The organism is Bacillus sp. FSL R5-0603 (genome assembly GCF_038050295.1).
Lineage (GTDB): Bacteria > Bacillota > Bacilli > Bacillales > Bacillaceae > Bacillus > Bacillus subtilis.
Genome location: NZ_JBBOYP010000001.1, coordinates 2,341,941 through 2,396,597 on the forward strand (window position 1 = coordinate 2,341,941; position 54,657 = coordinate 2,396,597).

General features: G+C 42.0%; 70 protein-coding genes, 1 tRNA gene and 1 riboswitch (2 of these 72 running past the window's edge). Of the genes, 19 read left to right on the plus strand and 52 right to left on the minus strand.

All coding sequences use genetic code 11. The annotated features are described in order from the left end of the window. The 6 genes from spoIIIAA to NYE56_RS11900 form a co-directional block, all read right to left on the minus strand. Nucleotides 1-62: the 5' end (the start) of a stage III sporulation protein AA gene (gene spoIIIAA, locus NYE56_RS11875; RefSeq protein WP_144483064.1), read on the minus strand. 862 nt of this gene lie to the left of the window's left edge; the window shows 62 of its 924 coding nt (coding positions 1-62); it begins with the start codon at nt 60-62; the stop codon falls past the left edge of the window. Nucleotides 63-137: 75 nt separating this feature from the next. Further along, nucleotides 138-419 carry a YqhV family protein gene (locus NYE56_RS11880; protein WP_004398639.1) on the minus strand — a complete coding sequence of 94 codons (282 nt, stop codon included), beginning with the start codon at nt 417-419 and terminating at the stop codon, nt 138-140. A gap of 144 nt (nt 420-563) precedes the next feature. After that, nucleotides 564-1,121, minus strand: a complete 558-nt coding sequence (efp, locus tag NYE56_RS11885; protein WP_003226377.1) for an elongation factor P — start codon at nt 1,119-1,121, stop codon at nt 564-566. A 24-nt stretch (nt 1,122-1,145) separates the two neighbouring features. Continuing rightward, the gene (papA, locus tag NYE56_RS11890; protein ID WP_014480240.1) at nt 1,146-2,207 is read right to left on the minus strand and encodes an aminopeptidase PapA; all 1,062 of its coding nucleotides are present in this window, start codon (nt 2,205-2,207) and stop codon (nt 1,146-1,148) included. Continuing rightward, nucleotides 2,204-2,650: a type II 3-dehydroquinate dehydratase gene (aroQ, locus tag NYE56_RS11895; protein ID WP_003230223.1), complete on the minus strand. Its 447-nt coding sequence runs from the start codon at nt 2,648-2,650 to the stop codon at nt 2,204-2,206. The genes papA and aroQ overlap by 4 nt, the downstream gene beginning before the upstream one ends. Nucleotides 2,651-2,736: 86 nt before the next feature. Further along, nucleotides 2,737-3,273, minus strand: coding sequence for a YqhR family membrane protein (locus tag NYE56_RS11900; protein WP_003230222.1), 537 nt, complete (start codon nt 3,271-3,273; stop codon nt 2,737-2,739). A gap of 226 nt (nt 3,274-3,499) precedes the next feature. On the opposite strand from NYE56_RS11900, the gene NYE56_RS11905 reads away from it, so the two are divergent. Beyond that, nucleotides 3,500-4,456 (plus strand): DUF1385 domain-containing protein, encoded by a 957-nt coding sequence (locus tag NYE56_RS11905; protein WP_017696209.1) that lies wholly within the window; start codon nt 3,500-3,502, stop codon nt 4,454-4,456. A 39-nt stretch (nt 4,457-4,495) separates the two neighbouring features. Continuing rightward, the gene (locus NYE56_RS11910; protein ID WP_003226367.1) at nt 4,496-4,891 is read left to right on the plus strand and encodes an SA1362 family protein; all 396 of its coding nucleotides are present in this window, start codon (nt 4,496-4,498) and stop codon (nt 4,889-4,891) included. On the opposite strand, the gene NYE56_RS11915 is transcribed toward NYE56_RS11910, so the two are convergent. The 3 genes from NYE56_RS11915 to lipM all read right to left on the minus strand — a co-directional run bounded on the left by NYE56_RS11915 (nt 4,888) and on the right by lipM (nt 7,253). Further along, entirely contained in the window at nt 4,888-5,763 is an 876-nt protein-coding gene (locus tag NYE56_RS11915) for a patatin-like phospholipase family protein (protein WP_085186484.1), read from the minus strand. The two genes, NYE56_RS11910 and NYE56_RS11915, sit on opposite strands and share 4 nt — an antisense overlap. A 125-nt stretch (nt 5,764-5,888) precedes the next feature. Beyond that, nucleotides 5,889-6,317: a transcriptional regulator MntR gene (gene mntR / locus NYE56_RS11920; protein WP_003236923.1), complete on the minus strand. Its 429-nt coding sequence runs from the start codon at nt 6,315-6,317 to the stop codon at nt 5,889-5,891. Between the two features lie 99 nt (nt 6,318-6,416). Beyond that, a complete protein-coding gene (gene lipM, locus NYE56_RS11925) occupies nt 6,417-7,253 on the minus strand; it encodes an octanoyltransferase LipM (RefSeq protein WP_047182867.1) in 837 nt (278 codons plus the stop codon). 190 nt (nt 7,254-7,443) lie between these two features. Between lipM and NYE56_RS11930 the strand changes: the two genes are divergently transcribed. Beyond that, complete coding sequence (locus NYE56_RS11930; RefSeq protein WP_004398485.1) at nt 7,444-7,824, plus strand: rhodanese-like domain-containing protein; 381 nt, start codon at nt 7,444-7,446, stop codon at nt 7,822-7,824. Between the two features lie 34 nt (nt 7,825-7,858). Here the strand turns inward: NYE56_RS11930 and gcvPB are convergent, their stop codons facing one another. The 3 genes from gcvPB to gcvT are packed head-to-tail and all read right to left on the minus strand — an operon-like array spanning nt 7,859 to nt 11,782. Then, on the minus strand, nt 7,859-9,325 hold the full coding sequence (gene gcvPB / locus NYE56_RS11935) for an aminomethyl-transferring glycine dehydrogenase subunit GcvPB (RefSeq protein WP_049141218.1): 1,467 nt from the start codon (nt 9,323-9,325) through the stop codon (nt 7,859-7,861). Next, entirely contained in the window at nt 9,318-10,664 is a 1,347-nt protein-coding gene (gcvPA, locus tag NYE56_RS11940; RefSeq protein WP_029317920.1) for an aminomethyl-transferring glycine dehydrogenase subunit GcvPA, read from the minus strand. Before gcvPA ends, gcvPB begins: the two co-directional genes overlap by 8 nt. Before the next feature lie 29 nt (nt 10,665-10,693). Next, nucleotides 10,694-11,782 carry a glycine cleavage system aminomethyltransferase GcvT gene (gene gcvT, locus NYE56_RS11945; protein WP_341283889.1) on the minus strand — a complete coding sequence of 363 codons (1,089 nt, stop codon included), beginning with the start codon at nt 11,780-11,782 and terminating at the stop codon, nt 10,694-10,696. Nucleotides 11,783-11,952: 170 nt separating this feature from the next. Beyond that, nucleotides 11,953-12,054, minus strand: a riboswitch (glycine riboswitch). Between the two features lie 168 nt (nt 12,055-12,222). Here gcvT and NYE56_RS11950 point away from each other — a divergent pair. From NYE56_RS11950 to sinR, 4 genes are all read left to right on the plus strand, one after another. Next, a complete protein-coding gene (locus NYE56_RS11950) occupies nt 12,223-13,896 on the plus strand; it encodes a DEAD/DEAH box helicase (protein WP_085186487.1) in 1,674 nt (557 codons plus the stop codon). A gap of 20 nt (nt 13,897-13,916) precedes the next feature. Continuing rightward, nucleotides 13,917-14,711 carry a YqhG family protein gene (locus NYE56_RS11955; protein WP_341283890.1) on the plus strand — a complete coding sequence of 265 codons (795 nt, stop codon included), beginning with the start codon at nt 13,917-13,919 and terminating at the stop codon, nt 14,709-14,711. Between the two features lie 183 nt (nt 14,712-14,894). Then, a complete protein-coding gene (gene sinI / locus NYE56_RS11960; protein WP_014477323.1) occupies nt 14,895-15,068 on the plus strand; it encodes an anti-repressor SinI in 174 nt (57 codons plus the stop codon). Between the two features lie 33 nt (nt 15,069-15,101). Next, nucleotides 15,102-15,437 (plus strand): transcriptional regulator SinR, encoded by a 336-nt coding sequence (gene sinR, locus NYE56_RS11965; RefSeq protein ID WP_003226345.1) that lies wholly within the window; start codon nt 15,102-15,104, stop codon nt 15,435-15,437. Nucleotides 15,438-15,528: 91 nt separating this feature from the next. On the opposite strand, the gene tasA is transcribed toward sinR, so the two are convergent. The 3 genes from tasA to tapA all read right to left on the minus strand — a co-directional run bounded on the left by tasA (nt 15,529) and on the right by tapA (nt 17,696). Beyond that, on the minus strand, nt 15,529-16,314 hold the full coding sequence (tasA, locus tag NYE56_RS11970) for a biofilm matrix protein TasA (RefSeq protein ID WP_014477324.1): 786 nt from the start codon (nt 16,312-16,314) through the stop codon (nt 15,529-15,531). Between the two features lie 64 nt (nt 16,315-16,378). Then, nucleotides 16,379-16,951, minus strand: coding sequence for a signal peptidase I SipW (gene sipW / locus NYE56_RS11975; protein ID WP_003246088.1), 573 nt, complete (start codon nt 16,949-16,951; stop codon nt 16,379-16,381). Beyond that, nucleotides 16,935-17,696: an amyloid fiber anchoring/assembly protein TapA gene (gene tapA / locus NYE56_RS11980; protein ID WP_341283891.1), complete on the minus strand. Its 762-nt coding sequence runs from the start codon at nt 17,694-17,696 to the stop codon at nt 16,935-16,937. The genes sipW and tapA overlap by 17 nt, the downstream gene beginning before the upstream one ends. A 271-nt stretch (nt 17,697-17,967) precedes the next feature. Between tapA and NYE56_RS11985 the strand changes: the two genes are divergently transcribed. Further along, on the plus strand, nt 17,968-18,294 hold the full coding sequence (locus NYE56_RS11985; RefSeq protein WP_341283892.1) for a YqzG/YhdC family protein: 327 nt from the start codon (nt 17,968-17,970) through the stop codon (nt 18,292-18,294). Between the two features lie 41 nt (nt 18,295-18,335). On the opposite strand, the gene NYE56_RS11990 is transcribed toward NYE56_RS11985, so the two are convergent. The 10 genes from NYE56_RS11990 to corA form a co-directional block, all read right to left on the minus strand. Continuing rightward, a complete protein-coding gene (locus tag NYE56_RS11990; RefSeq protein ID WP_014480252.1) occupies nt 18,336-18,515 on the minus strand; it encodes a YqzE family protein in 180 nt (59 codons plus the stop codon). A 71-nt stretch (nt 18,516-18,586) separates the two neighbouring features. Further along, nucleotides 18,587-18,961, minus strand: a complete 375-nt coding sequence (comGG, locus tag NYE56_RS11995) for a ComG operon protein ComGG (RefSeq protein WP_133953114.1) — start codon at nt 18,959-18,961, stop codon at nt 18,587-18,589. After that, nucleotides 18,962-19,345 (minus strand): ComG operon protein ComGF, encoded by a 384-nt coding sequence (gene comGF, locus NYE56_RS12000; RefSeq protein WP_341283893.1) that lies wholly within the window; start codon nt 19,343-19,345, stop codon nt 18,962-18,964. Nucleotides 19,346-19,370: 25 nt separating this feature from the next. Next, the gene (gene comGE / locus NYE56_RS12005; protein WP_086344081.1) at nt 19,371-19,718 is read right to left on the minus strand and encodes a ComG operon protein 5; all 348 of its coding nucleotides are present in this window, start codon (nt 19,716-19,718) and stop codon (nt 19,371-19,373) included. Next, on the minus strand, nt 19,702-20,133 hold the full coding sequence (comGD, locus tag NYE56_RS12010) for a comG operon protein ComGD (protein WP_341283894.1): 432 nt from the start codon (nt 20,131-20,133) through the stop codon (nt 19,702-19,704). The genes comGE and comGD overlap by 17 nt, the downstream gene beginning before the upstream one ends. Then, nucleotides 20,123-20,419 carry a comG operon protein ComGC gene (gene comGC / locus NYE56_RS12015; protein ID WP_003230162.1) on the minus strand — a complete coding sequence of 99 codons (297 nt, stop codon included), beginning with the start codon at nt 20,417-20,419 and terminating at the stop codon, nt 20,123-20,125. The genes comGD and comGC overlap by 11 nt, the downstream gene beginning before the upstream one ends. Before the next feature lie 13 nt (nt 20,420-20,432). Next, on the minus strand, nt 20,433-21,470 hold the full coding sequence (gene comGB / locus NYE56_RS12020) for a comG operon protein ComGB (protein ID WP_341283895.1): 1,038 nt from the start codon (nt 21,468-21,470) through the stop codon (nt 20,433-20,435). Beyond that, nucleotides 21,457-22,527 carry a competence protein ComGA gene (gene comGA / locus NYE56_RS12025; protein WP_341283896.1) on the minus strand — a complete coding sequence of 357 codons (1,071 nt, stop codon included), beginning with the start codon at nt 22,525-22,527 and terminating at the stop codon, nt 21,457-21,459. The genes comGB and comGA overlap by 14 nt, the downstream gene beginning before the upstream one ends. A gap of 211 nt (nt 22,528-22,738) precedes the next feature. After that, entirely contained in the window at nt 22,739-22,864 is a 126-nt protein-coding gene (locus NYE56_RS12030) for a hypothetical protein (RefSeq protein WP_268555523.1), read from the minus strand. Nucleotides 22,865-22,929: 65 nt separating this feature from the next. Beyond that, on the minus strand, nt 22,930-23,883 hold the full coding sequence (gene corA, locus NYE56_RS12035) for a magnesium transporter CorA (protein WP_341283897.1): 954 nt from the start codon (nt 23,881-23,883) through the stop codon (nt 22,930-22,932). 142 nt (nt 23,884-24,025) lie between these two features. Between corA and NYE56_RS12040 the strand changes: the two genes are divergently transcribed. Further along, nucleotides 24,026-25,354: a hemolysin family protein gene (locus tag NYE56_RS12040; protein ID WP_088467262.1), complete on the plus strand. Its 1,329-nt coding sequence runs from the start codon at nt 24,026-24,028 to the stop codon at nt 25,352-25,354. A 52-nt stretch (nt 25,355-25,406) separates the two neighbouring features. On the opposite strand, the gene rsbRD is transcribed toward NYE56_RS12040, so the two are convergent. Further along, on the minus strand, nt 25,407-26,243 hold the full coding sequence (gene rsbRD / locus NYE56_RS12045; protein WP_041850019.1) for an RsbT co-antagonist protein RsbRD: 837 nt from the start codon (nt 26,241-26,243) through the stop codon (nt 25,407-25,409). Nucleotides 26,244-26,329: 86 nt separating this feature from the next. On the opposite strand from rsbRD, the gene NYE56_RS12050 reads away from it, so the two are divergent. Then, nucleotides 26,330-26,400 (plus strand) — tRNA-Gln (locus NYE56_RS12050). A 66-nt stretch (nt 26,401-26,466) separates the two neighbouring features. Here NYE56_RS12050 and mgsR read toward each other — a convergent pair. Further along, nucleotides 26,467-26,847, minus strand: coding sequence for a transcriptional regulator MgsR (mgsR, locus tag NYE56_RS12055; protein ID WP_003230147.1), 381 nt, complete (start codon nt 26,845-26,847; stop codon nt 26,467-26,469). A gap of 231 nt (nt 26,848-27,078) precedes the next feature. On the opposite strand from mgsR, the gene NYE56_RS12060 reads away from it, so the two are divergent. Next, nucleotides 27,079-27,324, plus strand: coding sequence for a DUF2626 domain-containing protein (locus NYE56_RS12060; RefSeq protein WP_003226300.1), 246 nt, complete (start codon nt 27,079-27,081; stop codon nt 27,322-27,324). Between the two features lie 39 nt (nt 27,325-27,363). On the opposite strand, the gene NYE56_RS12065 is transcribed toward NYE56_RS12060, so the two are convergent. Next, nucleotides 27,364-27,999, minus strand: coding sequence for an MBL fold metallo-hydrolase (locus NYE56_RS12065; protein ID WP_123373073.1), 636 nt, complete (start codon nt 27,997-27,999; stop codon nt 27,364-27,366). Nucleotides 28,000-28,155: 156 nt separating this feature from the next. Between NYE56_RS12065 and NYE56_RS12070 the strand changes: the two genes are divergently transcribed. Next, the gene (locus tag NYE56_RS12070) at nt 28,156-28,329 is read left to right on the plus strand and encodes a DUF2759 domain-containing protein (RefSeq protein ID WP_003230141.1); all 174 of its coding nucleotides are present in this window, start codon (nt 28,156-28,158) and stop codon (nt 28,327-28,329) included. Nucleotides 28,330-28,360: 31 nt separating this feature from the next. Here the strand turns inward: NYE56_RS12070 and NYE56_RS12075 are convergent, their stop codons facing one another. The 12 genes from NYE56_RS12075 to NYE56_RS12130 all read right to left on the minus strand — a co-directional run bounded on the left by NYE56_RS12075 (nt 28,361) and on the right by NYE56_RS12130 (nt 38,627). Further along, nucleotides 28,361-28,675 (minus strand): MTH1187 family thiamine-binding protein, encoded by a 315-nt coding sequence (locus NYE56_RS12075; RefSeq protein ID WP_003230139.1) that lies wholly within the window; start codon nt 28,673-28,675, stop codon nt 28,361-28,363. Nucleotides 28,676-28,677: 2 nt separating this feature from the next. After that, nucleotides 28,678-29,733 carry a YqgU-like beta propeller domain-containing protein gene (locus NYE56_RS12080; RefSeq protein ID WP_445684726.1) on the minus strand — a complete coding sequence of 352 codons (1,056 nt, stop codon included), beginning with the start codon at nt 29,731-29,733 and terminating at the stop codon, nt 28,678-28,680. Between the two features lie 67 nt (nt 29,734-29,800). Next, the gene (locus tag NYE56_RS12085; RefSeq protein ID WP_341284396.1) at nt 29,801-30,931 is read right to left on the minus strand and encodes a M14 family metallopeptidase; all 1,131 of its coding nucleotides are present in this window, start codon (nt 30,929-30,931) and stop codon (nt 29,801-29,803) included. Between the two features lie 82 nt (nt 30,932-31,013). Then, nucleotides 31,014-32,930: an LTA synthase family protein gene (locus NYE56_RS12090; protein WP_341283899.1), complete on the minus strand. Its 1,917-nt coding sequence runs from the start codon at nt 32,928-32,930 to the stop codon at nt 31,014-31,016. A 115-nt stretch (nt 32,931-33,045) separates the two neighbouring features. Then, nucleotides 33,046-34,011, minus strand: coding sequence for a glucose kinase GlcK (gene glcK / locus NYE56_RS12095; RefSeq protein ID WP_123373069.1), 966 nt, complete (start codon nt 34,009-34,011; stop codon nt 33,046-33,048). Between the two features lie 10 nt (nt 34,012-34,021). After that, entirely contained in the window at nt 34,022-34,237 is a 216-nt protein-coding gene (locus tag NYE56_RS12100; protein ID WP_077671435.1) for a YqgQ family protein, read from the minus strand. A gap of 109 nt (nt 34,238-34,346) precedes the next feature. Continuing rightward, the gene (gene yqgP, locus NYE56_RS12105) at nt 34,347-35,870 is read right to left on the minus strand and encodes a rhomboid protease YqgP (protein WP_341283900.1); all 1,524 of its coding nucleotides are present in this window, start codon (nt 35,868-35,870) and stop codon (nt 34,347-34,349) included. Between the two features lie 89 nt (nt 35,871-35,959). After that, a complete protein-coding gene (locus NYE56_RS12110) occupies nt 35,960-36,133 on the minus strand; it encodes a hypothetical protein (RefSeq protein WP_003230126.1) in 174 nt (57 codons plus the stop codon). A 66-nt stretch (nt 36,134-36,199) separates the two neighbouring features. Then, a complete protein-coding gene (locus NYE56_RS12115; RefSeq protein WP_341283901.1) occupies nt 36,200-36,763 on the minus strand; it encodes a 5-formyltetrahydrofolate cyclo-ligase in 564 nt (187 codons plus the stop codon). An 84-nt stretch (nt 36,764-36,847) separates the two neighbouring features. Next, nucleotides 36,848-36,997: a 50S ribosomal protein L33 gene (gene rpmG, locus NYE56_RS12120; RefSeq protein ID WP_003153056.1), complete on the minus strand. Its 150-nt coding sequence runs from the start codon at nt 36,995-36,997 to the stop codon at nt 36,848-36,850. Nucleotides 36,998-37,080: 83 nt separating this feature from the next. Further along, the gene (locus NYE56_RS12125; protein WP_335450785.1) at nt 37,081-38,160 is read right to left on the minus strand and encodes a glycosyltransferase family 4 protein; all 1,080 of its coding nucleotides are present in this window, start codon (nt 38,158-38,160) and stop codon (nt 37,081-37,083) included. Further along, nucleotides 38,157-38,627, minus strand: coding sequence for a hypothetical protein (locus tag NYE56_RS12130; RefSeq protein ID WP_268555531.1), 471 nt, complete (start codon nt 38,625-38,627; stop codon nt 38,157-38,159). Before NYE56_RS12130 ends, NYE56_RS12125 begins: the two co-directional genes overlap by 4 nt. A gap of 179 nt (nt 38,628-38,806) precedes the next feature. Here NYE56_RS12130 and NYE56_RS12135 point away from each other — a divergent pair, with 179 nt between their 5' ends. Together NYE56_RS12135 and NYE56_RS12140 are read left to right on the plus strand one after the other, a co-directional pair. Further along, nucleotides 38,807-39,160, plus strand: a complete 354-nt coding sequence (locus NYE56_RS12135; protein WP_014477348.1) for a hypothetical protein — start codon at nt 38,807-38,809, stop codon at nt 39,158-39,160. After that, a complete protein-coding gene (locus NYE56_RS12140) occupies nt 39,157-39,621 on the plus strand; it encodes an endolytic transglycosylase MltG (RefSeq protein WP_014477349.1) in 465 nt (154 codons plus the stop codon). The genes NYE56_RS12135 and NYE56_RS12140 overlap by 4 nt, the downstream gene beginning before the upstream one ends. A gap of 29 nt (nt 39,622-39,650) precedes the next feature. Here the strand turns inward: NYE56_RS12140 and pstB (NYE56_RS12145) are convergent, their stop codons facing one another. From pstB (NYE56_RS12145) to NYE56_RS12185, 9 genes are all read right to left on the minus strand, one after another. Continuing rightward, a complete protein-coding gene (gene pstB, locus NYE56_RS12145) occupies nt 39,651-40,433 on the minus strand; it encodes a phosphate ABC transporter ATP-binding protein PstB (protein WP_014480273.1) in 783 nt (260 codons plus the stop codon). 10 nt (nt 40,434-40,443) lie between these two features. Continuing rightward, entirely contained in the window at nt 40,444-41,253 is an 810-nt protein-coding gene (gene pstB / locus NYE56_RS12150) for a phosphate ABC transporter ATP-binding protein PstB (RefSeq protein ID WP_015384102.1), read from the minus strand. Between the two features lie 20 nt (nt 41,254-41,273). Next, on the minus strand, nt 41,274-42,158 hold the full coding sequence (gene pstA / locus NYE56_RS12155; RefSeq protein ID WP_003230103.1) for a phosphate ABC transporter permease PstA: 885 nt from the start codon (nt 42,156-42,158) through the stop codon (nt 41,274-41,276). Continuing rightward, nucleotides 42,158-43,087, minus strand: coding sequence for a phosphate ABC transporter permease subunit PstC (pstC, locus tag NYE56_RS12160; RefSeq protein WP_268555533.1), 930 nt, complete (start codon nt 43,085-43,087; stop codon nt 42,158-42,160). The genes pstA and pstC overlap by 1 nt, the downstream gene beginning before the upstream one ends. A gap of 68 nt (nt 43,088-43,155) precedes the next feature. Next, on the minus strand, nt 43,156-44,058 hold the full coding sequence (locus NYE56_RS12165) for a phosphate ABC transporter substrate-binding protein (RefSeq protein WP_341283902.1): 903 nt from the start codon (nt 44,056-44,058) through the stop codon (nt 43,156-43,158). A 154-nt stretch (nt 44,059-44,212) separates the two neighbouring features. Beyond that, nucleotides 44,213-46,363 (minus strand): peptidoglycan D,D-transpeptidase FtsI family protein, encoded by a 2,151-nt coding sequence (gene pbpA / locus NYE56_RS12170; RefSeq protein WP_212058905.1) that lies wholly within the window; start codon nt 46,361-46,363, stop codon nt 44,213-44,215. Between the two features lie 113 nt (nt 46,364-46,476). Continuing rightward, nucleotides 46,477-47,769 (minus strand): MFS transporter, encoded by a 1,293-nt coding sequence (locus tag NYE56_RS12175; protein ID WP_003230095.1) that lies wholly within the window; start codon nt 47,767-47,769, stop codon nt 46,477-46,479. Nucleotides 47,770-47,875: 106 nt separating this feature from the next. Continuing rightward, complete coding sequence (gene sodA, locus NYE56_RS12180; protein ID WP_004398583.1) at nt 47,876-48,484, minus strand: superoxide dismutase SodA; 609 nt, start codon at nt 48,482-48,484, stop codon at nt 47,876-47,878. Between the two features lie 177 nt (nt 48,485-48,661). Then, entirely contained in the window at nt 48,662-49,144 is a 483-nt protein-coding gene (locus tag NYE56_RS12185; RefSeq protein WP_004398518.1) for a DUF456 domain-containing protein, read from the minus strand. A 109-nt stretch (nt 49,145-49,253) separates the two neighbouring features. On the opposite strand from NYE56_RS12185, the gene NYE56_RS12190 reads away from it, so the two are divergent. The 3 genes from NYE56_RS12190 (at nt 49,254) to ispG (ending at nt 51,665) form a co-directional block, all read left to right on the plus strand. Beyond that, nucleotides 49,254-50,015 carry a DUF1189 domain-containing protein gene (locus tag NYE56_RS12190; protein ID WP_341283903.1) on the plus strand — a complete coding sequence of 254 codons (762 nt, stop codon included), beginning with the start codon at nt 49,254-49,256 and terminating at the stop codon, nt 50,013-50,015. 94 nt (nt 50,016-50,109) lie between these two features. Beyond that, nucleotides 50,110-50,409 carry a LysM peptidoglycan-binding domain-containing protein gene (locus tag NYE56_RS12195; protein ID WP_003230087.1) on the plus strand — a complete coding sequence of 100 codons (300 nt, stop codon included), beginning with the start codon at nt 50,110-50,112 and terminating at the stop codon, nt 50,407-50,409. A gap of 122 nt (nt 50,410-50,531) precedes the next feature. Continuing rightward, a complete protein-coding gene (gene ispG / locus NYE56_RS12200) occupies nt 50,532-51,665 on the plus strand; it encodes a flavodoxin-dependent (E)-4-hydroxy-3-methylbut-2-enyl-diphosphate synthase (protein WP_010886567.1) in 1,134 nt (377 codons plus the stop codon). A 25-nt stretch (nt 51,666-51,690) separates the two neighbouring features. Here the strand turns inward: ispG and NYE56_RS12205 are convergent, their stop codons facing one another. Next, on the minus strand, nt 51,691-52,080 hold the full coding sequence (locus tag NYE56_RS12205) for a DUF308 domain-containing protein (protein ID WP_010886568.1): 390 nt from the start codon (nt 52,078-52,080) through the stop codon (nt 51,691-51,693). Nucleotides 52,081-52,212: 132 nt separating this feature from the next. Here NYE56_RS12205 and NYE56_RS12210 point away from each other — a divergent pair, with 132 nt between their 5' ends. Further along, nucleotides 52,213-52,794 carry a nucleotidase gene (locus NYE56_RS12210; protein WP_003246215.1) on the plus strand — a complete coding sequence of 194 codons (582 nt, stop codon included), beginning with the start codon at nt 52,213-52,215 and terminating at the stop codon, nt 52,792-52,794. A gap of 42 nt (nt 52,795-52,836) precedes the next feature. Here NYE56_RS12210 and zur read toward each other — a convergent pair whose 3' ends face one another. Then, a complete protein-coding gene (gene zur / locus NYE56_RS12215) occupies nt 52,837-53,274 on the minus strand; it encodes a zinc uptake transcriptional repressor Zur (RefSeq protein ID WP_021480043.1) in 438 nt (145 codons plus the stop codon). 137 nt (nt 53,275-53,411) lie between these two features. Next, nucleotides 53,412-54,293, minus strand: a complete 882-nt coding sequence (locus NYE56_RS12220) for a YitT family protein (RefSeq protein WP_003230077.1) — start codon at nt 54,291-54,293, stop codon at nt 53,412-53,414. Nucleotides 54,294-54,408: 115 nt separating this feature from the next. On the opposite strand from NYE56_RS12220, the gene NYE56_RS12225 reads away from it, so the two are divergent. After that, nucleotides 54,409-54,657, plus strand: partial view of a DUF2624 domain-containing protein gene (locus tag NYE56_RS12225; protein WP_003230076.1) — the 5' portion only. It continues 6 nt past the right edge of the window; the window shows 249 of its 255 coding nt (coding positions 1-249); it begins with the start codon at nt 54,409-54,411; its stop codon lies beyond the right edge, outside the window.

A 54,657-nucleotide genomic window follows, 5' to 3' on the forward strand; every position in this document is an offset into this window, starting at 1 on the left:
TCCGGTATTTCAGAAAGGGCGTTTTTCATGGATTCAGGGAGAACCTCAGCGATTTCATTCAACAGAGCCTCCTCCTTTCTACCGATTGGCTTCTTTAAAATGTATGATGTGAGGCAGACTTTATGACAAGCCTCTCTTTATTTATGAACACCCGCCAAAATCAAGACAACACCCGTAAAAATCAGAATCAGCTTTGCATACGAAAGCTGCCCGGCAATTTGGTAGATTCCGACAGTCATCGTAATGATAAAAATCAACGGACCGACTATAGCGAGAATGCTGTTAACCACAACCGCCTTCCGGACATCGTTGGTCACAAGCATGACAATTGCTGCCGTCAGCTCAATCATAGAGGATAAAACTCGTAATCCCGCCATTGTTAAAACAGTAGAATTGATATTTCCAAGTAAAAATTTCATAGCACTCTCCCAACCTCCCATTTTTTTATATGATATGCTCTAGCTTGCTGAAGTAGTCTTGTCATTTTCGTATAAAAGAAAGATTCTGTTTTTGGGCACAAAAAAAGCCTGCTCCCATTTGGGAACAGACTTCTTTTTTTCTTTCTATGCTCTTGAAACGTAAGAACCGTCTGATGTATTGACAACAAGTGTGTCGCCTTCATTCACAAAGAACGGCACGTTTACAACAAGCCCGGTTTCAGTTTTCGCAGGTTTTGTACCGCCTGACGCTGTATCACCTTTAATACCAGGTTCAGTTTCAACAACTTTCAGCTCAACTGTGTTTGGAAGTTCGATACCAAGTGTTTCATCCTGGTACATCATGATATGCACAGACATGTTTTCTAGCAGGTATTTTAATTCTTCTTCGATTTGAGTTGCGCTCAGTTCAAGCTGCTCATAAGAAGAAGTATCCATAAATACGTGCTGATCTCCGTTTGCATATAGATATTGCATTGTTTTGGTTTCGATTTGCGCTTTCGCTACTTTTTCACCAGCGCGGAATGTTTTTTCCTGAATCGCGCCAGTGCGAAGGTTGCGGAGTTTAGAGCGGACAAATGCCGCACCTTTTCCAGGTTTTACGTGCTGGAAGTCAACGACGCGCCAAATGCCGCCATCTACTTCAATTGTTAATCCTGTACGGAAATCGTTAACTGAAATCATGTTTAATGTCCTCCTATATTCCAATCACAAAATAATAAGTTCTTTTGGGGAATGGGTGATTGTCCGGTTGCCGTTTTCTGTAATCACGATGTCATCTTCAATGCGGACACCGCCTGTTTCTGGTATGTAAATGCCCGGCTCCACTGTGACCACCATACCCGGTTCAAGGATAGCTGAAGATCTGACGGATAATCCCGGCGATTCATGAACTTCCATGCCGAGCCCGTGCCCGGTTGAATGGCCGAAATAGTCACCGTAGCCTTTTGCAGCAATATGATCCCTTGTGAGGGCGTCAGCCTCTTTTCCTGTCATTCCCGGCTTAATATGTGCGACGCCGAGCGCCTGAGCATCAAATACAACCTGATAGATCTCCTTCAATTGATCACTGGGCTGACCTACAGCGACCGTACGGGTAATATCAGAACAATATCCTTTATAATAAGCGCCAAAATCAAGCGTAACAAGGTCTCCGCTTTCAATCAGTTTGTCACTGGCCACACCGTGCGGAAGGCTTGAACGAAGGCCGGAGGCGACAATCATATCAAAAGAAGAGCTGTCTGCTCCCTGGCTTCTCATATAAAACTCCAGCTCATTGGCAACAGCGATTTCAGAAATGCCGGGTTTCATAAACGTCAAGATATGTCTGAAGGCATCATCTGCAATCTTCGCAGCTTCCTCTAATATCTTAATCTCTTCACTAGACTTAATCAAGCGCAACTTTTCCACGGATTCAGCCACAGGCACTAATTCGGCATCACTGATAACGGCGCTGTATGAAGCGTAAGTGCCATATGTCATGCTGTTCTGTTCAAAGCCGAGACGCTTGATGCCAAACGATTCAACAGTGTCGGCAGTGGTCTGAATCAAGCTGCCGCCATGTTCAATGATCTCAAAACCCTTTACCTGAACCTTCGCCTGCTCAGTATAACGAAAATCCGTAATAAACGCTGCTTTGTCACCCGATATAACAGCCAAACCCGCCGAACCTGTAAACCCTGTCATATAGCGTACATTCGTGCTGCTTGTAACCAGCATGCCGTCAATTCCCAGCTGTCCAAACAGGTTTCTTAATTTCTCTAGCTTCATCTTGATTCTCCCCCTTGCTGGCTTAATAAGTAGCGAACAGCAAGCTTGTAGCCTTCAGCTCCAAGACCGACAATCTGCCCTTTCGCAACAGGAGCGATAACCGACTGATGCCTGAATTCTTCCCTGGCGTATAAGTTTGATAAATGCACCTCTACCACAGGAAGACTGATGCTTGAAACAGCATCCCTGATCGCATAGCTGTAATGACTCAGGGCGCCGGGGTTCAGAACAATCCCGCTGTATTGCTCCTCAGCCTCATGTATCGCATCTATCAAATCACCTTCGTGATTAGACTGGAAGAAAGTGAGCTGGATATGTAAGGCTTCAGCAAACTGAAAAAGATCTGTTTCAATATCGGTCAGTGTCTGGCGGCCGAATACTTCAGGCTCACGACTCCCAAGCCGGTTAACATTCGGTCCGTTCAAAATCAAAAAATGAGGCACATAATCTCTCCTTTTCGCGAGGGTTTCTCATGTAAAAAATGTTCACTTCTCGTGAACATTTTATCATACTGGAAAAGGATTATACACTATTCTCTATGCATTCCCAGCGCACGTGCAAGCTTTTCCGAATTCAGCTCATTGTATTCAAATGAAATGGAATACCCGACAAACAGCCCGTAAAGCAAATAAATGCAAATGGTCGTAATAATTGTATCTGATGTCAGTTCGGTCACCGTGCGCACATCTGGAAAAATCGGATTAAAAACAAAAAACACGAGCAGCCAAAGCACCAAGCCGTATAAAATACCCGGCCACATTGTTTTTAAACGTTTCAATAGAAGAAAATAAAGAAATGCTGCGCCAATTGAAATTACTCCAATCAAAATGATGCTGATTACCGTTCCCAGCCCATGTTTTTTCCATTCTCCGAGCACAAACGGCTGCAATATCATATTCGGGCTGATTTCGGAAAAATGAAACAAATATGCGATATAAGCAACGAAACTCCAAAGTACTCCTCCGCAAAAACCTGTTGCCGCCACCCTGCCGGCCATTGAAACAGGCGGCTTTTGCTTCTCATTCAATTCTTCATTTTGTTCTGTATCTTTTTCGCTTGTCATCATGGCACCTCCAGTTAAAGTGTGCCCAAAAAATGAAATGTCAATAAAAAAGCTCACACTTTTTGACAGCTGCGAGTAAAATTTGAAAATAACGGGTATAATGCATGTAGAAAAAGCAAGGCTATGGCAATTTTTTCAGCCTGTCAATCTAGAGGTTTAGCGTTGTTTCCTGTACAATAGAGTGAAAGGAAATCGTTAGCAATCCTAAAGAAATAGGCAGGTTGATAATATGTCAAAACATAAAGTTCCGCCCGCTTACGGCGGGCAGGCTGTTGTGGAAGGCGTTATGTTTGGCGGAAAGCATCATTACGTTACAGCCATCAGAAGAACGGATGGAAGCATTGACTTTTTTAAGCTTCCCCGCAAACACAACCCGAAACTGAACATCGTGAAAAAGATACCGTTTTTACGGGGGATCGCGGCCATTATCGAAGCGAGTGCAAACGGCACAAAGCATCTGAATTTTTCAAGCGAACGTTACGGGCTCGATCCATCTGAAGACGAGACACTTGAGCAGGAAGAAAAAAAATCCTCCGGGCTGTCTATGTATCTCAGCCTCGCAGTTATAGGCGTCCTATCATTTTTGTTCAGTAAATTCGTATTTACATTGGTTCCAGTTTTCTTAGCGGAACTGACAAGGCCGATTTTTTCCTCGGACACGGCGCAAATCGCGGTTGAAAGCCTGTTTAAGTTGATTTTGCTGCTCGGTTACATCTATTTTTTGTCCATGACACCGCTTATTAAAAGAGTGTTTCAATATCATGGAGCCGAACATAAAGTCATAAACTGTTATGAACAGAATTTGCCAATTACTGTGGAGAATGTCCAAAACCAATCTCGGCTTCATTACCGCTGCGGATCAAGCTTTATTTTATTTACGATTATTGTCGGCATGTTTGTTTATTTACTCGTTCCGACAGATCCGCTTTGGCTGCGTGTTATAGATCGTGTCGCACTGATACCGGTCGTGCTTGGTATATCCTTTGAAGTTCTGCAGCTGACAAACAAAGTGCGTGACATTCCCGGTCTGAAATTACTTGGGTACCCGGGACTTTGGCTTCAGCTGTTAACCACAAAGGAACCTAAGGATGACCAGGTTGAAGTTGCCATCGAAAGCTTTAACGAACTTCTCAGACTCGAAGCATTGTCTGAGCAAAATCAGAAGCCTTCTCACAACGTCATCTAAAATCCGTTGCCCTGCTATTACTTTCGGAGGTGGACAGTTATGAATCATCGTGTACAACCTATTATTGCTGTATTAATTGCGCTGGGAGCGTTCGGTTTCCTCTATGTGCTGGTAACCAATCCCGGAGAAATGGCAAAAATGGCGGTAACCGTCATCGTGGCAGGTATCATTATTTATTTTATTGTGAAATATGTAATGAATCGAAATGCGGGCAGCGAAGGAGCAGCCTTCAAAAAAGCGGCGAAACAATCGCGGCGCCGGATGAAAGAGCAAAAAGCAAAACACCGCGCCGGACATAAGGGACGTGTCAGCCACCTGCGAAGCGTTCCGAGCGCCAGCAAGCCTAAGCCGATGATTCTCAAGAAAAAAAGCCAGACTCAGCTGACTGTTATAGAAGGGAAAAAAAATAAAAAGAAAAACAGAGCGCTTTTTTAATAGGTCCACTGCTTTAAAAACAGCTCTGTCCGTCTTTTACCTAGCTCAATCAGGGCTAGTTTTTTTTGTTGTGTTAAATGAAAATCAGTGGCCATTACGTCATCGACAGGGAGAAAAATGATATTTTGTTCATAGCGTGACGCAATGTGCCTTGCGTCATGAGCATCCTTCATCGTTTCAAACAGGGCGCCGAACAGTTCAAAAGCGTTGCGGATATTTTTTTTTGGACGCTCTCTTTCACGCGGCGCAAGCGTCACACCGATCACAGGGCGCTTTCTTTCCTTTGAAAACAGCCAGATTGGAAAATTGCTTAACACGCCTCCGTCGACAACCGTGGCGGTGCCTGTGTCCGTTTTTAATTTTATCGGTTCAAAGAAATACGGAATGCTGCAGCTCATTCTGACCGCTCTGGCAACCGGGAACATATCTGGATTTAACCCGTAACGGGCCAAATCGTCCGGCAAAACAATCATGGTGCCGTTTGTCAGATCAGAAGCAATAAGGCGCAGAGACCCTTTCTGCAAATCGCCGAAAACCCTTATGCCTTTCGCTCTTAACAGATCAGCAATCCATTTTTCTATCGTATCGCCTTTGTATAAGCCAAGACGCCAGTAGATGGACACCCACTGGAGCATTTTTAAGGGGAGAAAAGAGTACCTCTGATCCAGCAATTTCTCTCCGTCCACTTCTTCAATTAAAGCGTGGATTTCCTTACTGGTGTAACCTGACGCAATGAAAGCGGCAATAATGGCGCCCGCGCTTGTACCCGCAACCCTTTTAAAGCGGAAGCCTTTTTCCTCAAGCGCTTCATAAGCGCCTGCAAGCGCAATGCCTTTTACTCCTCCGCCGGAAAACACACCGTCAATATACATCTCATTCCCTCCCCCTCCATCCGATCGTTTATTACCATTTTAAGAAAACACGCGAAGAAATAGACCAATGAATGACGGGCGGCGTCAGCGTATCAAAAAAGACGGCCTCCTTCGAGACCGCCTTTTTACTGATTATGATGTTCTGTTTTCTTTTGGATTGATTTCAGATCTTTTTTACGGGCATCATCTTCTTCAAAATATTGAACAAGATCCCCGATGCGATCAATGCTGTTCCAGCTTAAATGATGTTCGATTCCTTCGACATCGTTATATATTTTCTCTTCATCAACACCAATGATTCTTAAAAACTGCTCAAGCAATTCATGTCTGTATACCAGCCGTTTGCCTATTTTTTTCCCTTTAGACGTTAACACGAGACCGCGATATTTTTCATAAATTAAATATTCGTCTTTATCTAGTTTTTGAACCATTTTTGTTACAGAGGAGGGATGGACTGCCAATGCTTCCGCGATATCGGAAACTCGTGCATATCCTTTTTCTTCAATCAGCATATAAATCTGTTCAATATAATCTTCCATACTTGGTGTTGTCATCGAAACCCTCCCAAAAAGCACCTTAACTTTATAAACCATTACAAGTTTACACTAATGAACTTGAAAAAACAAGGATGCTCCGCGGGTCAAAAGCCCTGTTTACCGCTTATAATTCCATTCATCTGAAGCGTACTTTGTTTCAGCCAAGTGATGAACAAAATCAAGCTCTTCCTGAGAAAGTTCATATGGCTCCAAATGAATGTTAAGACCTGTTTCAAATCCTTCTTTAAAGGCTTGACGAGCCTCATCCATCGTCACCCGCTTTTCAGTGAGTTCATTAATGGCAACCGCTTTATTTTTGAAATTGCGCTGCATCCGCTCTCTTACTCTTTCACTTGGATATAAGAACAGATCGAACAGCTTGTCCTCATCTAAATCAAGCAGAATGGAGCCATGCTGAAGAATCACGCCTTTTTGTCTCGTTTGCGCGCTTCCCGCTACCTTGCGCCCCTCAACCACTAGCTCATACCACGAAGGCGCGTCAAAACAAACAGATGACCGCGGATTTTTTAAGCTTTCTTTTTCTTTTTCAGTTCTCGGGATGGCAAAGTAAGCGTCCAGACCGAGATTTCTAAAGCCTTGAAGTATGCCTTCTGAAATAACCCGGTAAGCCTCAGTAACAGTCGCCGGCATCTCGGGGTGCTCTTCCGAAACAATTACGCTGTATGTCAGTTCCTGATCGTGCAGCACACCTCTCCCGCCGGTCGGGCGTCTGACGAATCCGAGATTATATTTATGTACTGCTTCAAAATTGATTTCCTTTTTAATATTTTGAAAATACCCTACAGAAAGTGTCGCCGGATTCCAGCCGTAAAAACGGATAACCGGGGGGATTTTCTTTTCGCTGTGCCAATATAAAAGCGCTTCATCAAGCGCCATATTGAATGCAGGACTTGCATTGCCTGAGTCTATAAACCGCCAAGTTTCTTTTTGCATTTTAAGACCTTCCTTACCGTTTTAATAGAATCAGTTTATCAAACTGTCGGGAAAATGAAAAATATTTTAGTTCCATTATAGATGACAATCACGCTGTGCTTTACTATAATAGTATTTGTCGAAAACGGCTCTATGACCTTGTTTTATGAAGCAGGGTTTTGATTTTATATGCTAAAGGAGTAGAATCACATTGTCTAATATGATCGTTTTGATTATTTTTGCTGCGTTTATCATCTATATGATTGCTTCATATGTCTATCAGCAGCGAATTATGAAAACACTTACCGAAGAAGAATTCCGCGCGGGTTACCGCAAAGCGCAGCTTATTGATGTTCGTGAGCCAAATGAGTTTGAGGGCGGACATATTTTAGGCGCCCGCAACATCCCGCTTTCCCAGCTGAAACAGAGAAAAAATGAGATCCGTACGGACAAGCCTGTTTACCTGTACTGCCAAAACAGTGTCCGCAGCGGACGCGCGGCACAAACCCTGCGCAAAAACGGCTGCACTGAGATTTACAACCTAAAAGGCGGCTTTAAAAAATGGGGCGGAAAGATTAAAGCGAAGAAATAAAGCAAACAGCTGTCTGGTAGACAGCTGTTTTTATTTATCTTTCTACCGCCTCGTATCTGAGCACCGGGTGTCTCGCCGCTTTTGTTTCATCCATTCTTTTTACAATCGTTGTATGCGGGGCCTCCTGAACAAGCTCCGGATTCTCCTCCGCTTCTTTTGCGATTTGAATCATAGCATCAATAAACGCGTCCAGTGTTTCCTTTGATTCGGTCTCCGTCGGCTCGATCATGATGCATTCTTCAACATTAAGCGGGAAATAAATAGTCGGCGGATGATAGCCGAAATCAAGGAGCCGTTTTGCAATATCAAGCGTACGCACTCCCAGCTTTTTCTGCCGCTTCCCTGATAATACAAATTCATGCTTGCAATGGCGGTCAAACGGAAGATCGTAATAAGGCGCGAGCTTTCTCATCATATAGTTGGCGTTTAACACTGCGTTCTCAGTAACAGCCTTTAATCCGTCAGGCCCCATGGAGCGAATATACGTATACGCTCTCACATTAATGCCAAAGTTGCCGTAATACGGCTTCACACGGCCAATCGCATGAGGGCGGTCATAATCAAACGTAAAGCGCCCTTCTTTTTTGACTAAAACTGGCTTTGGCAAATAAGGAATCAGATCTTTTTTTACGCCGACAGGGCCTGAGCCGGGGCCTCCGCCGCCATGAGGGCCTGTGAATGTTTTATGCAGGTTGAGATGCACCACGTCAAATCCCATATCTCCAGGTCTCGCCTTGCTTAAAACGGCATTTAAATTAGCGCCGTCATAATACAGTTTCCCCCCCGCTTGGTGTACAATTTCCGCCATCTCTGTAATCTGCTCCTCAAACAAGCCGAGCGTGTTCGGATTCGTCAGCATAAGAGCTGCAGTTTCTTCATTCACTGCTCTTTTTAAATCCTCTAAATCAACAAGCCCTTTTTCATTCGATTTCACCGTAACGGTTTCAAAGCCTGCTACTGTTGCTGATGCAGGATTCGTCCCGTGCGCGGAATCAGGGACAATGACCTTCGTCCGCTTGAAATCTCCGCGAGCTTCATGATAGGCACGGATCATCATCAGCCCTGTCCATTCGCCGTGCGCTCCGGCAGCAGGCTGAAGCGTAACCTCATCCATTCCCGTTATTTCTTCAAGGTGCTTGCTTAAATCATATAAAAGCTCTAATGCGCCTTGCACCGTGTCTTCATCCTGAAGAGGATGAATCGCAGCAAAACCAGGTATACGCGCGATTTTTTCATTGATTTTCGGATTATATTTCATCGTGCAAGAACCGAGAGGATAAAAACCGGAATCCACCCCGTGATTGCGTTTGGACAGCGCTGTATAATGGCGCATGATGTCCAGCTCTGAAACCTCCGGCAGCGCTGCGTCTTCGTCACGAATATAGGTGTCTGACAAGAGGTCCCCCAATTCGATTTCCGGTACATCGAGCTCCGGCAGACTATAGCCGATTCGGCCTTCTCTTGAAAGTTCAAAAATAAGTGCCTGGTCCTGATTACTCATGGCGATCCCCCAATTCCTGAATGAGTGCGTCAATTTCTTCTTTTGTTCTCAGCTCCGTTACAGCAATCAGCATATGGCAGTCCAGCTCCGGATACGTCAACCCAAGATCATATCCGCCAATCATGCCTTTTGCCAGCAAACGCTTGTTCACAGCTCTCACCGGCTCATCCAGTTTGATGACAAATTCATTAAACATCGGCCCGTCAAACATAACAGTAAGACCTGCTTTTTTTGCTTCTTGCTTTGCATAGTTGGCTTTTAAGAGATTTTGGCGGGCTATATCTTTTACGCCGTTTTTTCCGAGAGCAGTCATGGCCACTGATGCTGCCAGCGCATTTAAAGCTTGGTTCGAGCATATATTTGATGTTGCTTTATCTCGGCGGATATGCTGCTCCCTGGCTTGCAGGGTAAGCACAAAGCCTCTTTTTCCGTTTTCGTCTTCCGTTTGTCCGACGAGACGGCCCGGCACCTTTCTCATTAATTTTTTAGTAACGGCAAAAAAGCCGCAATGCGGGCCGCCGTAAGCTGAAGGAATGCCGAAAGGCTGCGCATCACCGACGACGATATCAGACTGAAACTTGCCCGGCGGAGTGAGAAGACCTAGCGCAAGCGGGTTAGCTGAAACAATAAACATGGATTTCCCTTGATGAGCGATAGGCTCAATATCCTTTAACGGCTCGATCCGGCCGAAAAAATTCGGGTACTGAACGATCACTGCGGCTGTGTTCTCGCAAACGGTTTGGCGCAATGCATCAAGATCCGTAACGCCATCCGCAGCGGGTACTTCAACAACATCAATATACTGACCTTTTGCGTACGTTTTCAGCACTTCTCGCGATTCAGGATGCACGGTTTTTGACACAACGATTTTTTTCTTTTTCGTGTGGCCTGAAGCAAGCATTGCTGCTTCCGCCAAGGCTGTTCCGCCGTCATACATCGAGGAGTTGGCGATATCCATGCCTGTCAGTTCACAGATCATCGTTTGGAATTCAAAAATAGCCTGGAGCTCTCCTTGTGAAATCTCTGGCTGATAAGGCGTATATGCGGTATAAAACTCAGAGCGCGAAATGACATGATCCACAATGACAGGCTGATAGTGGTCATATACACCCGCTCCTAAGAAAGAAGCGTATTGTACGGTATCACGATTTTTAGAGGCCAGCTTTGTCAGTTCTCTTGTTAATTCTGTTTCTGATTTCGCTTTTTTAATTTGATACTCTTTTTTATATTTGACGTTTTCCGGTATATCAGCAAATAAATCATCGATGCTGCTTACGCCGATAGTAGCAAGCATCTCCTGTTTATCCTTTTCTGTTGCGGGCAAATAACGGTGCTTCATGTGTTGTCTCCTCTCTCCAAGAAAAAATATTAGCGTTTATAAAATGGTGTTTTGACAACCTTTGCTTTCACTAATTTTTTGCGAATCTCTACATCTACAACAGTCCCGATCTCACTAGTTTCCGAATCAATTAAGGCAAGGCCGACGTTTTTCCCTAATGTCGGTGACTGCGTGCCGGTTGTCACCTTTCCGACAGACTTGCCATTTTGGAAAACCTCATATCCGTGCCGCGGTATCCCTTTTTCAATCATTTCGAGACCGACAAGTTTGCGCTTCGCTCCGTTTTCTTTTTGTTCACTCAATACTGACTTACCGAAAAAGTCAGACTCCTTTTTGTGCTTTACAGCAAAGCCTATACCTGCTTCAATCGGTGTAATATCCCGGGTCAGCTCCTGACCGTAGAGCGGGAGCTTCGCTTCAAACCGGAGTGTATCACGTGCACCGAGACCGCATGGAATCAATCCGTATGCATCCCCTGCATCGATGATTTTTTTCCAAATATGCATAGCATCATCACTGCGGCAGTAAATTTCATACCCGTCTTCTCCCGTATAGCCAGTGCGTGAAATAAGTGCTTTGCGGCCGTTGATATCGGCTTCATCAATAAACGCAAACGGCTTTAATGCAGACACATCTGCATCTGTCAGATTTTTTAAGATCGCTTCTGCTTTCGGTCCCTGTACAGCCAAGAGCGCGATTTGATCTGACTGATTGTCAATCTGCACATCACCTGCTGCATGTTCTTTCATCCAAGCCAAGTCTTTATCTATATTAGAAGCATTAATGACAAGCAGATAGCGGTTCTCTCCTTTTTGATAGATAAGCAAATCATCGACGGTTCCGCCATCCGGGTAACACATCGCTGTATATTGAGCACGGCCTGGCGTTAACGCGGAAACATCATTTGTCATCAATCTTTGCAAAAAAGACAGACTGTCGTTCCCTGACACTTCGACTTCTCCCATATGAGATACATCAAACAAACCGGCTGCAGTTCGGACAGCCTCGTGTTCTTTTTTTATAGAAGAAAATTGAACAGGAAGCTCCCAGCCTCCGAAATCAATCGTTTTTCCTCCATATTCCTTATACAGGTCAAATAACGGCGTTCTTTTCAGCATCTAATTCCTCCCCTTTATCAACGGCGCAGCTAAAAACATACAAAAAAGGACAGAGAAACACCTCATGTAAAATGAAGGTTCTCTGTCCTGGCACCTGAAAGTTTACTTTGCATACGCAAAGACGTCCCCTTTGGTGGTTTGCGCATCCGCACAAACACTCTCCAGAGTTGCGTCGAGCAAGAGTTCTTTTGCCTGAGAGATTCACTCCGCAGTTTGCTCCTTCGGCGCCTGTATCCCGAGGTTTTCGGTCAGGTCTCTCCCCTTGCTGTCATTCGCTCATATTTTCATGCTGTTATGGACATACTATAGCAATATCTTACATCAAATACATACTCATATCCTACCATCATCACTATATGCTGGGCAACAGCAATTTGGGCAGATTTTTCTAATATTATTCATCTTAAGAATCGAAGAATAAGAAAGGCGGTTTTAAAGCAATGAATACAGAAATGATCTACGATGCAAAATGGCCTGAAGAATTTGCTGAAAGACTGAAAAACGATGGCCCTTGGGCAAACTGGGAACTGTACAAGCTCTCTGCAGAAATCCAGAAAACATTAGCAATTCCAGAGTTTGAAGGTTTACGGGCTCCTTTATATCTGCCTTCCTTTACGCCGCTCCCCCACCAGCTTGAGGTGGCGCAAAAAGTGGTTGAAAAAATGAACGGGAAAGCGATTTTAGCAGATGAGGTTGGTCTCGGGAAAACGGTTGAAGCTGGACTGATTCTAAAAGAATATATGATTCGCGGGTTAGCAAAAAAAATTTTGATCCTTGTGCCCGCTTCCCTTGTGTCACAGTGGGTCAAAGAGCTTCAGGAAAAATTTTTGATTCCGGCTGTTGAACAAAAGAAAAGCTATGTGTGGGAGCAATGCGATATTGTCGTCTCATCAATAGACACCGCGAAGCGCTCGCCCCATCGAGAAATCGTTCTGTCTATCCCATATGATCTTGTCATTATTGATGAGGCACACAAACTGAAAAATAGCAAAACGAAGAACTATGAATTTGTCCGGAATCTCGTAAAAAAATATTGCCTGCTTCTTACCGCGACGCCAATCCAGAACCGTATCGAAGAGATTTTCAATTTGGTGTCCTTATTAAAACCCGGCCATTTAGGCAGTCAGAATCACTTTCAGGAGGAGTTCGCCAAGAAGAAATCCAGTTTAGAAGCGCATGAACATTTAAAAGATCTTGTGAATAAAGTCATGATCCGTAACAGGCGGCATGATACAGGGCTGAATTGGAAACAGCGCCATGTTGAAACAGTGCCGATTGAATTTTCTCCATCAGAGCAAGCGCTTTATGATGAAATTTCTCGCTTGAAGGAAAGTATCAATAAACCAGCCAGCATGTTCTCGATTATGACCTTGCAAAGAGAATGCTGTTCGAGCAGAGAAGCGGTGTATATGACGCTGAAAAAGATGCTTGATCAAAAAGAGAAACAAGCACCTGCCATTGATGAGGATACGATTTCAGTTTTAATAGATCGCATCAATCAAGTGACACAAAACTCTAAAGCGCTTCAAGTTGTTGACTTGATCAAAAAGATTGACGATAAGGTCATCATTTTTACAGAATACCGGGCAACCCAGATTTATTTGCAGTGGTTTCTTCAGCAAAACGGCATCAGTTCTGTGCCGTTTAGAGGCGGATTTAAACGTGGAAAAAAAGACTGGATGAAGGATCTTTTCCGCGGAAAAATCCAAGTCCTTATTGCAACTGAAGCAGGCGGTGAGGGAATTAACCTGCAATTTTGCAATCACATGATCAACTATGATCTGCCATGGAACCCGATGCGGCTTGAGCAAAGAATCGGAAGAATTCACAGACTCGGGCAGGAGCGTGACGTGCATATTTATAACATGGCGACAAAACATACGGTGGAAGAGCATATTCTAAAGCTTTTATATGAAAAAATTCATTTGTTTGAAAAAGTGGTCGGTGAACTTGATGATATTTTAACGAAAATTCAAGTGAACAATTTTGAAGAGCACCTTCATGACATTTTGTATCACTCAGCAACAGAAGAAGAAATGAAAATAAAAATGGATAACTTAACCTCATTTTTGTCTTATAAAAAACAGCTGCCTGCTGAAAAAAGAGGATCTTAGCCTGTAAGGAGGTTTTATTAGTGAGACAGCAAGAGGTTCACGATTTTCTGCTGCGTTTTTTTCAAGCAAACAGCTGCCAAATCGTCGATCAAGGCTTAGGCTATATGACAGTGCAGCTTACAGTTGAAATGGACAAACAAATCATGAACCGCCCTTTCTACTGGCATTGGCGCGAGAAGACAGGCGGTGATCCGAATCCAATGAAAATCACTTTTATTACAGATAAAGAAAATGCGCCAAAAGACCTAGATGGTGAATTTATATATTTTGGGGCCCCGCGCCTTTTTCAAATATTTAAAGCTGTTAAACAAAATGGGAGATTTACCAGAATGTATGAGAAAATTGAATCAGCCGGAGCCAAACTCCCACTTCAGCCTTGGCTTGGTATAAATGTCACGATTTCATACCAGTCCGACATGAAAAAGGATAAGTTATTGTCACTAGGTCTTCACCTAGTCTCTGGAACGATAATTGAAGATTTTCAAAGCAAGCTGACCCAGTTTTCACTGACGTCTCAAATATGTGACTATTGCTTCACCATTTCACCTATGATCAAACCAGAAAGCGGACTTAAGCGTATGGAAAACTATATTTCCAAATCCGCTATGCAGGAGCCGTCCGACTGGGCGGAACAGGCGGTTAACAGGTGGAAGAATGATATGACATTGCTTGATAAGTTTTACGAGCATATAGAAGAAAAACCAGAAGAATACCATCTAGAAAAACAGGCGCTGAAAACCTTGTATCAACCAAAGATATCAGTTGAAATTGAAAATGGCGGATTATTTTATCTGCAAAATAATATTTCAAGCTAACTTTTATTCATTCGACATCGTTCTCGTTTTTTTTGAAAAAATGCGATTATAATAAAGGTATATTGGAAAAAAATTCTGGCATTTTTAAAGGGGAAATGACTTCCAGAGACTAATGAAGCATACAATGAGTCATGGCCGGACTGGCTGAAATACATAAACAAGTATTTTAGGAGGAGAAACTGCATGAAAAATGCAAAACAAGAGCACTTTGAATTGGATCAAGAATGGGTTGAATTGATGATGGAAGCCAAAGAGGCAAATATCAGCCCGGAAGAAATACGAAAATATTTACTTTTAAACAAAAAGTCTGCTCATCCTGGTCCGGCAGCCAGAAGTCATACCGTAAATCCTTTCTGAATGTGCTATAATATCACAAGGAAGGTGATGACATTGATTGGCCAGCGTATTAAACAATACCGTAAAGAAAAAGGCTACTCACTATCAGAACTAGCTGAAAAAGCTGGGGTAGCGAAGTCTTATTTAAGCTCAATAGAACGAAATCTACAAACGAACCCCTCCATTCAATTTCTCGAAAAAGTCTCCGCTGTTCTGGACGTCTCGGTTCATACTTTGCTCGATGAGAAACATGAAACCGAATACGATGGTCAATTAGATAGTGAATGGGAGAAATTGGTTCGCGATGCAATGACATCCGGGGTATCGAAAAAACAATTTCGTGAATTTTTAGATTATCAAAAATGGAGAAAATCCCAAAAAGAGGAGTAGTGCCTGAGCAGAGGCACTAACTCCTCTTTTGTCAATAAACATCGAGACGGCCCAGTGATAATTTACTGGGCCGTCTCTTTTTTTGCTGTTATTAATTTTTATCCTCGCTGTGCGCTTTTTCATTTTCTTTCACGTAACCATCTTTATCAGTATGGTCCTTTTTGATTGTCAAGCCGTTCCACTGTGTAGCTTCGAATGAGAATTGAAGCTTAATGGAGTTGCCTTGATATTTATTTTGAACCATAAGCCCGTTTTCATCTTTTGTTTTATCATCCTTGAATTGGATTTCCATTTGAACCTGATCGAAGTCAGTTGGTGTTTTTGGAACACCATCATATTCAGGAGCGGTTTTACCATCAATTGTTGCTACATTGACTTTACCGCTTGCATTTAAGAATTTAGGGTCAATTTGTTTTTTGATTTTTTCAGCAGCCGCTGCATCATTTTTAGCAGACATCAAATACAAGTCTTTAAGGTTCGCATCATCTAAAATAATGTTTTTCGGGTAGCCATTGCCGCCCTCTTTTCCAACTGTCAACAATGTCACTTCAAACTGGCTGAGGAAATCTTCTGGAGATGTATTGCTGCCGCCATTTGCTTTAAAATCTCCATAATTAAGCGCCATTAAAACTTCTTTGATCGCAAGTGATCCGTTATTTTCAAATTGGAAATCCTTTGTCAACTTATCTCCCGGCTTTAGATTTGATAAGTTCACACTCGCTGAATTTTCTTTAGCAGATAAATCAAGCGTACCTGATGCAAAAGTAGCATCCTTTGATTTAATGTCGTTAAATGCTGCCCATGTTCCTCCTCCAACTAAAGCTAATCCTAGTGCTGCAGAAGCAACTCCTAAACTCAATTTCTTTTTCATACCCATGGTTAAAACTCCCCTTTTATTGAATGTTTTATATCGAAACCTGTTGCCAGGTTTACAACTGAAGTTAAGTGGACATGGTGCTGTCCTTTGTATCTGTTTCCAAGGCCTTTGTCTTTCTTTCAATTTCTCTAATGGCGCTGCTGATCGTCACAAAAGCGTACACTAACAGCATCACGCCGGGAACAATCAATAATACAGCCGTTCCAATTGGCTGGCTGGCAAAATGAAGCATATAGCCGGCATATGGAAGCTGAAAACCTGTGTATTGCGCGCGAACATTTTCGTCCGATACAGGCGCTGAATCAGCTGCAGCATTATTATCACCTTTTGTTTTAAATAACAAATGGTCTCCTTGCTTTGTTATGTCAACAATTCTGTGGGTGACCGCCGTATTTGCATCCTGCATAAATGTAATAACGTCACCTTTTTGAAGCTCTTTCACATCAGTGATTTCTTTGACCAATATTAAGGAACCTGTATTGAACTCCGGCTCCATCGAACCTGACAGAACTGATTTCAGCGTATACCCAAACACAGCCGGCTCTCCCCCGGATGAACGTGTTGAAATCACGACAAGTGTCAGCACAATAATAAGAGTAAAGATGATCACGTATAAAATATTACTGATCAGCTTCATTGCTTTTTTCATCCTCTTCCCCGCTTTCCTTCTGGTCTGATTGAGTTTCATTTTCTTTGGTTACAGCTTCTTGAGATGTTTCTTCTTTCATTGTTTTTTCCTGTATATCCTTTTGTGTTGTTTCATTCTCCTTTTTGACGTCCGACTTTGTTTCTTTTTTAGGGACTGTCGGTTTTTCATCGCATTTTGCAAGCGTCATAGGCTCCGACCACTCAAATGTACTGCCGTTTGCCGGGTAGCCTGCCGGTTTATATACTTTAAATGCATAAATGCCGGGTTTCATTTTTTTCTTCGTCTCAATTATATAAAGTGAATCGCTGATTTGATTGGAGACAAATCCTTTTTCGATCACGTTCCCATCCTTTAACGGTTTTCGGGCATTTTCAAGCTTATGAAGCTCCCACTTCCACTTTGATTTCTTAAGTTTCTCACCTGTATTTTCGAGCTCAGCAAATAAGGTGATAGGTGAGCATACAGTTCCTTTCGTATCCGTTTGATCTGATATGTGCAAATCACTTTGATCCCAGCGTTTATCATAATGGCAGTTTTTATCTGTATGCTGAAAGTCTTTACACGTTTGAAGTGAGACATCAAATGTTTCAATATCATGAAAAGCAGCGCTTGTATCATCGGAAAATTGTAAGCATATTGCGGCAGTCAGACTGAAAATGACTGAAAGCTGAAAGATAAGCAGAACTTTCAGTTTCGTCTTCGCCTTTTGCTGATTGTGAAACAATCGAAACATATCTTACCTCCTGTAAAACACTGTAACTTGATATGACAATCGTTCTCTTTAAAGAACTTCACAAATAGAGTATAATCAACGATTTATAGATTTAAAAACACCGAAATCGCTCATTTCGTTCGTTTAAAAGAATGTTTTCATCATATTACAAAGTCTTGCTCAGTATTGCTCATTTTTTCAATTTTTTAGAAATTTTTGGGATTGTTATGTGAGAGTTTAAATGCATATCCCATTATTATTTGGTAATAATAAACAAAGAAAGGGTGACAGCATGATGATCAAACAATGTATGATTTGTCTATCTCTTCTTGTCTTTGGCACTACAGCCGCTCACGCAGAAAAAACACCGCTTGTAACCGCCCGTCACATGTCCAAATGGGAAGAGATTGCTGTAAAAGAAGCAAAAAAAAGGTACCCGCTCGCACAGGTACTGTTCAAACAAAAAGTATGGGACCGTAAAAGAAAAGATGAAGCAGTGAAGCAATACCATTTAACTCTGAGGGAAGGATCAAAAGAATTCGGCGTTTTTGTGACGATTTCATTTGATCCTTATAGCCAAAAGGTCAATAAAATCGCCATATTAGAAGAATATCAATAAGGTCCTCCATTTTTTGAAGGACCTTATTCGTTTATTTGCGGTTATTTTTTCCGTTTCAGCCAAAGTCGGAAGCCATAGGGTAAAATACCGAACCACTGCTGAGAAGCAGGCGTTTTTGTTTCTTTCCGCACCTCTTTTCGTTCTTTTCGCTCATCTCTCGGTGTATCTATATATTTGACAAATTGCTGCGTCATATATTTAACATAATCATTCGTTTTCACGTGATCACCTCATCATTCAATTATTATGAAGTGTTGTCTCACATGACTTTTTTTATACCCTTTACACTGTTTTATTCTGTCCATCTCAGCAGTTTTTTCTGTTTTTGATCAAACACAATCTGTGCAGTTCTTTCTGTTCCCGACTCCGTTGACACTCTTAAGTTGATTTCTTTTTGTTCTTTTATCGATGTATCATGAATGTAATAAGAAACCCGTCCATATGGAAATTGCTCCGTACCCTCCTGGCCTTTCCGTTCCTCTAGAACATGCCGAATCGAAAGAAGCACCCCATTTTGAAGCAAATTCTCTCCTATGTATAACTCTTTTGTTTCCTTCTCAAACATGCAGCGTGAAATATATTGAGCAGCAGCAAAGTTCACGATTAACAGCACAAGCGCTGACACAAAAAGAACAGCTGGATAAATAAACCCTCTTGTACGGTACATTCACCCCCCTCCTAAATACGAATAGACTGGAAAAGCAGTTTGATACACTTTTTGGTTCTCACTCTCAATTTTCAGCAAAACAACACCATTTTCAATATCAGCTTTCATGGCAGTAATATGATCTAAAATCGGAACATGCCCTTTACCATCCACTCTTTTTCTTATCATTGAATGATAAATTTCGAAACGGATGTCCTGCCCGGAAAAATTGGTGCAGATTAATACGCTCCCATGCTCGGCTGTCTTAACTGCCTGTGACTCCTTGCATTCATTCATCATCTGTTCTATCGAAATCATCCATTCTTGCTGTGTGAAACCGTCATGTTCCTGCTGTCGAGACAAAAACAGATGGAAAATCGCAGCTAACGATCCTGATATGAGCAAAAAGACTGAGAGCGAAAATAATACGTTAAGAAGCGTGTAGCCATTCTGTCTGCAGGATGCTGAGGCAAAATGATTTTTCCTTATAAGCTGCGGCTTTGATACATACGTTTTGATATTCGCCCTCCTCCTCCCACTTCATTGCATAGATATGATTGTTCTTTGTAAACGTTTTTGACGCGGCTCCTTCACCACTCATGACATATTTGCTAATGCTCTCATTCATCATCTGATAGCCGATTTCTCGTGATTCCGCCATTTTTTCATCAGCTATCAGCTTGTCCCACAAGGGGACGACTGTCAGCAGCACAAACAGCCACAGGCTTAGCGCAGACATTGTTTCTATTGTAGAAAAACCTTTATTTTCTCTCCACATTGACTCTCCCGCTCCCTAGATAAACTGTTATATCATATACGGCATGGCCATTTACTCGTATTTTTCCGCCTGCATTCGGGTGCCCTTTCTCATTAAATTCCAAACGGTCTTTTAATGTCAGCAGTTCTATAGAAAATCCCCTTGCATACGGACGTTCAATGACCGTATCACCAATGACTAATTGATATTCTTTTTTATGAAAGAAAATTTTTGTTCTTTGTTGACGGGAAATAGCAGCCTGCTGTGTGAGCATAATATCATTTTTCAGCTGCCTTGCTGCCTGTCGGACAGCTGTATTGTCATAAGCAGGAGGAAGTGTAGTGAAGACGGCCACCAGGAGGATAGAGGCAAGGCTTAACACAAGCAAACTTTCTAAAAGGGTAAACCCCTCCTCCTCGTTTAATTTAATGTTCAACCTTAACTTCTCCGCCGGTGATGATAATGCGCTTACCATTTGGACAGACAGCATCCTTTTTCACATAGCCCTCTGACTGTAAATCGGCAAGGCTCGGAGTTTGTCCTTCATGATCAAGCTCAAATGCAGTCATTTGTGCCTTAACCATGTTTTGTAAGCCTTCACAGCCCTTTTTTTGAATGGTTTGGTTATGTTTCGTGACGTTCGGTATCGTAATTAAAAGCAAAATCGAAATAATAAAGAGCACGATTAACATTTCAACAAGTGTAAATCCTTTCTCATTCATCAGCCTCTTCCTTTCACATTTGATTCATCATCTGATACATAGGCACAAGCATAGATAAATACACAAGTAAGATCATCGCTGCAACAAATCCATAAATCATTGGCTGAAGGATGCCTGTCCATTTTTGCGCTTTGTGTTCCAGCCGCTGTAATATGAATTGGCTGTATGTGAAAAGCTCCCGATCCAATCGGCCGCTCAGCTGGCCGTGAGATATGACTTTTGATAAATCAGTTTCATAAAAAGGGCTTCCACAAATAGCGGATTCAATTGACTCACCGGCTTTTAGCCGTTCAATCAATTGTTCAGCCTCGCAGCGGTAGAAAGGGAGAAACGTTTGATGTTTAAATGCATTAAGGCTGTCATAAATTGAGAGGCCTGATTTTAAAAGGCTGCTTAGCTGCAAAGAAAAAAAGTAGCTGTTTAACAGCTTGACAAGCTTTCCAACCAAAGGAATCCTGATACAAATCAGCATTTGCCGGGCAGGTGATTTTTTCTTAAACACAAGCCAATAATAAATCCCGATACCTGCTGTAAAAAGAACAAGCAAAATGATCACAAGATCAATATGCTGAAAAAAAGCAAAAAGCATATCGGTTGAACGTGAGGTTTCCATATTCATCGATTGATAGATACCGGAAAACTGAGGAATGATGATGGACTGTAACATATAAAACATGACAGCGACCGTAAAGATGAGGAAAAGCGGATAGCGCAGCACTCTTTTCAGCTGGTCTGCCTGTGCAATTTTTCGTTCCAGCAGCTCTCCGCTCTGGATCATGGAAGCAGGCAGTTCACCATGTGTTTCAGCAAAATAACAAATACCTACGGCTTCCTTATGAAATGACAAACTCTTTAGTACTTGATAAAACGGAGCCCCTTCCCTCAAACAAGTGACCGTATCAGTCAAGTCAGCCGCCTGCCTCTTATTCATCTGAAGTTCCATCAGGCGTAATCCATCCAGAAGCGTATATCCCCCCGCAGTCATTTCACCGAGCCGCTTTAATAACCTGGCTTGATCCTTTAATGACCAGACTTTTCTAATCTTTTTCATGATAAACCCACCGGTCATAGTTGTTTGTCGTTAAATAGCCGAGCGCAATTCCTTTTCTGATAATTTGACGAAGCGTTTGATATTGGTAATTTGCATGATTTCCTTTTGCCTCCTGGATACATTGCTGAAGATTTTTCCCGTATAGAAGCTCATAAACGCTAGCTCTCCTGGTATTTCGTGACTGTCGGCAATACACTGATGAACATCCGTTTTCACAAAACGGGCAAGCCAAATCAACCAAGCGCTGAGCCGCTATTGCAATGACAGTCTGTTCAATTTCATTCATATTGATACCGAATTCAAGCAGTCTGTAAATGGCGCCCTTTGCGTCTCTCGTATGAAGGCTCGTCAGTACCAGATGTCCCGTCATCGCTGCCCGCACCGCAATTTCAGCTGTTTCCGCGTCTCTGATCTCACCTAAAATAATCATATCGGGATCATGGCGCAAAATTGCTTTCAGACCTGCGGAATAAGTTACACCGGCTTTTTCATTCACCTGAACCTGAAGAACATCTTCGTCCCTTGTTTCAACAGGGTCCTCTAATGTGACAATATTTCGATTAAAGTGTTTTTTTGCATATTGAACGAGAGAGTATAATGTGGTAGTCTTCCCTGAACCAGTCGGCCCAGTAAAAATGAGCATGCCATGGGAATGTTTTAAAAACGAGAGTAATGTGGCTCCTGTCTTCGGAAATAGCGACAATTTATCAATCGAAGGGATATTGTATTGGGGCATCACTCTGATCACGAGGCTTTCTTCATTAATTGTGGGCAGCGTTGACATTCTTAAATGAACATTTCCCTCTTTCAGCTTTAACGTAAGCGAACCGTTTTGCGGCTTTCGCCTTTCACCTATATCCATTGCTGAAAGAAATTTAAAATGTGAAATCAGTCTTACGCACTCTTCTTTTTTCATGTCCCTTTTTTTCAGCAAGGCATGATCGACCCGAAAATGAATGATAGCGTCCCGCTCCCTCGGCACGATGTGAATATCAGAAGCCTTTGTTAGATATGCCTCTTCAATCAAGTTTTTGCTTACATTTTCTATTAAATCCAATTTGATTCCCTCTCCTTTCAATGCGTATTGTAGAAAAAGAAGGAGCGGTAATCAAACAGGGAAAACGTGATTTTGTGAGATGTTATATGCTGAAAAACCAATTCTTTCTGGCAAGAAAAAAAACTTTCAACTGAATGTGCCCCTTTCATTATAATTTTCCCAATAATAAAAAAGCAGACATGGTCACCATGCCTGCTTGATTCCATTTTCATTATGCTGTTTTCGCTTTTTGACCAGTATCTTTCTCAACGGAAAAGTCGCCTAATGCAACAATACCGGTCATTTTTAAGAATCGATAAACGGCGGATTTGATGCTCTGCCATAAGCGCCTTGACATCGTATCCGGTCACCCTGATATGTCTGGTGAAAAAGCGGGGCACGCTGCACAAAATATGAAATATCCTATAGAGTCCGCCTTTTTCGAGGTTTCTTTTTCTTCTTCCGCTCCTGCAGCATATCTCCCGTCCAGCCTTTTTTTCTCAAATAGAGATAGATCAGAACTGTAGATGTGACAATCAATAAGAGGGAAAAGAGATATCCGTATTTCCAATTCAGTTCCGGCATCACTGAAAAGTTCATCCCCCATAAGGCACCCAGAGCTGTAATAGGCGTAAAAAGCGTCGTGAAAATGGTCAGTGCTTTTACAATTTCATTCCCCCTATGTGAGGTAATGACTTCCTCAGAATGCAGCAGATTGTTAAGCTCCCCTTCAAATTCGCTGATGTATGTAAATCCCCTGTCAATTTTCAGTTGTGTCCGCTGATAATCCTTTTTCTCTTCATTTTGAGGTAAAAAGGTTTCTTTCAACGCCATTTCAATTTTTTTAGCGCTTAGTATCAAATTTTTCCAAATCATCAGTTCATGGCGCAGGAGATGGACGCGGTTTAAAATGCTTTTGCTATTGTCGTCTTTAATCTGCCATCTAAGCTTTCTCAGCTTTACTTCAAATTCATCAACACCGATTAAATACGCATTCATTAGTTCGCCGAGAAGAATTAAAAACCCCTCTATCGCATTGTCCGCTCTTTCCATTTGCCGGACAACTTCTTTTCCTTTAATCTCTCTCAAAATCGAAAAGTCAAAATTGATTGTAAAAAAGTATTGTCTGGTGATATAAAAGTGAAAAACAGTATGGTCTTTTTCTTCACCAAGCCCCTGATCATAAACAATCGACCCAAATACCGCTTCATTTTCCGTTTCAGTTGTATCTACTCGCAAAAAATTAACGTGGTGGTTATTTTCAAACCACTTTTCACACTGAGACCAGTGAGAAAAATGGATTAGATCTCTTGCCTTACTTCTTTCTTGAGGCCCCATTTGGTACCAAAACCAATCCTTTCCTGTATGTGCCTTCATGTCAAGATCCTCCAAACTTTTGTTCTTTATTCTTTAATTGCCCAATAACCGCGTCACTAAACCAGTCTGCCGCTTCAACACATGTTTTATGAGCATTTTCAGGTGGTATGGAATGTAGAAAGACATCGGAAAAGGGAGGTGCATGCCTTCCTTGGAGAAGGCAGTTGTTTTGGAATTTGTCAATTTACTAGCAGTCGCTATTCTCATTTTGTTAACAGGATTTTTTGTTGCCGTAGAATTTTCAATCGTAAAAGTGCGGCGGTCCAAAATTGATCAGCTTGTCGCAAAAGGAAAGAAAGGTGCTAAAGCGGCAAAGCATGTCATCACTCACCTTGATGAATATTTATCAGCCTGTCAGTTAGGCATCACAGTCGCAGCTTTAGGACTGGGATGGCTTGGGGAACCGACTGTGCAAACTCTGCTTCGACCGCTTTTTCATAAAGCAGGCTTAAATGAATCGCTTACCCACCTGCTTTCACTCGTCATCGCATTTTTAGCGGTTACGTATTTAAATGTCGTTATCGGGGAGCTGGCGCCAAAGAGTTTCGCCATTCAAAAAGCAGAAAGCATTACCTTGTTGTTCGCTAAACCGCTTATTTGGTTTTATAAGATCATGTTTCCATTCATTTGGCTGTTGAACCACTCTGCCCGATTAATTACAGGAGTGTTTGGGCTGAAGCCGGCATCAGAGCATGAGCTGGCTTATACAGAGGAAGAACTTCGGGTCCTATTGGCTGAAAGCTATAAAAGCGGCGAGATCAGAAAAAGTGAATTAAAGTACATGAATAATATCTTCACCTTTGATAAACGAATGGCAAAGGAAATTATGGTGCCGCGAAATGAAATGGTTAGTTTGTCACTAGATGAAGACTCCATTTCAAATCTTCAGGAAACAGTCAAGCAAACAAAATATACACGGTACCCGGTTGTAAGAGAGGATAAAGATAACGTCATTGGCGTGATTAATATGAAAGAAGTGCTGTTTTCCATGCTGACAAAAGATTTTTCAATCAAGAAACATCAAATTGAACCTTTCGTACAGCCCGTTATCCATGTCATTGAGACGATTCCTATTTATAAACTGCTGCTGAAAATGCAAAAGGAACGCACTCATATGGCGATCCTCATAGATGAATATGGCGGGACGTCCGGTTTGGTCACTGTCGAAGATATTATCGAGGAAATTGTAGGAGAAATCCGTGATGAATTTGATGCGGATGAAGTGCCTCATATCCGCGAACTTGGAAAGGATCATTACTTGTTAAATGCAAAATTATTAATCAGCGATGTTAACAGCCTGCTTGGAACCGATTTATCAGACGCAGAAGTAGACACCTTGGGCGGCTGGTTTTTGACACAAAACATAGACGCTGAGCCTGAAAGTGCCATAGAATATGATGGCTACTCTTTTAAGGTAAAAGACATCAACAGCCATCACATTTTATTTATAGAAGTTAAAAAAGCTGAATAGCCCGTGAAAGGCTGTTCAGCTGCTATCTTTCAAGATAAACATGGCAAAGGCATCAACACTCTTTTATTTTAAACCCTTTATTGGCCAGGGCTTTAGCAAGACTTTGCTCAGTTTTCACATTCGAAAAATCCAGACCCAGCTTCACGACAGTTTGGGCAATTTCCGGCCTGATTCCTGAAATAATCGTCTCAATGCCGAGCAATTTGGTGCTGTCAATCACTTTAAAAATTTGATAGGCTACCATGGTATCAACGATAGGAACGCCCGAAATATCTAAAAATAAATACGAGAGCTTTAACGCTGAGCACTGCTCCAGCACAGACTCCAAAATCGTCCTCGCTCTGTGCGTATCAATTTCACCGACAAGCGGAAGAATCCCAATTCCATCAGTAATCGGCATAATCGGCGCACTCAATTCATTAATCATTTCTTTTTGCGCGTTTAATTGTATCATGGTCACCTGGTGATATTCTTCCGTAAATACTTCGATGATCTCATCAATGTTTTGATTCAAGATCCGGCTCCACTCATAAAATTCCTGAATGCTGATGTCTTGAGAAGAAGCTTCGCTGAATTTCTGAATCCATTCAAACATGATGTGCCTGAAAGTGTTAAACTGGCCGACACTTTGTGTAACCGTCACTTCATGAACGGCACGGTCTCTGGCGCATTGAAGAGACCACCGGTTGAGCTCATCCTCTACGTCTTCTTTTCTAAGGGATTTTGCTACGATGGTCACCAATAATTCATGCTGGTCTTTTAACTTTTGTTCTAGTTTTTGCTGATCTTTCGCTGAATACAGCCAGCTGCCGTTTGACGTACAAACTTCCAGCCATTGTTGCGTGATATCTTCTTTGTGCTCTGTTAAGTGCTGATCAAGAGCTATCATCTTAATGAGCTCCCTCCTGTTTTTGAAAAATGTACGCTATATATGTATAACGCGTCTGCCTTTACACATACTATGTTTAGATTCAATGGGCTATAGCCAAGCGGTAAGGCAATGGACTTTGACTCCGTGATCGTTGGTTCGAATCCAGCTAGCCCAGTTTCTGAACAGGTGAAAAACCGAAGATAAGCTGATTCGAATAAATCAGCGGATCTTCGGTTTTTCATCATGCAGATTGATGAACCGTTTTCTTCTTCGATAACTTCAACAGTTCTCCCGGGTTATAACCAATCACCAGCTTTTTGTTGTCTACTAGAATCGGGCGTCGCAAAAGCTTCGGCTTCTCGATTAAAAGTTCCAGCACCTCATTTACCGTCATTTCTTCAATGTTTAAATTTAAATTTTTGAAAGTCTGGCTTCTTGTCGCCAAAATTTCATCAATTCCTTCTGTCGTTAACGATAAAATGTACTTTAATTCTTCTCTTGTCGGGGTTTCTCTGAATAAGTGCCGTTCGTTAAATTCAATTTGATGTGCTTTAAGCCAATGTTTTGTTTTTCGGCATGACGTGCAGCTTGGATATGAGTAAAAAGTTAATTGTTGTTCCATTCGTTTTTTCCTCCTCAGTTAACCATCTCTTTGTAGAATAACTACCCGGATCATTTTTCATTTAAACCATTTACAGAACTTTTTTCGGATTATTTTTTAAAAAACATTCATACAATAGAAAACACAATCATAGGGACAAATTCCATTTGTATATTAATAATGAAAATGTTTACATTTCTAGGTGTGATCTATTATAATAACAGTCAGAGGGACTCTCGGGAGGGGATAAAATTGAATCGCATGTTCCGGGTGTTAGGATTTTGGACGGGAATTTTTGCAGTCATGTTTTATTTAGGTGATATGAAAGATGCTTCCCTTTTATTTTTTGGACAGACGATCTTATTTGTGTTTCTATCGTATTTGAACTTAACCGAACGCATGTATATTTATATTTTTGGCGCTTATTTAACGATTTTCTTCGCCGGCTTTACATATTACTCAATTTTTATTATGGTGCCCGGCGGCGGAGGCCATTAAATGCAGAAAGAGACAAACCTTATCGGTTTGTCTCTTTTTTTACAATGAAAACCCATTTAAAAACGGATTTTGGTCCTGCTCAGTCAGTACGTCTGTTTCAGGTCCATGGCCGCTTAACACCAGCGTGTGTTCCGGAAGTGTAAGCAGTTTTTCATGAATGGACGTCAGCAGCGTCTCTTGATCGCCGCCTATTAAATCCGTACGTCCTATACCGCCTTGGAACAAAACATCTCCGGAGATGACCAAGTCTGCATCTTTCACGTAGTAAGACACACTGCCTGGTGAATGTCCCGGCGTAAATAATGTTTCCAAATGAAACGGCCCGATATTCAACTCACCGTCACCTTCAATTAGATGATCTGCAGGCTTAGCTGTGACTTCTATCCCTCGCAGCATGCCGGAGCCGTTTAAAGAAGCGTCCGTAAGCCAATTTTTTTCATTTTGATGCAGGTAAACAGGGATATCCCATTTTTCTCTCACTTCATCAAGCGCCCCAATATGGTCAAAATGGGCATGTGTAAGCAAAATGGCTAAAGGCGTCAGCCCTTTTTCTTTTATGTATTGATTGATTTTATGTCCCTCGCCGCCCGGGTCAAAAATCAGGCATTGATCATCATTGATGAGAAAATATGCGTTCGCTTGAATCGGCCCTACTGGCATTCGTCTCCATTTCACTATTATCACCTCTTTCTTTTTTATGCTCTTATTATGAGGGTTTTTTAAAAAAGATTCAAACAATCGCAATGAAAACGCTATCGACAAACCTATAAAAAACAGGTAGAATAAAACTGGAAAGAATTGCAGGTTTTTCAATGTAAAGGGGGCTGTGTTATGTTACTTGTCGTGATTTTCGGCCTTGTCGCTCTTTTCGCTTTATGGGGAGTCTTGCGTTCTGTTAGAAATAAAAATATACTCGGGTTTTTATTAGCCGGTGCCACCTTATTTGTCTTTGGATGGTTTACCGTGATGACCGTAATAAACAGCGGGTATCCAACCGCACATTAAAACCTGTATCCGATCGGATACAGGTTTATTTTTATGGCTGTAAATGTTTATTGACACTTTCTATTTTGCTCTCAAGCGTCGTTTTTTTGTCACGCCTGTCATCGATGCGGATATTCGTTGCCACTCTGTGCAATCCTTTTTGAAATGGCGCTTCGTGAATTGCCTGAATGACTGCAAAAAGGTCACTGAGTTCTCCCTCGATCAGCGTATTCATCGGTGTCAGCTGATATTTGATTTTCCCTTCTGCTTGATATCCTTCTAATATCTTTTGCACATCGGCTACGTAAGCACTGACACTGGGTGTTTCCGTACCGATTGGGATAATGGTTACATCTGCGATAGCCATCGTTATTCCATCTCCTTTTGATCAATGATGAGTTGCTTCGTTTCATGTGATTTCAATAAAATAATTTGCTCAAAATGAAAGCCGTATAACGCATATTTCCCGTTCGGAGATATTTGAATCGGCTCCATTTCCCGCAAAGACACAAGATCTTTTGTCTCTCCCGATGCTACATTGATTGCTGCGAGCTTATATGCATCGCCGCTTTGTTTGAATGTATAAAACAGGCCTCCTGCTTCATCATAGTCATACTCCATTGGAGCCAAATTTGTATATTTCGCTTGGAGCGGCCATTTCGCTGTAACAGGTGATGTTGATTGCGGCGTATTAAACTGATACGTCCCTTTTCCTCCGGAAGCTGATTTGACAGTAAAACTCATTTGATGGAAAGAATCGAAGAATAGAACGTCATCCTCAAGCTTCTGTTCCGTCTTAGAAGCTGTATCGAACGTATATAAAGGCCCTGTTTTATCGTCTCTTCCCTCTTTTACATAATCAAATGTATTTTTGGATGTCCAATGAATGAACGGAACCTGTACTGGGCTTAAGAAAGATTCGTCTTTTTTAGCATTCACCTGATATGTATGGAAATCCCAGTTTTCATTGAATTCCGTCACCATCATTTGATAAGGATCATACTGATTCCAAGCAGCCTCAAGCTCATACGTTTCGTAATCTTTTTCGTATAGCGTCTCTCCTTCTGCATTAAGCAAAACCACTGCCGTCTTTTGGCTATGTGTGATTTGCAGCAGAATCATCTGCTCCCTCGCATTGATTTGAACATCAACGATTTGACCATCCGTTTGATAGAGCTCTTTCGCTTCGCCTGTAAAGATGCGGTACGCAAAAAGCTCTGTTTTCGTCGGATTAGACGCAGTATATAATATTGTGCTGTTATTCAGCCAGCCTTCCGCCCCATCCGCTTTTTCCGCGGAAAGCGGTATGATGTCTTTTTTCTCATCTTTTGCCGCCGATGCCTGTTTTTGCTGCTGATGAGATGGTTCGCATGCCGATAAACTAAACAGCAATACCGCCAGCAGAATAAAACAAACTGATCTCATCAGCATTCCCCTCCGATCATCTTTATTCTCTCATATTTGCTTCGGCAGAAAAAAGAAAAAGTTTCAGTTACTCATGAAAAAATAACGCCCTCCACAAGATGCCGTTTGTGGCGTTATATATGTGTGAAAACTGCTGAAACGGCAAAGGATTTTGGCCTTTTCCAAGTTCCACCGTATACCCTTCCTTAAAATAATGGTGAATAAACCAATCACGAAATCCAGCATAGCTGTCTATATCCCTTACTCCCTTATAAATGTTCCCGCTTAACTCCTCAAAATCCTTTATGACGGCAGCAGATTCCTCAGGCTCAAGGCCTTTATAGCCCCAATAAATTTCTTCTCCTTGAGTATGAAGAGCCAGCAGTCTGTCAGGCGGATTTTCCGTGATCAGCCGGTACATCGCAGTGGATTCCGGCTCCGTAAGCGGAGAGATTCCCGGAAAATCGCGGTAGCTGGGTGCTGTCGGTTTTCGGTATTTTTCAATTTCCCATAATGATGGAAATTGTTTATTTAAATCAACCCCGTTTATATTCGCTTTCCATTCATTAAAATTCGGACGATGTTCATTTAGACTTTCGAGCTCATCTCTTCTGGCTCCCATGACTTCTGATCCGTTTAAGACAAGATCAACGCCATCAGGATTGACAAGAGGAACGAGGGATAAGGATGTGCTGTTAAACAGCTTTATGGGGGAAAAGCCAAAGAAAGGCGAATTGCTACATAATGACATACAGTATTCCTTAAACCATTTTAGCAGGACAGACGTTGTAATCCACTCATTCGCATGAAATGACGCGTTCATATGGACCTTTTTTACGGCATGCTCCCCACCAGCCTTCAGCTCCCAGATAGGCCTGCCGAGTACAGAACGGCCAATTTCCCGGCATGAGACAAACGGGAAAATATCAATAATCTTCTTTATTTCCTTTTCAACAGCTGAATCATCATAGATTTTCTCTTGCTCAATCCAGCTATCAGAATGTTTCAGCTGCCGAGGCTGTAAAAAGCGCTTTATGTCCTGAATGGTTTGAAGCTCTTTGCCGCTATGCTCCTCTATCACATAACCAGGGCAATACAATTGATGTTTTTGTGCGGAGCGATTTGCACTTTTAAGCAATTCCTCGTCTATCTTCAGTTCTTTCGCCACTCTGGCCAAATTGTTCTTGATCTCAGGTTTCACCGTAATAAACGCCATCATCATCCCCCTTTTTTGTTACTATATGACAGCGTATTTAAAAAAAGAAAGCCTCCCGCTCACTTTGATGCGGGAGACATTGTGATTACGATGCCTGATCAAGCATTTGTTTTTCTTTCCGTTTTGACGAATTGTCCAGCCTTTTCTGATCATAAAATCGCAACAAATCCCCATAAATGATTTCATCAGAAAGTGATAGCTCCTGTTTTGCTTTATCAGCAAATGCTTCACATTGTTTTGTCTCTTCTAATGGTTTTCCCGTCTCTTTGTCATAACACGCACCGTCTGTATAAACAACCTGATCTGTGATAAAGCTCCCGTCCCGGAGCACCGTAAAGTCCAGTTTTTCGTCTGAAAGCAGATCGTTGCCGAATTGAATTTGATCTTTCGTATCAATCCCTAAAAGATTCATCAGCGTCGGCCTGATATCAATCTGCCCGCCTACTGTTTCAATGGTTTGCGGCTTTTTATCAGTAATACCCGGAATATGAATGACAAGCGGCACTTTTTGGAGCTGCACCTCTTCAAATGGGGTTATTTCTTTTCCTAAAAACTGCCCCATCGCTTCATTATGGTTTTCTGATATACCATAATGGTCACCATATAATACAATAACAGAGTTGTCGTATAACCCGTCTTCCTTCAGCTTTTCGATAAACCGTTTCAGCGCCTCATCCTGATAACGCACTGTCGGAAAATATTTATTTAGCGTCTGGCTGCTTGAATCATATTCATCAATCAATTGATCCTCTTCATCAAGGTCAAACGGGAAGTGGTTCGTCAGTGTAATCAGCCTCGAGTAAAACGGCTGAGGCAGATTTTTCATCAGCTCTGAAGACTGCTCAAAAAATTCTTTATCCTTAAGTCCCCAGCCGACTGAATTTTCGTCAGTTACATCATACGAGTTAATATCAAAAAACGAATCATATCCAAATGAGTCGTACATTAAATCACGATTCCAAAAGCTCTTATTATTAGCGTGGAGCACCGCTGAATAGTATCCGCTGTTTTTTAAAATTTCAGGAGCGGCCATATATTGATTGCCCGCATTCGTAAAAAACACGGCACCTCGTCCAAGCGGATACAGTGAATTGTCCACGATAAATTCAGAATCCGAGGTTTTCCCCTGGCCTGTTTGGTGGTAAACATTATTAAAGTTGTAGCTCTGTTTTATAAAGTCATTCAGAAAAGGCGTGATTTCTTCTCCATTCAATTTTTCATTAATCACGAAGCTTTGCGTCGACTCTAAGGATACGAGAATGACGTTCCTTCCTTTTGCAGCGCCGAAAAAGCGTTTGTTGGCATCCTTCGCATTAGCGGTTACGTAGTTTTCAATTTCCGTCAGGCTGTTGCTGTCTGCCAACGCTCTCTGTGCGGATTGCTTTGACTGAAGAACGCCATCGTAAATATGAAAATTAAACAGGCTAATGTTTTTAACAAGCATTTCTCTGTCAAATGAGCGTGTCAATAGCTGAGGTCTTTCCGCCTCAGACAAGCCCAGGTTGAAGAAATAAACAGAAGCAACGAACAAAAAATAAGCCGCCCGTTCATTTTTCGTTGAGGGAATGTCCGATTGAAAAGCTTTTTGCCCGATGTGAAGCCATATTAAAACCGCAATATCTACAGCTAATAGGAGGTCTGTCGGCTCAAGAAGTGTTCCGATGCTGCTTCCGAGATCACCCATATTGCTCGTTTGAAAAAGAACAGGGATTGTTAAGAAATCATTGTAAAAACGGTAAAAAACCATATTTGCCAGCAATACAAACGTGACAAGACAGCTCATCGCGATAATATAGCGATTTCTGTTTTTGCCTTTTAAAAACAGGCTGAGGCCAAAAATAAGCAACAAAAAACTCAATGGGTTGATAAACAGAATAAATTCCTGTGTTAGATTGTCGATTTTAATATGAAAACTGGTTTTGTAAACAGCATACGTTTTCAGCCACATCAATAAAATGGCAATCAGCATAAATGAAATCTTCGAAAAAAACGTTTTTCGCATTTCAACCTCCTATGCAGCACGCTCAAAAAATCAGTCTATTCCCAACATTCTCATTAACACATCAAATTAAATCTTAACCTGAGCACAACAAAAAATCAATTTGATTTACACAATTTTAACAATTTTGATGTTTCAGCCATTCATTTTTAGCGATCCAAGCGCCTCCGATAACGCCGGCATCATTTCCAAGTGCTGCTATTGAAATATCAGCAGCTTGGGCTGCCCGCGGAAACGCGCATTTGCGGAATGTTTTCTCAACTTTTGATCTCAGCAGTTCTCCGGCTCTCGATACGCCGCCGCCAAGAACGATTTTGGATGGATTAAGCGAGCTTGCCAAATTTCCGAGCACCAAACCAAGGTGCTTGGCTACATAATCAACCACCTCAAGGGCAATTTCATCATTTTCACCCGCCGCTTCAAACACATCCCGCGCTGACAATTGTTCGGTTGCTTGTAAACGTGTCGTCTTTTTAGCATTTGCTATTTTTTCTTTTGCAATTCTTACAATTCCGGTTGCTGACGCAATTGTTTCGATACAGCCCGTTTTGCCGCAGTTGCAGGGCGCTCCGCCTTCAGGGATGCTGCAAATATGGCCGATTTCTCCGCCGGCGCCATTTATGCCATGTACAATTTCACCATTTGCAATGATGCCGCCGCCAACTCCTGTGCCAAGCGTCACGAGAATGACGTCTTTTGCGCCATCACCCGCTCCCTTCCACATTTCCCCGAGCGCAGCAATATTCGCGTCATTTTCTATAACAGCTGGGATGCCGGTTTCTGTCTCCAGATGGTTTTTCAAAGCATAATTTTTCCACCCTAGATTTACTGTTTCATAAACAACTCCTGCCGCCATATCTACAGGGCCTGGTGCACCCATTCCGATGTATTTGATGATGTGCTTCGGTTTTTGCAGCTCATCCAGCTTGCTGTCGATAGTTTTTGCAATTGTGACAGTAATCGTGTCGCCGGTTTTATCAGTCGGAACTTCCCACTTATGCTGAATTTCACCATATTGATTAATAAAAGCGAGTTTAATCGTCGTTCCTCCCAGGTCAATGCCCGCAAACCATATCTCGTCCATTTTTATCACCTTAGCCTTTATAGAAATCTCTTCCGTTTTTTGTTTGTTCCAATTCTTTTCGAAGGACAGCTGCCGCTCTGGCCCACTGCTCCTTTTCAATCATGTGGTTCATGTATAATTCCTTTAATTCATCCAGCATAAACTCAATTTCAAGCTCTCTGTCTCCAAAATAAACAATGTGGCCAAACCTTTTTAACAGCTGTTGCACATCATAAAATGTATTCATTTTCCTCACCATTTCTTGAACTTAACTATCATAAGCGTATTCATAAGGAAGCGGTCAGTCAAGAAGAAAACGCTGACAAAAAAGCCAGCCCCCTTTCTGTATTCCACCTTTATGATTCTTTATTGTTTTCAATTTGTTGCTGCAGCTCCTTGTAGCGCTGCTCCTTCGGCTCCAATTTTAAAGCCAGCCTGATGGCCTTTTCTGCTTGTGCAAGCTCATTTTTTTCCGCATACAATAAGGCTAAATTGTAATAGGAAGCATGGTCTTTAGGTTCTTTTTTCACTGCTCGTTCCAAAAGGGAAACCGCCTGATCATATTCGCCGATTTGAATATCAGATACAGCAAGAATTTTCAAAAGATCGGCAGAGGCATCTTTTTGCGCTGCTTCTCCGTTCAGCAATTCTGTTACTTCTTCATACTTTCCTTCCTGATACAGCTCGTTTGCCTGCTGAATCAGCGCTGACTGCTGGTGTGAAGGCGAATGCAATCCGTAATATAAAAATCCGGCAGCCAAAGCAATCAGCAAAACCGCTGACAACAATCTTTTTCCAAAGGCTCTGGCTTTGGGCAACCCCAATGCCGCTGCAGCGAAAAAGCCGCCAATCAAGCCGCCGATATGTCCTGAATTATCAATATTCGAAACTGCAAAACCAAAGCCCAGATTGATGATAATAATGACAATAATATTGGTTCCTATGGTTCTTAAAAACATTTTTCGATTAGACAAAGCAACATACAGTAATGCACCTAAGCATCCGAATATGGCTCCTGATGCGCCTGCCGAAGGATACGGGCTGAACACAAAGCTCGCAATCGAACCCGTAATGCCAGCAGCCAGATAAATCAGCAAAAACCGGCCCGATCCATACATCCGCTCAACCGCTGTACCAACCGACCATAAAGCGAGCGTATTAAAAGCTAAATGCGCTATGCCGATGTGAAGCACGATCGGTGTCAGAAGCCGCCACCATTCTCCTTGTGCAATCAGGCTGTTTTCCTTTGCTCCAAAAGCGACCAGCGTCTCCGTATTAGTGCTGCCTCCGTTTATTTCGAGCAAGAAAAACATTAGGATCTGAAGCGCAATAAATAAATATGTAAAAATCGGTTTTCCATTTTGAAAAACCGCCGCTTCAGTTTTTCTCTGTTCTTCTTGTTTCAGCACTAGCGAAAGGAAGCGTTCTCGCGCCATTTGCGCGTCTTCAAACGAAGCGTGTTCCTCTGTACAATCTTCTGTACGAAATGATGGAAAAACCGCTTGAAGATCATCTCGAAGCATCGTTCCTCTAACGATCGCCGGCTCAACTGACACAGTTCCCTTCTCAAAAGTTTTTTTTGCAATCTCTTCCCAGTCATCAACAGGGGCTTCCGTTGAAAAAAACACATTCAGCAGCTTCATCCTTCGTCTGCCCAATTGATGTCTGACTCGTTCTACTCGTTCGGCCTGCTCTTCGATGTCTCTAACCATTTCTTGACGGAAATCAAGATCGTGCTTATAAAGACGAACTAGATCATGAGAGGACTTGTCCGGAGCTTCCAGCCATATCTCATCTGACTCACCGGCTTGTATGACGCCATACCCGCTATTCACCAGGTGCGCCGCAATTTTCCAATATGTATACTCCAGCAAAAACATGTTTACCGCTCCAATAGTTTTTTTTCATTATAACAGCTGGCGCTCCCAAACGCCTACTGAAAGCAAAAAATCCCGTTTTTCACGGGATTTTAGAAAGCTTGCTGTATAAACTTATTGCGGATAAATGGAATTCTTAAAAACAAATGGATAAAAGACCGCCTGATTCCTGGCTGGCTGAGTACAGTATTCATAAGACGGTAGCGATTTTGATAAAACATGACGGCAGAAACCGCGAAAATGGCATAAATCAAAAGTTTTTTCATGATATCCCTCCTGCCAATAGGGTTTGTTATTCTGCCTTATTTATTCTCGAATAAGGGACAGGAAAGTTATGAAAAACAAGAAATAATCCGATCCTCTGTTATCAGCTTATGTACAGGGATGTCATGTGGCAGACTGGGTACGTGCGCATACAACTGGCACTCCAAAAGCAATGAGACTGTCTTCCCTTCATATTCACTTAAATAGCGATCATAATAGCCGCCTCCAAAGCCGACCCTAAACCCGTTAACATCAAAACAAACACCTGGAACGATCATCAAGTCAATTTGTGATGGGTTTACTTCTTTTGTTTTTTCAATTACCGGCTCGAGCAGTCCGGCGTAAACGGTTTCAAGCTGATCATCAGTCTGATATGTGCGAAATTGCATTTTCTTCGTGTCCGGATGGCATTTTGGGATGCAAACTTGTTTCCCTTCTTCCCAAGCCTGCTCAATGACAGGACGCGTCGGTATCTCTAATCCTCTGGAGATGGTGACCGCAATGGTGCGGGCATTTTGCCACTCCGGCAGAGAAAACAAGTACTTATACATACGTTCCGTTTTTTGAAGCAGATCTTCATTTGATAAAGCAGACAGTGCCTCCAGCGTCTTTTTTCTTAATTGTGATTTCATCTCTCATCCCCCTCGGAATAGAAAAAAAGCCAGAACCTTTTTCAAAGCTCTGGCTTTTTTCTTACACCTCAAACAGCAAAGCTGTTATTTTGTTTCACGGTGTAACGTAGATTTTTTATCACGTGGGCAATATTTTTTAAATTCAACGCGGTCTGGATTGTTGCGTTTGTTCTTTTTAGAAATATAGTTACGCTCACCACATTCAGTGCAAGCCAAAGTAATATTAACGCGCATTATTTTCCCTCCAAACTAAAATCATTTACTTATTCAGACTTATATATAATACCACTATAATGGACGGAATGCTAGGCTGTTTTTTAATGAATTGCTGAATTATTGAAGATACGCTCATAAAGCTGCAAATATGATGACGTAATGAGTCGGGGGTGGTGGAGCTTGAACACTTGTTGTCTGCCAGCTTCTTTTATCCGGCGGGCTTTTTCCCGGTCTTTTAAAAAGCTGTCCAGCAGATCAGCCGCTTCCTGTACGAGCATAAAATCAGCGATGATTGCCGTTTTGTCATGAACGGCATAATCACAAAAACCACCCGACTGAGAAACGACAGTCAGCACACCTTGTTCCATGCTTTCTTGCGCGGCAAGCCCAAACGGTTCATAAGAACTAGGGAAAACAGCCATTTCACAGTGAGACAGTAACGTTCTGATGTCTTTCCAATTGAGAAACGGCAGGAACATGACGCGATCCTTCAGGTTATATGCCGCAGCCAATTTCTCATAGCAGGACAGAGACGGCCCCTCCCCAGCCAGCACTAGATAGAGGTCAGGCTGACGCTGCTTCAAGATGGCAAACACCTTTAACAGCTGCGAAAATCCTTTTTCCGGAACAAACCTTCCATATGAAAAGAGGAATCTTCTATTGATGCTTCTTGGGATTTTCCCCTTCTCTCCCTCCATTGATGCAGGGCTCGGGATAACGGTTAATTTTTTATATGCCGCCTTATCAAGAGACCGCTTCATAAATGTGCTTAATACGATCAATGCATCAGCGGATTCAATTAGGAGCCGTTCGGTCTTGAGCCTGTATGGGTGTGGGGCTTCTCGGCACACCTTCTTCCTTTCGCTTTCAAGACCGTGGATTGTCGCAGCAAGCGGAAGGCCAAGCCGTTGTTTCAAATACTGAGCGGCAGGGGCTGTTGTGTCATCATGAGCATGAATCAAATCAAAGCGTTCATTGCGTGATAACACATGGCGAACCATTGTAAAGTTAGCATCAGCTATGTAATCTTCAAACTTCGCATATGAAAACAGCTGCCCGCTCGGAGTACAAACTGTAATGTTAATATGAGGCTTTAAATAGGAAATGAGGCGGTTTAAATGGACACCGAGCCCGCTTTTCGGCTCATCGGGATGTTCGGGTGAAAGCATGAGAATGTTCACCGTTCTTTTTCCCCTCTCCCATAACAGGTGTATGCAGAAAATTGCTCTACCCACCTGGTGTGCGCTTCTTCAATCTGAAAGCTGTTTATATGACGAATCCCATTTTCATCAAGATAGATGTCATCTGTACCGGCAAGCTTGAGAGAGACATTCATTGAATTCACTATTCTGTATTGAGCCCGATATACAGCATCACCAGCCGCCTGTCTAATCGTCCATTTGCCTTTATCATACGTTGTGCGTTTTGTCCTGACAGCTTCAATGTCTTTTCTTTTGATGACAATGCGCAATTCTTTTATCATATCCTGCGTTTTTTCGAAAAGGACCGCTTCAGCCAGCCGCATTGTTTCTTCTGAGATTTCCCAGCTTACGGTCAAGGTGTGAGCGTTTTGAATGATTATGTCGAATGTGTCCCTAAAAAAGGAAAGCTTATGTCGTATATTATAGGGAAATGGGTGTTTATCCATGGACTCCTAACATTCTCCTTTCCAATCGTTCACTTCGTGTTCCTATTAAACCATTACATAAAGAAGAAGCAAAGAAAGATTTCTCGACAAAATCTCGTTTTTTTCGCGAATTCCTTTAGAAACTATTGGTTTTATGGTATAAAAAAGAAGGATAAAAAAAGAATAGAAGGTGATGAAACGTGGAAATTGCTATTATTGCGTTGTTTATCGTCAGTATAGCGCTAATTGCATTCTCATATTCTCAAAGAGACCCGATGAAAGATGTAGAACAGGAGCTCGAAACACTGCAGCTTTCTGCGATGCAGGAAATTTACAAGCTCAAAAAGAAAATGACAGTGCTTGAGGAAGAATTACTGGAAACAAACCTTGTCATTCGCAAATCAAAGCAGAGCGACATCAATCAAAAAATCGCTAAACAAATACTTTCTAAATATAATAACGGTATGTCAGCTGAAGCGATTGCTAAAGCGGAGCATGTATCAGTGGAAGACGTGAATACGATTATCAAAGATAATGAGAAGGTGCTCGTATGACAAAACGGGGCATTCAGGCATTTGCTGGCGGCATCATTTTAGCGACAGCCGTTCTTGCAGCTGTTTTTTATCTGACTGACGAAGACCAGGCCGCTGCTGTAAAAGAAAGTAAAACAGTAACAGAGCAAGACGTGAACAATTACCTTGATTCTAAAAAAATGGTTTCTGTGAACCGTGATGAATATCAAAAACTTCTTGATTCAAAAGAGAAATCGTTGACCGATGACAGCAGCTCAGACACGAAAACAGACAAAGTCAAAACGTACAAGCTCAAAATTAAAGACGGCATGAGCACTGCGGATGTATCTGCTATTCTTGAAAAAGAGGGCATTATCTCCTCGGCTCAAGACTTTAATGACTACGTCATTGATGCCGGCTATCACAAAGAAATTCGTGCCGGCGAGTTTAAAGTAAAATCAGACATGAGTTTCAAAAAGATCGTAAAAACGTTAACACGATAAAAAAACAGGCTGACTCAGCCTGTTTTTTTTCATCCAAACTTTCCTGAAATGTAATCGAGCGTTCTTTGGTCCTTCGGGTTAGAGAACATTTTATTCGTATTGTCGCATTCAACAAGCTCGCCCATGTAGAAAAAGGCGGTTTGATCAGAAACCCTTGCTGCCTGCTGCATGTTATGCGTGACAATGACAATTGTGTATTTATTTTTCAGCTCTAGAATGAGTTCTTCAATTTTTCTCGTGGAGATTGGATCTAGTGCAGATGTCGGCTCATCCATCAGCAAAATATCAGGATTTGTCGCAAGCGCTCTGGCGATACAAAGACGCTGCTGCTGGCCCCCTGACAGCGAAAGAGCGGACGTATGCAATCGATCCTTCACCTCATCCCATAATGCCACGTCTTTTAATGACTTTTCCACAATTTCCTGAAGCTTCTTTTTATTTTTGGTGCCGTGGACTCTCGGTCCGTAAGCCACATTATCAAAAATAGATTGCGGAAACGGATTCCCTTTTTGGAATACCATGCCGATATTTTTTCGCAAATCCACGATGTCCACTTTATCCTTTAAAATGTTGCTGCCATTGTAGTTCAGCTCACCTGCAAGCTTTACATTCGGCGTCATTTGAATCATTAAATTCAATGTCTTGATAAAGGTCGATTTCCCGCATCCGGATGGCCCGATAATCGCCGTAACCTCATTTTCATAAATGCTCAAATTGATATTTTTTAAAGCATGATGCTGTCCATACCATAAGTTCATTCCATTGACTTGATAGACTTCCTGTTTCATTACAGCTTCGGTAGCAATACTCATTGCCGCCCTCCTATCCGAATTTCCCGTTAATATAATCCTCTGTCTTTTGCTTTTTCGGACTCGTGAAAATCTGTTCGGTCTGTCCGTACTCTACAAGCTCTCCGTTTAAAAAGAATGCCGTCCGGTCAGAAACCCGCAGAGCCTGCTGCATATTGTGCGTGACAATAATAATTGAGTATTCTCTTTTCAATCCTGTAATTAATTCCTCTATTTTTGCATTTGAAATCGGATCAAGCGCTGAAGCTGGTTCATCAAGCAGAAGAACAGCCGGCTTCATCGCAAGCGTTCTCGCGATGCATAAACGCTGCTGCTGGCCGCCGGATAACGAGAGTGCGGATGAATGTAAACGATCCTTCACCTCATCCCAGAGGGCTGCTTTTGTTAAACTTTCTTCCACAATTTCATCTAAAACAGCTTTATTCCGCTCTCCGGCATATTTCAATGCATGTGTGATATTCGCATAGATCGATTTCGGAAATGGATTTGGTTTTTGGAAAACCATTCCGATTTCTCTTCTCAAGCTGACAACGTTAATATTGCCGCCCAATATATTTAATCCCTCATAAAGGATTTCACCTTCCGCTCTTGCAGATGGAATTAAATCGTTCATTCGGTTAATATTTCTCAAAAAAGTAGATTTTCCGCATCCCGACGGCCCAATTAAAGCAGTCACCGCATTTTTTTCAATATCCATGTTTACATGATGAACTGCTTGTTTATTTCCGTAAAAAATAGACAGATCTTTGACCTCAAGCACGTGGTTCTGCTTCGGAACAATAACAGCTCGCTCAGGTTTTTCTTTTACCATTTGTTCAGACATGTTTTTCGCCTCTTTCCGTTCTAATTTGCCGTAAGCTTTTTGTAGATCATCGTGCCAAGCCATCTCGCCGCGAGATTAAACACAAGAACAGAAATCACCAGCACGGCAGAACCACCGTTGGCAATCGCTTCAGCATCCGGAATCATTCCTTGTGTATTGACGTTCCAAATGTGGACCGCAAGTGTTTCAGCGGGCCTGAAAATATTAAGCGGTGATGTTTCCGAAAACGGGTTCCACTCCGTAAAATTAAGACGCGGTGTTGTCAGGCCTGCCGTAAATAATAATGCGGCCGCTTCCCCGAACACCCTTCCTGACGCTAAAATTGCTCCTGTGATGATAGAAGGAATCGCACTTGGAATTAAAACGGTTTTTACGGTATGCCAGCGTGATACACCTAAAGCGAGAGAGGCTTCCTTCAGATCTTTAGGGACTGAACGGATCGCGTCTTCTGTCACACGCACCATGACAGGAAGGTTAAAAACAGTTAACGCAAGCGCTCCGCCTATGATCGTATATCCCCAGCCTGTTAAGTTGACAAACATCAATAATCCGAACATCCCAATGACAATAGACGGAAGAGATGAAAGCACCTCTATACATGTTCTGATGAAGTCAGTTACTTTGTTATTAGGCGCGTATTCAGCCATGAAGACTCCGCCGCCCACACCGAGCGGGATTGTAATCAGCATTGTAATAAACAAAATATAAAAGGAGTTAAACAGCTGATCTCGTATGCCTCCTCCAGCTGCAATGGCGCTCGATTTTGTTGTAATAAATTGAAAACTGAGCTGAGAAACACCGTTTATAATAATATAGGAAAACAAACCTACTAAAATGGCAGCGATAATGGCTGCACACAAACCAAACATTCCGGTCGCCAGTTTATCTGTTATTTTGCGGTTCATTACACTTTCCTCCTAGATGACAAGTAGCGAATAAGCAGGATGAACAAGAATGACATCACCAGAAGCACAAGCCCCATTGACCACAGCGTATTGTTTTCAACACTTCCGTATGTGGTGTGGCCCATATTCAGCGTGATGATCGTTGTCAGCGTTCCCGCAGTGTCAAACAGGCTTTCCGGCAATACTCTTGTATTTCCAATGACCATCTGAACAGCCAAAGCTTCACCGAACGCTCGAGCCATGCCTAACACAACAGCTGTCATCAATGTTGGAAAAGCTGCAGGCACAAGTACTTTTCTGATCGTCTGCCATCTTGTCGCACCAAGCGCGTAAGAACCCTCTCGTAAACTCTTCGGAAGAGAAGCCATTGCATCAGCAGAAATCGATGTGATCGTCGGCAGAATCATGACGGAAAGGACAATCATTCCCGCCAATAAACTGTGCCCTGTTCCGCTCGATTTGAACTGGGCGATAAACGGCACCAATACTGTAAGACCTATGAATCCATAAACAACAGATGGAATACCGACTAAAAGCTCAATCACCGGCTGCAGCACTTTCTTTCCCCAATTCGGGGCAATCTCTGTCATAAAAATCGCACCTGCAATGCCAAGCGGCGCAGCGATTAGAGCAGAAAGAATCGTTACTGCAAATGAGCCAAAAATAAATGGCAGCACTCCGTATTTCGGATCACTATCTGTAGGATTCCAATTTAAGCTCGTTAAGAATTCAATTGGGCTTACACCATTTACAAGAAAAGATTGCAGCCCCTTCACGCCGAGGAAAATGGTGATTGCAACAGATGCCGCAATCATAATCAGCGCACATGCTGTCACAATCATTCTTCCCCGAACTTCATCCAATTGCCGATTTTGCCTTGAGCTGATTAAACGCTCGCTCACAGACATATTTTCTCTATTGTTTATCATTGTTTTACACTCCTATGAATGTGTTAAGAGGAGAAACGGTTGTCCCCGCACTCCTCTTTTTATTAAGATCAGCTTTGCTTCCCGTTGGCATCGCGTGTCACTTTCATATCAGTAACCGGAATGTAGCCTTGGTCAGTAACAATGCTTTTTTGAATGTCTTCACTCTTTAGATAATCAAGAAATTCTTTAGCTAAATCTGTCGCTTCACCTTTTGTATAAGAATGCTGATAAGCCCAGATCGGATACTCGCCAGTTGCTACATTTTTCGCTTCAGGTTTAACACCGTCAATAGATAGAGCAGTTACTTTGTCATCTGTTAAATATGAGAATGCAAGATATCCAATCGCTCCCGGAGTATCAGCAATGATCTTTTTCACCGTGTTGGAGGAATCTTCAGTAATGCCTTCTGCAGGCTCCGCTCCGTCAAGCGCATATTTCACAAATGTAGCACGTGTGCCAGAAGAATCAGGACGGTTTACAAGTGTAATCTTTTGGTCTTTGCCGCCGAGCTCTTTCCAGTTTTTAATTTTGCCAGTGAAGATTTTTTTCAATTCATCTTTTGAAATATCCTTCACACCAGCATCAGGGTTTACAGCTGCTGCCATACCAACTACAGCGACTTGATGATCGACAAGCGCTTTTGCATCGATGCCTTCTTTTTCTTCAGCAAAAACGTCTGAATTCCCGATCTGAACAGCTCCTTCAGAGACTTGAGAAAGCCCTGTTCCAGAACCGCCAGCTTGTACCTGTATATCAGCATCAGGGTTTTCTTCCATAAATTTTTCCGCGGCTGCAAGTACTAGTGGCTGCATTGCCGATGAACCAGAAATGGTTAAAGAACCTGATGCCTTTTCTTCTCCTTTTGCAGAATCGCTATTCGATTTTTTACTTTCTCCTGCATTTCCGCATGCAGCTGCAATCATCATAAAAGCAGCCATCAGAAGCATAAGCATCAATTTGTTTTTTTTCATTTCCTGAATTCCCCCTGCGTATAATGTGTAATTTGTCCTACACGTATAGAGTAAAGGTTCTATGTAAAAAGGGTTTGAACCGAATGTTAAGGTTTTGTAAATCAGTGCGTTTTTTTGTATAAAAAAAACGCCCACATCATGTGAGCGTTTCTTTTTAGTTATCAGAAGACGTTGTGTTTTCTGCATTTTCTTCAATTTTGTCTTTATTCTTTTGCTGAGTATCTTCTTTGTCCTGCTTCGATTTCAGCTCAAAATATTTATCCATTACTTCCCTGCCGATTTCGTTTGTAATGGTATATTTAGCGCTGTAATCAATATAAGCCCAAGGGACTACTACAGAGATCGCAATCTCAGGATTATCAGCCGGTGCATAGGCAACAAGTGTCGTATTATAAGTCGCTGTTCCTGTTTTTGATTTATCAGGTCCATCATAGAACGATTGTGCTGTTCCTGTTTTACCGGCAGGCTGATATGACGCTGAAGCAAATTGGCTGGCAGCTGTCCCTTTTGTCATTACCCGTCTGAATCCGGCCTGCACCTCTTTAATGTATTCACTCTTCATGTCGATTTTATTCAGCACTTCCGGCTGAACGGATTGTACGACAGCACCGATCCCTCTTTTAGCATCAGGTTCTCTGACTTCCTTTACAAGCTGAGGCTTTAAGCGATATCCGCCGTTTGCAATCGTTGATACGTATTGCGCAAGTTCCAGCGGTGTATACGTGTCGTATTGGCCGATCGCATAGTCAAGTAAGAATCCCGTCAATCTGTCTGTTCCTTTATAGCCTGTCATTTCATTCGGAAGATCAATTCCAGTTTTGACACCTAATCCAAATTGGCTGAAGTAATTACGGAACGTATCAAAGGCCGTCGTATCAATCGGTAAAGCTTGGTGCGGTTTATATTCACCTTTTCCGAGCGCGATCGCTGTTTTAAACATAAATACGTTAGAAGACTGCTCTAAGGCTCTTTGAATATTGACCGGTCCTAAGTTAGTCCATGACTTTTTACCGCGTTTATCCTGACCAATATATAAAGGTTCATCTTGAAAAACAGTATTCAGATTGATAGCTCCGGTTTGAAGGCCTGTCAAGACTGTTGCGCCTTTGACTGCTGAACCCATGGCGTAAGATGACGTCATTGTACCTAAAGCGTAATCATCAATTTTATATTTCCCATTTTCTTGTTTAATCTGCTTGCCCGCCATTGTAAGTACTTCACCGTTTCTTGGGTCCATCATCACAACGAATGCCCGGTCTAACAATTGCGTGCTTGGTCTTGCTTTAGCAGATTTGAGGTTCTTCTCAATGATTTTTTCCACTTCTTTTTGCAAATCAATGTCAATCGTAAGCACGAGATCCTTACCGGCTTTGCCTTCAGATACCGTTTTTGTTCCCGTGACATTGCCGTTTGAATCTGTGATATTTTCGACTTTGGCTTTTTGGCCCTGCAGAAGGCTTTCATATTGGTATTCCAAATAGCTTTTTCCGACCCTGTCATTACGGCTGTAGCCAAGCGACAGATAATGGTCGAGCAAGTTGGACGGCAATCCTTCATTAGAGCTGGAAACACTTCCGAGCACTGAGCGAAGAAGGTTTTTATACGGATATTCACGTTCCCAATCGGACGTGACATCAACACCTGGCAGTTCGTCTAAATGTTCACTTACCACTGCCATTTCCTTCGCTGATACATCTTCGTTTTTGATATATTGAGGGGTCAATGCATAGCCCGAATCCATCTGTCTTTTGATAGCGAGGATCTGCATATCTTTATCCGTCAATTCATTCAACTGCTTATCAGTAATCCGTTTTAGCTGAAGCTGGTATAAATCGTCATCGGATATTTTTTTGTCTTCAACCTGCTGTCTTTCTTTAGAGCTAATGAGCTTTTTCGCTTCTTTCGGTCTAGTCAAAATCCAATAATCTTTTTTATCCCGTTCTGTTACTTTTTTTGTATCGACTTTGATCATGTCAGACAGCTTTTTTGCGATCTTTAAGCGCTGTTCTTGCGTGGTCGATTTAGATCTCGTGTATGTGATTGCATTTAAAGCCTTATTTGTCACAATGGCATTAAAGTTTCGATCATAAATTTTCCCGCGTGGTACCGCTGAGCTGACTTCACTTTGTTCCTGCTTATTCGCTTGGTTTTTGTAATCATCGCCTTGCACGATCTGCTTGATGCCCAGTTCCACAATAATCCAGGTAAATATAACAAAGGCAGCTAAAAATAAAATATTCAGCCGGATCGGAAGCGACTTCTTTTTCTCTTTATGATTTTGCTTTTTTGGTTTATTTCTCCTCATAACATCACCTTTTCTATTTACAGAAAGAAAAGACACTCAAGTAAGAGTGCCAGTTTTCATTTTAAAGGTTTTTTCGACTTTTTTCTACAGATAACCCCTTTTTGGCAAAAAAATTATCTCTCGCCTTTTAACAGGGTCGGTTCTGTTACCCGTTTTTGGCCGTCTTCTTCCATGGTTTCATTTTCCCCTTCTTTCTCCTTAAAACGGATATCCTTGACAAAGTAATAAATCAAAGGATGTCCTATACCCAATATCGCAAGTGACAAAGGAATTCCCACATCCTCTTTCAGAAGGGCCACAATCAGGAGAAAGCACAAAATGGAAACAATTCTGCCGGCGTTCAAGAACATTTCTCTAAGCACGATATATTCAATTCTTGCTTTTCTTGCATGCCTCGCGCGCCCTATCACATCATATGTAAGTGATACATATGGCACAAGCAACAGAGGATAGCCGATTGCAATAAAAACGCCGTACGTTAATAATGTCGAAAAGCTCATATGGAACAGAATCAAAAACAGCGCGCCATACAAAATAAGTCCGCCCAGCAAAATCGATTTTTTTCTCGCCTTTTTCTTAATCAGCCTGGATGCAAAGTAGTAGGCAAAGAAGGAAACAGCTGAATTGACAAGACCGAATGTACCGAGAGCAAGCTCGCTGTTTGTCTCAATAAATACAAACACACTGATTAAAAAGACAAAAATCCCTTCTCTCAAACCCTGAAAAAAATGCGCATTCGTGATTCTCCGCCAATTCATATTGCTATGGCGCTCTCCAAATACTTTGCTCAGCATAAAACGGCCCTTTGATTCTCTCCGTTTTAAGAAAAAACTCATCACAACAGCAAGGGCAAATAAACTGAGGGAGAGACTGAAAATCACTGTATAACCCGTATTATTTTCAAGCCTTGAGATCACAAATCCGGCTACAATCGGGCCGATCATTCCTGCAGAGGAAGACAGAATGCCCATAAACCCGTTGAAAAAGTCTCGCGTATCCGGCTCTGTTATTTCAAAGGTCAGCACGTTAAACGCTAGCCAATAAAAGCCGTAGCCCACTCCGAGCACCGCGCCGATTAGCACGAGGCGGCTGGCCGCCGTTTCTCCGGCTAAAAGCACACTTAAATAAAAGGCAGCTAAAAAAATGACGCCGAACCTTAAAATGAATACCCTGTCTATTTTTTTGGCTAACCGTCCAGCCAAATAAAAGGTTATCGGCTGCATTGTCACAATGGATAAATTATATATCGCCAAATCAATAAATTTCCCTGACTGCTTCCAAAGATACACATTAACAAATGTATTGGACAGTGCAATTCCCAGCGAGTAAAGCCCGCCAATGGTCAGCAGAAAGAGTAACCCTTTGTTTACGTCTACATCGCCTATCACTTTTTTTAGTTTGCTCATTACTGACTCCCCTTTACTATCCCTTAGTCTGTCTCACTCAAACCGAGATATGTAAAAAGAAGACATAAAAAAACAAGGCCCCATAATGAGGACCTTGTTTGTGCCATTATTTTGCTTCGCTGTATAGACGAGCCACTTCGTCCCAGTTTACAACATTCCAGAAAGCTGAAATGTAATCAGGACGGCGGTTTTGATAGTTAAGGTAGTAAGCATGCTCCCAAACGTCAAGACCTAAGATAGGCGTTTTGCCTTCTGAAAGCGGAGAATCTTGGTTTGGCGTGCTTGTGATTTCAAGTTTACCGTTGTTCACAACAAGCCATGCCCAGCCAGAACCGAAGCGTCCAGCTGCTGCTGCTGCGAATTGCTCTTTGAATTTGTCAAAGCTTCCAAATACACTGTTGATCTCTTCAGCAAGCGCGCCAGTCGGTTCGCCTCCGCCGTTTGGAGATAAAAGTGTCCAGAATAATTTGTGGTTCGCGTGTCCGCCGCCGTTGTTGCGGACTGCAGTGCGGATGTTTTCAGGAACAGAATCAAGATCTGCAACAAGCTCTTCAACTGATTTGTTGGCAAGAGCAGTGTTTCCTTCAACCGCTTTGTTTAAATTTGTCACGTATGTGTTGTGGTGTTTCGTATGGTGAATAGTCATAGTTTCCTTGTCGATATGCGGTTCTAAAGCATCGTACGCATAAGGTAATTCTGGAAGTTCGTAAGCCATGATAATTCCTCCTTAGTATATATGTACTGAAATGCCGCTTCACAGCGAGCCTTTCTTCATTCAATGTAACAAAAGAATGCTTTGTAATCAATGAAAAAGCTCACGATTTGGCTCATTTCAGCGGACATATTTCACTTTAACCGATAATCTGCCCCATTAAACCTGCCGCAGCATTTCTTATAGGACCGTCCATAAAAAGTATCCGATCATCAAAAGCTGTATGATGCCCTTTGCAATAACCCCTGTTAAAAAACCAATGAGTGAGCCGAGGCCAATTTTAAACGCTGACTTTAAGTCCTTCTGATGAACGATAAGTTCTGCGCAAACAGCCCCGATAAACGGCCCCAATATGATCCCTGCAACCGGAATGACAAAAGGCCCGATTAATAAACCGATCGTGCTTCCCCATATGGCAGCTTTGCTTCCTCCGAACCTTTTTACTCCAAGCAGATTCGACACGTAATCTGCTGCGAATAATACTGCGGCAAAAACTGCCTCAACAAGCCAGAACATATAAGAATACGGACTGAATGAAAATAAAAATCCGTACAATACAAATCCGGCAACAATAAATACTACGCTCGGAATAACAGGATACACCAGCCCGATAAAGGCAATGATAAAAACCGCTGCAATTAACAGCCAATACAACATATCCATAGCTTCCATCCTCCCATTTTACTCTGTCTTCTTCATGTCTTCCTTGTATTCACACGCATGCAACGATACAATAAGCAACATATATTAGTTTAGCTAGGAAGTGAAGATAGTGAATGTGTTTCAGCTTTTCATTAAAAGTACATACTCTCCCCGTGATATTGCAAAAACAAGATTTCAAGGAATCGGAAAAGCGATTCTTTATGTATTTTTGCTCTCTGTCCTGTTTGCAATCCCTACCGCTTATTATGTAAGTACAGGGACCGTAAAATCAATGAACGGCTTTAAAACTGTTTTAAACAAAGATTTCCCTGATTTCACAATTTCAAACGGCAAACTTCAAACGGATGAGAAAAAAGCCACGGAATCTCAGGCAAATGGTTTCGTTATCGTGTTCGATCCGACAGACTCCTATGGCACTGAACAAATTAAAGCAAAGCAAAACGCGATCGGCATCCTTCAGAACAAATTTGTTTTGGCCATTGACGGACAAGCCCAAGAAATGTCTTACTCAATGATGCCGTCAGAGTTACAGAAAAAAGATGTCATTGCAGGGTTAAACCAAAATAAAGCGATGATTGTAACTGTTCTCTCAGCTCTTATTTTTCTCGTAACAGCAGCGGGAAAATTTATTGAAGTATCGTTTTTAGCGCTTATCGGGTTAATCATTAAGAATTCGCAGAAAAAACATTTATCCTATCATCAGCTCTGGAAGCTTTCTGCTTATTCCATCACCCTTTCAACTGTATTCTTTACAATCATGCGGGCATTAGAAGCAACCGTACCAAGTGAATTTTTGCTGAACTGGTTTGTCAATTTTGTCATCCTGTTTCTCGTTTTAAAAGAGATTCCATCCAAAAAAACTGCTGTATAAACCGAGGCTGCATTCGCAGTCTCTTTTCTTTTGTCATGAATCGAAATGGACAAGCATACTATGGTATAAAATTTCGTATGCGGGAGGAAAAGCGATGAAGCGTCTCACCTTAGTATGCAGCATTGTTTTTATACTTTTTATTCTTTTTTATGACCTTAAAATTGGAACCATACCCATTCAGGACCTCCCTGTCTATGAAGCATCAGCAAAAACGGCTGTACAAGAACCGGCTTATAAAACGGTGAAGGTAAAGCCGGGTGATACGGTTATGTCGATAGTCGGATCAGCAGGTTCTCCGGATGACATTGTAAAGGATTTTGAAGCACTGAATCCAAATGTGAAAGCCAATGCCATTCAAGCGGGAACAGCGTATAAATTCCCGGTCTACCCTTAATTTAACGTTAATTTCTTGTCAGTTCGGCGAAGACACTGTTACAATGTAATTTGTAAAATAAATTCACATAAACCATACTAGAATTGTTATATCTAGAAGCGGCAACTACAATTAAGGAGCGATTGCAAGTGAGTGAAATCACACATCGTACAAAAACGCGTCCCGTCAAAGTGGGACCTTTAACAATAGGCGGCAACAATGAAGTTGTCATCCAAAGCATGACAACAACGAAAACACATGATGTAGAAGCAACGGTTGCGGAAATTAACCGTTTGGCTGAAGCCGGATGCCAAATCGTTCGGGTAGCATGTCCGGATGAACGGGCAGCAAACGCCATTGCGGATATTAAAAAGCGCATTTCCATTCCTCTCGTTGTTGACATACATTTCGATTATAAACTTGCGTTGAAAGCCATTGAAGGCGGCGCAGATAAAATCCGCATCAACCCCGGCAACATCGGCCGGCGCGAAAAAGTTGAAGCGGTTGTTAAAGCGGCCAAAGACAAAGGCATTCCGATCAGAATCGGAGTAAACGCCGGTTCATTGGAAAAACGCATTTTAGAAAAATACGGTTATCCGACTGCCGATGGAATGGTAGAAAGCGCACTTCATCACATTAAAATTCTTGAGGATCTTGATTTTCACGATATTATTGTCAGCATGAAGGCCTCCGACGTGAACCTTGCAATCGAGGCTTATGAAAAAGCGGCGAAAGCGTTTGACTACCCGCTTCACCTCGGGATCACCGAGTCAGGAACGCTGTTTGCCGGCACAGTAAAGAGCGCAGCAGGACTCGGCGCCATTTTAAGCAAAGGCATCGGGAACACCATGCGCATTTCACTAAGCGCAGACCCTGTAGAAGAGGTAAAAGTAGCAAGGGAGCTTCTGAAATCTTTCGGCTTAGCCTCCAATGCTGCCACGCTCATCTCATGTCCGACTTGCGGCCGTATTGAGATTGATCTAATAAGCATTGCCAATGAAGTGGAAGAGTATATTTCTAAGATAAAAGCGCCGATTAAAGTTGCTGTTCTCGGCTGCGCTGTAAACGGACCTGGTGAAGCGAGAGAAGCTGATATCGGAATCGCCGGCGCACGCGGTGAAGGGCTGCTGTTCCGGAAAGGGAAAATTGTCCGTAAGGTTCCAGAGGAAACGATGGTAGAAGAACTCAAAAAAGAAATTGACATTCTTGCTGAGGAACACTACGCAAAACTTGAAGCTGAAAAAGCAAAATTAAAAGAAGAAACACAAAAAGCTTGACGGGAACCCGTCAAGCTTTTTTGTGTTAGAAAAATGGAATAATAAATATTCCAAGCACTAATGAAACGACACCGATACCCATTGCCCAGGCTCCAAGGCCTTGAGCACCTCTTCTTCTTGCGATATAGCCGACAATAATACCGGCAGCTCCCAATAAAACAGGCAGTACAAACAATGAAATGATGGACAAGGCTAAAGCGATGTACCCTATTCCCCGTCCTTCATTGACATTGCCGCCGCTGCGATCATTGTCTTGGTCATTGCTGCGGTCAGCAGCACGATAAGGCTCTGCGATTTCAGCAGCTGTTTCCTCAAAAAAACCGTCATTGTCGCGGGTAATATTTGTCCCTTCAGATCCATGATCAACATAGTAACTGTTGTTATCACGCTTTTCGTAATCGTTTGCCACCTTCAATTCCCCCTTCTGTTTTATTAAAGGAGCTTTTATAGTTTGATCCATTTTGTCTGATTCATGTTTGCTAAACTTTTCTGTTAATGTCAATTGTTTATGTTACACTTGAAGGGATGAAACTGAAGGAGTGTGGGCATGTTACGCTTAGGAATAGATATTGACGGCACAATCACGGCTCAGGATACATTCGTCCCTTATTTGAACCGTTCGTTTAATCTTTCCATTTCATTAAACGATATGACGGATTATGATTTAACAAAGCTGTTAAACATTACCCAGGAAGAATTTTGGGATTGGATGAATCAAAATGAAGCGATCATATATAAGGAAGCATTGCTTGCACAGCATGCGAAACAGTCACTTGATCTTCTCAAAGAGGAGCACAAGCTTATTTATATTACAGCGAGACGGACTCATTTAACTGATATTACCTATGAATGGTTTGACAGACAAAACATTCATTATGACCACATCGAACTCGTTGGCGGTCATCACAAAGTTGAAGCGGTCAAGAATCATAACATCGACCTGTTTTTTGAGGATCATCACGGGAACGCCATGATGATTGCGAAAGAAGCCGGGATACCGGTGATTTTGTTCAATTCCCCTTATAATCAGCTTCCGATTGATTCAAACATCATCAGAGTAAACAACTGGCTAGAAGCCGTTCAATGGATGAACAACAATAAACATCACTTAATACGTGTCAATAACTGAAAAAGGAGCCCAAACCGGGCCCCTTTTTCATATATACGCATTTTACGCAGTAGTGTTTTCTTGGTTTTCCGCTGTACAATCAGGGCATGTGCCATAAATCTCAAATTTATGTCCGCTGACCTGATAGCCATCCAAATCATCACAAAGCTTGTCCATCGGACATGATTCAATTTCCTTTGTTTTGCCGCAGGCAAGACAAATAAAATGATGGTGGTGATGGGTGAATGAACACTTAAATCGGAAAAGCTTTTCACCGGACAGCTCAGTTGTTTCCAAAATCCCAAGTTCTTCATATAAAGAAAGATTTCTGTAGATTGTATCAAAGCTTAAGCCTGGATAATCATTATTCAGTGCAGACAGTACGTTTTTAGCGGTAAGATATCTGTCTGAATCAGCAAAAAGCTGCAGCATATCCTCCCGTTTGTTTGTATATTTATATCCGTTTTCTTTTAGTAGGTTCAACGCTTCTTGTACGTTCATGAAGGGTCCCCCTTTTCGCTTTGCTTAAGAACGTATCACATGTATGAAAAAGAAAATGGCAGCTGTCTGTCCAGCAAGCCATTTTCTTTACTGCAGATAAAATTATACCCATAAAATGAATAAAAGTAAATGAAAGCCTAGTGGATTGCGTTTTTGAATTTTCCGCCTCTCGTTTCATGAGTGTTCATAATTGTTATGAATGCATTTTGATCAACTTCAAACACGATCGATTTGAGCTTTGTCACTTCCAGCCTTGTGACAACCGCGTAAATTACGTCTTTTTCTTCGTCCGTATACCCGCCTTTCCCCTTCAGCTTCGTTGTTCCCCGACCGAGACGGTGCAAAATCGCGTCGGAAATCTCATCATACTGCTCAGACACAATAATGACAGCTTTTGTTTCATCAAGCCCTTGGATCACGGCATCAATCGTTTTCATCGCAATATAATAAGTCATGAATGAGTACATCGCTTGCTCAGGACCGAACACAAAAACTGCCCAAATGAAAATGAACACATTGATGAACATAACGAACTCACCTACTGAAAACGGGAGTTTTTTGGTCAGCAAAATACCGAGAATTTCTGTACCATCCATTGAACCTCCGTTTCGAATAACAAGCCCGACGCCAAAGCCGAGTAAAAGACCTCCGAACACAGTAGCCAAAATAGGCTGGGTTGTAATGGCTTCTACATGGTGAAGTGAGGATTCAATAACGGCAAGCCCGACAATCCCTATAAACGTAGAGACTAGAAAGGTCTTACCGATATATTTATATCCGAAGATCATAAAAGGAATATTTAATATGACAACGAAAAAGGCGAAATTCAGAAAGGGGTTTGACATAAAGAGGTGGTCTAAAATAAGTGATACACCGATAATCCCGCCATCAATAAAATCATTGGGGATTAAAAATAATTCAATACTTACAGCCGCAGATGCAGCTCCTACCAGAATCATAAAGACCCTGAAAATAAAATGGGTAAATGTTTCTTTCTTATGTTGTTTTGTTGGGGTCATAAAATCTCCTTTCCTGCAATAACTATTTTAAATACATTATAAATCTATTTTACCATTAAACACTGACACATTTTACTGATTTGCCCATACATTAAGTCTGGAGGTGGAATGACCGATGATTTTATTTCAAAGAATTATTTTACAGCGGCTTAATCAGGCTACTGCTGATGATTTGCTGAAGTACTCAAAACAATACGGAATCAGCTTAACAAGATCGCAGGCCGTTGAAGTAGCGAACCTGTTATACGGGAAAAATGTAAACATCTTTAATGAGAGTGAACGAATGCGGCTGCTGAAACAAGTAGAGACGATTACATCGAAAGAAACAGCCCAAACAGTTAATGAACTATTCAAACAATTCACA

Excerpts from the sequence above, each read along its gene's own strand:
- NYE56_RS12070 (WP_003230141.1), top strand. The coding sequence starts at position 28,156 with ATGTTACTTGTCGTGATTTTCGGCCTTGTCGCTCTTTTCGCTTTATGG.
- sinI (WP_014477323.1), top strand. The coding sequence starts at position 14,895 with ATGAAAAATGCAAAACAAGAGCACTTTGAATTGGATCAAGAATGGGTT.
- pstA (WP_003230103.1), bottom strand. The coding sequence starts at position 42,158 with ATGAACCGCAAAATAACAGATAAACTGGCGACCGGAATGTTTGGTTTG.
- pstB (WP_015384102.1), bottom strand. The coding sequence starts at position 41,253 with ATGTCTGAACAAATGGTAAAAGAAAAACCTGAGCGAGCTGTTATTGTT.
- papA (WP_014480240.1), bottom strand. The coding sequence starts at position 2,207 with ATGAAGCTAGAGAAATTAAGAAACCTGTTTGGACAGCTGGGAATTGAC.
- comGG (WP_133953114.1), bottom strand. The coding sequence starts at position 18,961 with ATGTACCGTACAAGAGGGTTTATTTATCCAGCTGTTCTTTTTGTGTCA.
- pstB (WP_014480273.1), bottom strand. The coding sequence starts at position 40,433 with ATGAGTATTGCTACCGAAGCTGTAATGAAACAGGAAGTCTATCAAGTC.
- NYE56_RS12080 (WP_445684726.1), bottom strand. The coding sequence starts at position 29,733 with ATGAGATCAGTTTGTTTTATTCTGCTGGCGGTATTGCTGTTTAGTTTA.
- comGC (WP_003230162.1), bottom strand. The coding sequence starts at position 20,419 with ATGAATGAGAAAGGATTTACACTTGTTGAAATGTTAATCGTGCTCTTT.
- yqgP (WP_341283900.1), bottom strand. The coding sequence starts at position 35,870 with ATGTTTTTGCTGGAGTATACATATTGGAAAATTGCGGCGCACCTGGTG.
- comGE (WP_086344081.1), bottom strand. The coding sequence starts at position 19,718 with ATGTGGAGAGAAAATAAAGGTTTTTCTACAATAGAAACAATGTCTGCG.
- gcvPA (WP_029317920.1), bottom strand. The coding sequence starts at position 10,664 with ATGAAGCACCGTTATTTGCCCGCAACAGAAAAGGATAAACAGGAGATG.
- NYE56_RS12100 (WP_077671435.1), bottom strand. The coding sequence starts at position 34,237 with ATGAATACATTTTATGATGTGCAACAGCTGTTAAAAAGGTTTGGCCAC.
- NYE56_RS12210 (WP_003246215.1), top strand. The coding sequence starts at position 52,213 with ATGTTACGCTTAGGAATAGATATTGACGGCACAATCACGGCTCAGGAT.
- rpmG (WP_003153056.1), bottom strand. The coding sequence starts at position 36,997 with ATGCGCGTTAATATTACTTTGGCTTGCACTGAATGTGGTGAGCGTAAC.
- NYE56_RS12195 (WP_003230087.1), top strand. The coding sequence starts at position 50,110 with ATGAAGCGTCTCACCTTAGTATGCAGCATTGTTTTTATACTTTTTATT.
- tapA (WP_341283891.1), bottom strand. The coding sequence starts at position 17,696 with ATGTTTCGATTGTTTCACAATCAGCAAAAGGCGAAGACGAAACTGAAA.
- NYE56_RS12040 (WP_088467262.1), top strand. The coding sequence starts at position 24,026 with ATGCCTTCCTTGGAGAAGGCAGTTGTTTTGGAATTTGTCAATTTACTA.
- tasA (WP_014477324.1), bottom strand. The coding sequence starts at position 16,314 with ATGGGTATGAAAAAGAAATTGAGTTTAGGAGTTGCTTCTGCAGCACTA.
- NYE56_RS11905 (WP_017696209.1), top strand. The coding sequence starts at position 3,500 with ATGTCAAAACATAAAGTTCCGCCCGCTTACGGCGGGCAGGCTGTTGTG.
- NYE56_RS12110 (WP_003230126.1), bottom strand. The coding sequence starts at position 36,133 with ATGAAAAAACTTTTGATTTATGCCATTTTCGCGGTTTCTGCCGTCATG.
- NYE56_RS12165 (WP_341283902.1), bottom strand. The coding sequence starts at position 44,058 with ATGAAAAAAAACAAATTGATGCTTATGCTTCTGATGGCTGCTTTTATG.
- lipM (WP_047182867.1), bottom strand. The coding sequence starts at position 7,253 with ATGCAAAAAGAAACTTGGCGGTTTATAGACTCAGGCAATGCAAGTCCT.
- NYE56_RS12140 (WP_014477349.1), top strand. The coding sequence starts at position 39,157 with ATGACAAAACGGGGCATTCAGGCATTTGCTGGCGGCATCATTTTAGCG.
- NYE56_RS12220 (WP_003230077.1), bottom strand. The coding sequence starts at position 54,293 with ATGACCCCAACAAAACAACATAAGAAAGAAACATTTACCCATTTTATT.
- pstC (WP_268555533.1), bottom strand. The coding sequence starts at position 43,087 with ATGATAAACAATAGAGAAAATATGTCTGTGAGCGAGCGTTTAATCAGC.
- NYE56_RS12085 (WP_341284396.1), bottom strand. The coding sequence starts at position 30,931 with ATGATGGCGTTTATTACGGTGAAACCTGAGATCAAGAACAATTTGGCC.
- mntR (WP_003236923.1), bottom strand. The coding sequence starts at position 6,317 with ATGACAACACCAAGTATGGAAGATTATATTGAACAGATTTATATGCTG.
- sodA (WP_004398583.1), bottom strand. The coding sequence starts at position 48,484 with ATGGCTTACGAACTTCCAGAATTACCTTATGCGTACGATGCTTTAGAA.
- NYE56_RS12115 (WP_341283901.1), bottom strand. The coding sequence starts at position 36,763 with ATGAAATCACAATTAAGAAAAAAGACGCTGGAGGCACTGTCTGCTTTA.
- rsbRD (WP_041850019.1), bottom strand. The coding sequence starts at position 26,243 with ATGATAGCTCTTGATCAGCACTTAACAGAGCACAAAGAAGATATCACG.
- corA (WP_341283897.1), bottom strand. The coding sequence starts at position 23,883 with ATGAAGGCACATACAGGAAAGGATTGGTTTTGGTACCAAATGGGGCCT.
- gcvT (WP_341283889.1), bottom strand. The coding sequence starts at position 11,782 with ATGCTGAAAAGAACGCCGTTATTTGACCTGTATAAGGAATATGGAGGA.
- pbpA (WP_212058905.1), bottom strand. The coding sequence starts at position 46,363 with ATGAGGAGAAATAAACCAAAAAAGCAAAATCATAAAGAGAAAAAGAAG.
- NYE56_RS12175 (WP_003230095.1), bottom strand. The coding sequence starts at position 47,769 with ATGAGCAAACTAAAAAAAGTGATAGGCGATGTAGACGTAAACAAAGGG.
- NYE56_RS12185 (WP_004398518.1), bottom strand. The coding sequence starts at position 49,144 with ATGGATATGTTGTATTGGCTGTTAATTGCAGCGGTTTTTATCATTGCC.
- NYE56_RS11950 (WP_085186487.1), top strand. The coding sequence starts at position 12,223 with ATGAATACAGAAATGATCTACGATGCAAAATGGCCTGAAGAATTTGCT.
- NYE56_RS11880 (WP_004398639.1), bottom strand. The coding sequence starts at position 419 with ATGAAATTTTTACTTGGAAATATCAATTCTACTGTTTTAACAATGGCG.
- NYE56_RS12030 (WP_268555523.1), bottom strand. The coding sequence starts at position 22,864 with ATGTCAAGGCGCTTATGGCAGAGCATCAAATCCGCCGTTTATCGATTC.
- mgsR (WP_003230147.1), bottom strand. The coding sequence starts at position 26,847 with ATGGAACAACAATTAACTTTTTACTCATATCCAAGCTGCACGTCATGC.
- glcK (WP_123373069.1), bottom strand. The coding sequence starts at position 34,011 with ATGGACGAGATATGGTTTGCGGGCATTGACCTGGGAGGAACGACGATT.
- gcvPB (WP_049141218.1), bottom strand. The coding sequence starts at position 9,325 with ATGAGTAATCAGGACCAGGCACTTATTTTTGAACTTTCAAGAGAAGGC.
- NYE56_RS12130 (WP_268555531.1), bottom strand. The coding sequence starts at position 38,627 with ATGGATAAACACCCATTTCCCTATAATATACGACATAAGCTTTCCTTT.
- NYE56_RS11915 (WP_085186484.1), bottom strand. The coding sequence starts at position 5,763 with ATGTATATTGACGGTGTGTTTTCCGGCGGAGGAGTAAAAGGCATTGCG.
- NYE56_RS11985 (WP_341283892.1), top strand. The coding sequence starts at position 17,968 with ATGATGATCAAACAATGTATGATTTGTCTATCTCTTCTTGTCTTTGGC.
- zur (WP_021480043.1), bottom strand. The coding sequence starts at position 53,274 with ATGAACGTACAAGAAGCGTTGAACCTACTAAAAGAAAACGGATATAAA.
- NYE56_RS11910 (WP_003226367.1), top strand. The coding sequence starts at position 4,496 with ATGAATCATCGTGTACAACCTATTATTGCTGTATTAATTGCGCTGGGA.
- comGB (WP_341283895.1), bottom strand. The coding sequence starts at position 21,470 with ATGAAAAAGATTAGAAAAGTCTGGTCATTAAAGGATCAAGCCAGGTTA.
- NYE56_RS11900 (WP_003230222.1), bottom strand. The coding sequence starts at position 3,273 with ATGATGACAAGCGAAAAAGATACAGAACAAAATGAAGAATTGAATGAG.
- efp (WP_003226377.1), bottom strand. The coding sequence starts at position 1,121 with ATGATTTCAGTTAACGATTTCCGTACAGGATTAACAATTGAAGTAGAT.
- NYE56_RS12090 (WP_341283899.1), bottom strand. The coding sequence starts at position 32,930 with ATGCGAAAAACGTTTTTTTCGAAGATTTCATTTATGCTGATTGCCATT.
- NYE56_RS12075 (WP_003230139.1), bottom strand. The coding sequence starts at position 28,675 with ATGGCTATCGCAGATGTAACCATTATCCCAATCGGTACGGAAACACCC.
- sipW (WP_003246088.1), bottom strand. The coding sequence starts at position 16,951 with ATGAAGCTGATCAGTAATATTTTATACGTGATCATCTTTACTCTTATT.